At 72.9% G+C, this 57,498-nt stretch carries 50 protein-coding genes and 1 pseudogene (2 of these 51 only partly in view); 29 read left to right on the top strand and 22 right to left on the bottom strand.

All coding sequences use genetic code 11. The annotated features are described in order from the left end of the window. The 4 genes from nuoL to ABIH81_RS06145 form a co-directional block, all read left to right on the top strand. Nucleotides 1-60, top strand: the 3' end of a protein-coding gene (nuoL, locus tag ABIH81_RS06160; protein WP_349881021.1) for an NADH-quinone oxidoreductase subunit L. The gene continues 1,830 nt to the left of window position 1, outside the view; 60 of the gene's 1,890 nt are visible here — the last part of the coding sequence; the start codon falls outside the window, past its left edge; its stop codon occupies nt 58-60. A gap of 64 nt (nt 61-124) precedes the next feature. Further along, nucleotides 125-1,657 (top strand): NADH-quinone oxidoreductase subunit M, encoded by a 1,533-nt coding sequence (locus ABIH81_RS06155; RefSeq protein WP_013473559.1) that lies wholly within the window; start codon nt 125-127, stop codon nt 1,655-1,657. After that, nucleotides 1,654-3,207, top strand: coding sequence for an NADH-quinone oxidoreductase subunit NuoN (nuoN, locus tag ABIH81_RS06150; RefSeq protein WP_349879422.1), 1,554 nt, complete (start codon nt 1,654-1,656; stop codon nt 3,205-3,207). Before ABIH81_RS06155 ends, nuoN begins: the two co-directional genes overlap by 4 nt. 89 nt (nt 3,208-3,296) lie before the next feature. Then, entirely contained in the window at nt 3,297-4,337 is a 1,041-nt protein-coding gene (locus ABIH81_RS06145) for a polyprenyl synthetase family protein (RefSeq protein ID WP_349879421.1), read from the top strand. A 110-nt stretch (nt 4,338-4,447) separates the two neighbouring features. On the opposite strand, the gene ABIH81_RS06140 is transcribed toward ABIH81_RS06145, so the two are convergent. Further along, nucleotides 4,448-5,641 (bottom strand): MFS transporter, encoded by a 1,194-nt coding sequence (locus ABIH81_RS06140; protein ID WP_349879420.1) that lies wholly within the window; start codon nt 5,639-5,641, stop codon nt 4,448-4,450. A gap of 153 nt (nt 5,642-5,794) precedes the next feature. Here ABIH81_RS06140 and ABIH81_RS06135 point away from each other — a divergent pair, with 153 nt between their 5' ends. After that, on the top strand, nt 5,795-6,577 hold the full coding sequence (locus ABIH81_RS06135) for a helix-turn-helix domain-containing protein (protein WP_349879419.1): 783 nt from the start codon (nt 5,795-5,797) through the stop codon (nt 6,575-6,577). A 73-nt stretch (nt 6,578-6,650) separates the two neighbouring features. Here the strand turns inward: ABIH81_RS06135 and ABIH81_RS06130 are convergent, their stop codons facing one another. After that, a complete protein-coding gene (locus ABIH81_RS06130) occupies nt 6,651-8,777 on the bottom strand; it encodes a PhoX family phosphatase (protein ID WP_349879418.1) in 2,127 nt (708 codons plus the stop codon). 243 nt (nt 8,778-9,020) lie between these two features. Here ABIH81_RS06130 and ABIH81_RS06125 point away from each other — a divergent pair, with 243 nt between their 5' ends. Beyond that, nucleotides 9,021-9,515: a sigma-70 family RNA polymerase sigma factor gene (locus ABIH81_RS06125; RefSeq protein WP_030274508.1), complete on the top strand. Its 495-nt coding sequence runs from the start codon at nt 9,021-9,023 to the stop codon at nt 9,513-9,515. Further along, the gene (locus tag ABIH81_RS06120) at nt 9,512-10,201 is read left to right on the top strand and encodes a zf-HC2 domain-containing protein (RefSeq protein WP_349879417.1); all 690 of its coding nucleotides are present in this window, start codon (nt 9,512-9,514) and stop codon (nt 10,199-10,201) included. The genes ABIH81_RS06125 and ABIH81_RS06120 overlap by 4 nt, the downstream gene beginning before the upstream one ends. An 82-nt stretch (nt 10,202-10,283) precedes the next feature. On the opposite strand, the gene rarD is transcribed toward ABIH81_RS06120, so the two are convergent. The 4 genes from rarD to eccE form a co-directional block, all read right to left on the bottom strand. After that, on the bottom strand, nt 10,284-11,207 hold the full coding sequence (gene rarD / locus ABIH81_RS06115; RefSeq protein WP_349879416.1) for an EamA family transporter RarD: 924 nt from the start codon (nt 11,205-11,207) through the stop codon (nt 10,284-10,286). Beyond that, on the bottom strand, nt 11,204-11,692 hold the full coding sequence (locus ABIH81_RS06110; RefSeq protein WP_349879415.1) for a GNAT family N-acetyltransferase: 489 nt from the start codon (nt 11,690-11,692) through the stop codon (nt 11,204-11,206). The genes rarD and ABIH81_RS06110 overlap by 4 nt, the downstream gene beginning before the upstream one ends. Before the next feature lie 104 nt (nt 11,693-11,796). Then, nucleotides 11,797-12,183: a phage holin family protein gene (locus tag ABIH81_RS06105; protein ID WP_013283623.1), complete on the bottom strand. Its 387-nt coding sequence runs from the start codon at nt 12,181-12,183 to the stop codon at nt 11,797-11,799. Nucleotides 12,184-12,232: 49 nt separating this feature from the next. Next, nucleotides 12,233-14,035 (bottom strand): type VII secretion protein EccE, encoded by a 1,803-nt coding sequence (gene eccE / locus ABIH81_RS06100; protein WP_349879414.1) that lies wholly within the window; start codon nt 14,033-14,035, stop codon nt 12,233-12,235. A 244-nt stretch (nt 14,036-14,279) separates the two neighbouring features. Between eccE and ABIH81_RS06095 the strand changes: the two genes are divergently transcribed. Further along, the gene (locus ABIH81_RS06095; protein ID WP_091414556.1) at nt 14,280-14,597 is read left to right on the top strand and encodes a WXG100 family type VII secretion target; all 318 of its coding nucleotides are present in this window, start codon (nt 14,280-14,282) and stop codon (nt 14,595-14,597) included. 20 nt (nt 14,598-14,617) lie between these two features. After that, nucleotides 14,618-14,911 carry a WXG100 family type VII secretion target gene (locus ABIH81_RS06090; protein WP_013473567.1) on the top strand — a complete coding sequence of 98 codons (294 nt, stop codon included), beginning with the start codon at nt 14,618-14,620 and terminating at the stop codon, nt 14,909-14,911. A gap of 61 nt (nt 14,912-14,972) precedes the next feature. Here ABIH81_RS06090 and mycP read toward each other — a convergent pair whose 3' ends face one another. Beyond that, complete coding sequence (gene mycP, locus ABIH81_RS06085; RefSeq protein ID WP_349879413.1) at nt 14,973-16,187, bottom strand: type VII secretion-associated serine protease mycosin; 1,215 nt, start codon at nt 16,185-16,187, stop codon at nt 14,973-14,975. Nucleotides 16,188-16,339: 152 nt separating this feature from the next. Here mycP and ABIH81_RS06080 point away from each other — a divergent pair, with 152 nt between their 5' ends. Beyond that, the gene (locus ABIH81_RS06080; protein WP_349879412.1) at nt 16,340-19,219 is read left to right on the top strand and encodes an SseB family protein; all 2,880 of its coding nucleotides are present in this window, start codon (nt 16,340-16,342) and stop codon (nt 19,217-19,219) included. Next, nucleotides 19,216-19,581 (top strand): hypothetical protein, encoded by a 366-nt coding sequence (locus ABIH81_RS06075; protein ID WP_091414562.1) that lies wholly within the window; start codon nt 19,216-19,218, stop codon nt 19,579-19,581. Before ABIH81_RS06080 ends, ABIH81_RS06075 begins: the two co-directional genes overlap by 4 nt. Nucleotide 19,582: 1 nt before the next feature. Here the strand turns inward: ABIH81_RS06075 and ABIH81_RS06070 are convergent, their stop codons facing one another. The 5 genes from ABIH81_RS06070 to acs all read right to left on the bottom strand — a co-directional run bounded on the left by ABIH81_RS06070 (nt 19,583) and on the right by acs (nt 28,928). Continuing rightward, nucleotides 19,583-20,515: an alpha/beta hydrolase gene (locus ABIH81_RS06070; protein WP_349879411.1), complete on the bottom strand. Its 933-nt coding sequence runs from the start codon at nt 20,513-20,515 to the stop codon at nt 19,583-19,585. Between the two features lie 128 nt (nt 20,516-20,643). Then, entirely contained in the window at nt 20,644-21,066 is a 423-nt protein-coding gene (locus ABIH81_RS06065; protein ID WP_349879410.1) for a hypothetical protein, read from the bottom strand. Nucleotides 21,067-21,163: 97 nt separating this feature from the next. After that, nucleotides 21,164-23,566: an immune inhibitor A domain-containing protein gene (locus ABIH81_RS06060; protein ID WP_349881020.1), complete on the bottom strand. Its 2,403-nt coding sequence runs from the start codon at nt 23,564-23,566 to the stop codon at nt 21,164-21,166. Nucleotides 23,567-23,922: 356 nt separating this feature from the next. Next, nucleotides 23,923-26,706, bottom strand: coding sequence for an immune inhibitor A domain-containing protein (locus ABIH81_RS06055; RefSeq protein ID WP_349879409.1), 2,784 nt, complete (start codon nt 26,704-26,706; stop codon nt 23,923-23,925). A gap of 233 nt (nt 26,707-26,939) precedes the next feature. Beyond that, nucleotides 26,940-28,928, bottom strand: a complete 1,989-nt coding sequence (gene acs, locus ABIH81_RS06050; protein ID WP_349879408.1) for an acetate--CoA ligase — start codon at nt 28,926-28,928, stop codon at nt 26,940-26,942. A gap of 222 nt (nt 28,929-29,150) precedes the next feature. Between acs and ABIH81_RS06045 the strand changes: the two genes are divergently transcribed. After that, on the top strand, nt 29,151-29,897 hold the full coding sequence (locus ABIH81_RS06045) for an oxidoreductase (RefSeq protein ID WP_349879407.1): 747 nt from the start codon (nt 29,151-29,153) through the stop codon (nt 29,895-29,897). 13 nt (nt 29,898-29,910) lie between these two features. On the opposite strand, the gene ABIH81_RS06040 is transcribed toward ABIH81_RS06045, so the two are convergent. Together ABIH81_RS06040 and ABIH81_RS06035 are read right to left on the bottom strand one after the other, a co-directional pair. Then, entirely contained in the window at nt 29,911-30,717 is an 807-nt protein-coding gene (locus tag ABIH81_RS06040; RefSeq protein WP_349879406.1) for an HAD-IB family hydrolase, read from the bottom strand. Between the two features lie 390 nt (nt 30,718-31,107). Next, nucleotides 31,108-31,353: a hypothetical protein gene (locus ABIH81_RS06035; protein ID WP_349879405.1), complete on the bottom strand. Its 246-nt coding sequence runs from the start codon at nt 31,351-31,353 to the stop codon at nt 31,108-31,110. Nucleotides 31,354-31,910: 557 nt separating this feature from the next. Between ABIH81_RS06035 and ABIH81_RS06030 the strand changes: the two genes are divergently transcribed. Beyond that, the gene (locus tag ABIH81_RS06030; RefSeq protein ID WP_349879404.1) at nt 31,911-32,432 is read left to right on the top strand and encodes a SigE family RNA polymerase sigma factor; all 522 of its coding nucleotides are present in this window, start codon (nt 31,911-31,913) and stop codon (nt 32,430-32,432) included. After that, complete coding sequence (locus ABIH81_RS06025; RefSeq protein ID WP_349879403.1) at nt 32,429-33,682, top strand: hypothetical protein; 1,254 nt, start codon at nt 32,429-32,431, stop codon at nt 33,680-33,682. The genes ABIH81_RS06030 and ABIH81_RS06025 overlap by 4 nt, the downstream gene beginning before the upstream one ends. A gap of 217 nt (nt 33,683-33,899) precedes the next feature. Here the strand turns inward: ABIH81_RS06025 and ABIH81_RS06020 are convergent. Further along, nucleotides 33,900-34,301, bottom strand: a pseudogene (locus tag ABIH81_RS06020) (transposase family protein); the annotation flags it as partial. A gap of 249 nt (nt 34,302-34,550) precedes the next feature. On the opposite strand from ABIH81_RS06020, the gene ABIH81_RS06015 reads away from it, so the two are divergent. Further along, nucleotides 34,551-34,808 (top strand): hypothetical protein, encoded by a 258-nt coding sequence (locus tag ABIH81_RS06015; RefSeq protein WP_349879402.1) that lies wholly within the window; start codon nt 34,551-34,553, stop codon nt 34,806-34,808. A gap of 232 nt (nt 34,809-35,040) precedes the next feature. Here ABIH81_RS06015 and ABIH81_RS06010 read toward each other — a convergent pair whose 3' ends face one another. Then, nucleotides 35,041-36,009: a phosphotransferase gene (locus tag ABIH81_RS06010; RefSeq protein WP_349879401.1), complete on the bottom strand. Its 969-nt coding sequence runs from the start codon at nt 36,007-36,009 to the stop codon at nt 35,041-35,043. Nucleotides 36,010-36,400: 391 nt separating this feature from the next. Here ABIH81_RS06010 and ssd point away from each other — a divergent pair, with 391 nt between their 5' ends. From ssd to ABIH81_RS05975, 7 genes are all read left to right on the top strand, one after another. Next, a complete protein-coding gene (gene ssd / locus ABIH81_RS06005; RefSeq protein WP_349879400.1) occupies nt 36,401-37,504 on the top strand; it encodes a septum site-determining protein Ssd in 1,104 nt (367 codons plus the stop codon). After that, nucleotides 37,501-38,712 (top strand): TadA family conjugal transfer-associated ATPase, encoded by a 1,212-nt coding sequence (locus ABIH81_RS06000; RefSeq protein ID WP_349879399.1) that lies wholly within the window; start codon nt 37,501-37,503, stop codon nt 38,710-38,712. Before ssd ends, ABIH81_RS06000 begins: the two co-directional genes overlap by 4 nt. After that, on the top strand, nt 38,709-39,707 hold the full coding sequence (locus ABIH81_RS05995) for a hypothetical protein (RefSeq protein ID WP_349879398.1): 999 nt from the start codon (nt 38,709-38,711) through the stop codon (nt 39,705-39,707). Before ABIH81_RS06000 ends, ABIH81_RS05995 begins: the two co-directional genes overlap by 4 nt. Beyond that, complete coding sequence (locus tag ABIH81_RS05990; RefSeq protein WP_349879397.1) at nt 39,707-40,435, top strand: type II secretion system F family protein; 729 nt, start codon at nt 39,707-39,709, stop codon at nt 40,433-40,435. Before ABIH81_RS05995 ends, ABIH81_RS05990 begins: the two co-directional genes overlap by 1 nt. A 23-nt stretch (nt 40,436-40,458) precedes the next feature. After that, nucleotides 40,459-40,626 (top strand): DUF4244 domain-containing protein, encoded by a 168-nt coding sequence (locus tag ABIH81_RS05985; protein ID WP_013283643.1) that lies wholly within the window; start codon nt 40,459-40,461, stop codon nt 40,624-40,626. Nucleotides 40,627-40,688: 62 nt separating this feature from the next. Next, on the top strand, nt 40,689-41,117 hold the full coding sequence (locus tag ABIH81_RS05980) for a TadE family type IV pilus minor pilin (RefSeq protein ID WP_349879396.1): 429 nt from the start codon (nt 40,689-40,691) through the stop codon (nt 41,115-41,117). An 8-nt stretch (nt 41,118-41,125) separates the two neighbouring features. Further along, complete coding sequence (locus ABIH81_RS05975) at nt 41,126-41,518, top strand: Rv3654c family TadE-like protein (protein ID WP_349879395.1); 393 nt, start codon at nt 41,126-41,128, stop codon at nt 41,516-41,518. A gap of 166 nt (nt 41,519-41,684) precedes the next feature. Here the strand turns inward: ABIH81_RS05975 and ABIH81_RS05970 are convergent, their stop codons facing one another. The 3 genes from ABIH81_RS05970 to ABIH81_RS05960 form a co-directional block, all read right to left on the bottom strand. Further along, the gene (locus ABIH81_RS05970) at nt 41,685-42,263 is read right to left on the bottom strand and encodes a hypothetical protein (protein ID WP_349879394.1); all 579 of its coding nucleotides are present in this window, start codon (nt 42,261-42,263) and stop codon (nt 41,685-41,687) included. A 115-nt stretch (nt 42,264-42,378) separates the two neighbouring features. Then, entirely contained in the window at nt 42,379-42,585 is a 207-nt protein-coding gene (locus tag ABIH81_RS05965; RefSeq protein ID WP_013283647.1) for a hypothetical protein, read from the bottom strand. A gap of 143 nt (nt 42,586-42,728) precedes the next feature. Then, complete coding sequence (locus ABIH81_RS05960) at nt 42,729-45,197, bottom strand: DEAD/DEAH box helicase (RefSeq protein WP_349879393.1); 2,469 nt, start codon at nt 45,195-45,197, stop codon at nt 42,729-42,731. Nucleotides 45,198-45,330: 133 nt separating this feature from the next. On the opposite strand from ABIH81_RS05960, the gene ABIH81_RS05955 reads away from it, so the two are divergent. From ABIH81_RS05955 to topA, 6 genes are all read left to right on the top strand, one after another. After that, nucleotides 45,331-45,681, top strand: a complete 351-nt coding sequence (locus tag ABIH81_RS05955; protein ID WP_013283649.1) for an STAS domain-containing protein — start codon at nt 45,331-45,333, stop codon at nt 45,679-45,681. Continuing rightward, on the top strand, nt 45,681-46,118 hold the full coding sequence (locus tag ABIH81_RS05950) for an ATP-binding protein (RefSeq protein WP_128138513.1): 438 nt from the start codon (nt 45,681-45,683) through the stop codon (nt 46,116-46,118). The genes ABIH81_RS05955 and ABIH81_RS05950 overlap by 1 nt, the downstream gene beginning before the upstream one ends. Before the next feature lie 321 nt (nt 46,119-46,439). After that, nucleotides 46,440-48,791, top strand: coding sequence for a sodium-translocating pyrophosphatase (locus ABIH81_RS05945; RefSeq protein ID WP_349879392.1), 2,352 nt, complete (start codon nt 46,440-46,442; stop codon nt 48,789-48,791). A gap of 101 nt (nt 48,792-48,892) precedes the next feature. Continuing rightward, the gene (locus ABIH81_RS05940) at nt 48,893-49,435 is read left to right on the top strand and encodes a hypothetical protein (protein ID WP_349879391.1); all 543 of its coding nucleotides are present in this window, start codon (nt 48,893-48,895) and stop codon (nt 49,433-49,435) included. Next, complete coding sequence (locus ABIH81_RS05935; RefSeq protein WP_349879390.1) at nt 49,426-50,034, top strand: hypothetical protein; 609 nt, start codon at nt 49,426-49,428, stop codon at nt 50,032-50,034. Before ABIH81_RS05940 ends, ABIH81_RS05935 begins: the two co-directional genes overlap by 10 nt. A 269-nt stretch (nt 50,035-50,303) precedes the next feature. After that, nucleotides 50,304-53,111, top strand: a complete 2,808-nt coding sequence (gene topA / locus ABIH81_RS05930) for a type I DNA topoisomerase (RefSeq protein WP_349879389.1) — start codon at nt 50,304-50,306, stop codon at nt 53,109-53,111. A gap of 46 nt (nt 53,112-53,157) precedes the next feature. Here topA and ABIH81_RS05925 read toward each other — a convergent pair whose 3' ends face one another. Together ABIH81_RS05925 and ABIH81_RS05920 are read right to left on the bottom strand one after the other, a co-directional pair. Continuing rightward, on the bottom strand, nt 53,158-54,078 hold the full coding sequence (locus tag ABIH81_RS05925; RefSeq protein WP_349881019.1) for a DUF559 domain-containing protein: 921 nt from the start codon (nt 54,076-54,078) through the stop codon (nt 53,158-53,160). A gap of 111 nt (nt 54,079-54,189) precedes the next feature. Further along, entirely contained in the window at nt 54,190-55,506 is a 1,317-nt protein-coding gene (locus ABIH81_RS05920; RefSeq protein ID WP_349879388.1) for a D-arabinono-1,4-lactone oxidase, read from the bottom strand. A 219-nt stretch (nt 55,507-55,725) separates the two neighbouring features. Between ABIH81_RS05920 and ABIH81_RS05915 the strand changes: the two genes are divergently transcribed. Then, complete coding sequence (locus ABIH81_RS05915; protein WP_030274442.1) at nt 55,726-56,301, top strand: TetR family transcriptional regulator; 576 nt, start codon at nt 55,726-55,728, stop codon at nt 56,299-56,301. A gap of 68 nt (nt 56,302-56,369) precedes the next feature. Here ABIH81_RS05915 and ABIH81_RS05910 read toward each other — a convergent pair whose 3' ends face one another. Then, nucleotides 56,370-57,498 carry the 3' portion of an amino acid deaminase/aldolase gene (locus tag ABIH81_RS05910; RefSeq protein WP_349879387.1) on the bottom strand. 80 nt of this gene lie beyond the right edge of the window, so only the last 1,129 of its 1,209 coding nucleotides appear in the window; its start codon lies off the right edge, out of view — the gene reads right to left on this strand; it ends in the stop codon at nt 56,370-56,372.

Genomic DNA, 57,498 nt, shown 5'->3' with positions numbered 1-57,498 from the left:
ACCGGCGCGCTGCTCGTGGTGGCGGCGTTCCTGGCGGTGCAGGCGGGGTGGCTGGCGTGATCGACCTCAACGCGGCCGCCCCCGCCGGCGGGCCACGCAGTCACGACGGAGGTAAGGCCGAATAATGTCCAACTTCCCGTTCCTCTCGGTGCTGACCGTGGCGCCGCTGGTCGGCGCCCTGGTGGTGGCACTGCTGCCCCGCAGCCGCCCGGACCTGGCCAAGCTGGTGGCGTTCGGCTGGTCGCTGCTGGTGCTGGTGCTCTCGGTGGTGATGTGGTTCGCCTTCTCCGCCGGTGGTGACCGGTTCCAGTTCCGTGAGTCGTACCCGTGGATCCCGAACTGGGGCGTGAACTTCACCTTCGAGGTGGACGGCATCGCGCTGGTCATGCTCATGCTGATCGCGATCCTGGTGCCGCTGGTGATCCTGGCGTCCTGGCACGACGCCGAGGCGTCGAAGCGCTCGGTGCCCGCGTACTTCGCGCTGCTGCTCGTCCTCGAGTGCACGATGATCGGCGTCTTCGCCGCCGCCGACGTCTTCCTGTTCTACGTGTTCTTCGAGGTCATGCTGGTGCCGATGTACTTCCTGATCGGCAGCTACGGCGGCCACCAGAGGCAGTACGCGGCGGTGAAGTTCTTCCTCTATTCGCTGGTCGGCGGTCTGTTCATGCTGGCCGCGGTGATCGGCCTCTGGGTGGTCGGCGGGAAGACCTTCGACTGGCAGGCGCTGAGCCAGGCCGAGTTCGCCACCGACACGGCCCGCTGGCTGTTCCTCGGCTTCTTCGTCGCCTTCGCGATCAAGGCGCCGTTCTTCCCGTTCCACACCTGGCTGCCGGACGCCGGTGGCGCGGCCCCGGCCGGTGCCGCCGCGCTGCTGGTCGGCGTGCTGGACAAGGTCGGCACGTTCGGCATCCTGCGCTACTGCCTCCCGCTGTTCCCGGAGGCGTCGCGCTGGTTCGCGCCGTGGGCGCTGGCGCTGGGCGTCATCGGCATCATCTACGCCGCGCTGCTGGCGGTCGGCCAGAACGACCTGAAGCGCCTGGTGTCGTACACCTCGATCGCGCACTTCGGGTTCATCGGCGTCGGCATCTTCGCGTTCACCACCCAGGCCGGCACCGGCGCGGTGCTGTACATGCTCAACCACGGCCTGGCCACCGGCCTGCTGTTCCTGGTGGTCGGCATGCTGATCGCCCGGCGCGGCTCGGCGCTGATCAGCGACTTCGGCGGCGCGGGCAAGCTGGTGCCGGTGCTCGCCGGCGTGCTCTTCTTCGCCGGTCTCGCCTCACTGGCACTGCCGGGTACCGCGCCGTTCGTCTCCGAGTTCCTCGTGCTGATCGGCACGTTCACCGTCAACAAGCCGGTCGCGGTGATCGCCACGCTCGGCATCATCCTGGCGGCGGCGTACGTGCTGTGGATGGTGCAGCGCACCACGCAGGGCACGCTGAACCCGGCGCTGACCGAGGTCGAGGGCATGCGCCGCGACCTCACCCTGCGCGAGAAGGTCGTCGTCGCGCCGCTGATCGCGCTGATCGTGCTGCTCGGCTTCTATCCCAAGCCGGTCACCGATGTCATCAACCCCGCCGTCCAGGCGACCATGCAGGACGTCGGCAAGTCCGATCCCGCCCCTGAGGTCGGCAGCGTCCAGGAGGCCGCAAAATGACCGAGCTCAAGCTGCCGTCGATCGACTACGCGGCGCTCGCTCCCATCCTGATCATGCTGGGCGCGGCGTTGCTCGGGGTCCTGGTCGAGGCGTTCGTGCCGCGCCGCCTGCGCAACGCGGTGCAACTCGGGCTCGCCCTGGTGGCGATGCTCGCCGCGATCGTCATGGTGATCCTGAACGCCGACGACCGGCTGATCACCATCGGCGGCGCCATCGCGATCGACGGCCCGACGCTGTTCCTCCAGGGCGCCATCCTGGTGCTCGCCGTGATGGCGCTGCTGCTCGTCGGTGAGCGCACGGTGGAGCGGGGCGGCGCCTTCGTGGCGCACGCCGCTGTCACCGCCGAGTCGGCGGAGGACCGGCGGCAGGCCGAGGGCGTCGGTGGCGCCACCGAGGTCTACCCGCTGATGTCGTTCGCGATCGGCGGCATGCTGATCTTCGTGGCGGCGAACGACCTGCTGACCATGTTCGTCGCGCTGGAGGTCTTCTCGCTGCCGCTCTACCTGCTCTGCGCGCTGGCCCGCCGCCGGCGTCTGCTGAGCCAGGAGGCGGCGCTGAAGTACTTCATGCTCGGCGCGTACGCCTCGGCGTTCTTCCTGTTCGGTGTCGCCCTGATCTACGGCTTCACCTCCGGGATCCCGGGCCGCACGGCGGGCGTCGACTTCGCCACCGTGCACGCCGCGGTCACCGAGTCGCCGTCCAGCCCGGTGCTGCTGTTCGCCGGCATGGCGCTGCTCGCCATCGGCCTGCTGTTCAAGGCCGCTGCCGCGCCGTTCCACGTCTGGACGCCGGACGTCTACCAGGGCGCTCCGACCCCGGTCACCGGCTTCATGGCGGCCTGCACCAAGGTCGCCGCGTTCGGCGCGCTGCTGCGCGTCTTCCACGTCGCGTTCGCCGGGGCCTCCTGGGACTTCACCCCGGTGCTCGGCGCGATCGCGGTGCTGACCATGCTGGTCGGCGCGGTGCTGGCGGTCACCCAGACCGACATCAAGCGCCTGCTGGCGTACTCGTCGATCGCGAACGCCGGTTACCTGCTCGTCGGTGTGCTGGCGCCGAGCCGTGAAGGGCTCTCCGGCACCATGTTCTACCTGGCCGCGTACGGCTTCTCGGTGCTCGCCGCGTTCGCCGTGGTGACGCTCGTGCGCGACGCCGACGGGGAGGCCACCCACCTGTCCCGCTGGGCCGGGCTGGGCCGCCGCTCGCCGTTCTTCGCGGCGATCTTCACGTTCATCCTGCTGGCCTTCGCCGGTATCCCGCTGACCAGCGGCTTCACCAGCAAGTTCGCGGTCTTCGGGCCGGCGCTGGAGGCGAACCAGGCGTGGCTGGTGATCGCCGGCGTGCTGACCAGCATGGTGCTGGCCTTCCCGTACCTGCGGGTCGTGGTGATGATGTGGCTGTCCGAGCCGGGCGAGTCCACCCCGACGGTGACCGTGCCGGGTGCACTCACCTCGGCCGCGCTGGTCATCGGCGTGCTCGCCACGCTCGTCCTCGGCGTGGTGCCCGGCCCGCTGCTCGACCTGACCACCGGTGCCGCCGAATTCGTCAGATGACAGAGGTGACCCCACCGGGGGCCGGTACGCCGTGGCGTACCGGCCCCCGGCCCGTATCCCCGTCGACGAGCAGGTCGAACGGGTGTGGCATGGTTGAGGACGTGGCGAACCCGGCTGGCGAGCGTTCAGGTCAGTTCGGCGCGCTCGGCCTGCACCTCGCCGACCCGCGCGTCGAAGCCTCAGTGCTGGGCGTGCTCGACCGGGTCGAGGCGAGCCTGCGGGCGAGCGTGGCGAGCGCCGATCCGCTGGTGACCGAGGCGTCCCGGCATCTGGTCGAGGCCGGCGGCAAGCGGTTCCGTCCGCTGCTGGTGGCGCTCGGCGCCCAGTTCGGCGAGCCGGACGCCGACCAGGTCGTCCCCGCCGCCGTGGTGATGGAGCTCACCCACCTGGCGACGCTCTACCACGACGACGTGATGGACGAGGCGGCCGTACGGCGTGGCGCCCCGAGCGCCAACTCCCGCTGGACCAACTCGGTGGCCATCCTGGTCGGCGACTACCTCTTCGCCCGGGCCGCGGACATCTCCGCCGACCTGGGCCCCGAGGCGGTACGCCTCCAGGCGCGCACGTTCGCCCGGCTGGTGCACGGCCAGATCGCCGAGACGGTCGGCCCGCGCGACACCGATCCGGTCGCGCACTACCTGCACGTGATCGCCGAGAAGACCGGCTCGCTCATCGCCACGTCGGCCCGCTTCGGTGGCATGTTCGGCGGCGCGTCGCCCGAGCACGTCGAGGCCCTGGCCGAGTACGGCGAGATCATCGGCGTCGCGTTCCAGCTCTCCGACGACCTGCTGGACATCGCCAGCGAGTCGGTCCAGTCCGGCAAGACGCCCGGCACCGACCTGCGCGAGGGCGTACCCACCCTGCCGGTGCTCTACGCGATGGCCTCCGACGACGCGGACGCGGCGAGCGTACGGCTGCGCGAGATCCTGGCCACCGGCCCGCTGGTGGACGACGCGCTGCACGCCGAGGCGCTGGGCCTGCTGCGGGAGTCACCGGCGCTCAAGCGCGCCCGGGAGACGGTGCGCAGCTACGCCGAGGACGCCCGGGCCCGGCTGGCCCCGCTCCCCGAGGGCCCGGCGCGTCGCGCGCTGGAGTCCCTCTGCGACTACATCGCCGACCGCACCAGCTGACCCGGCGCCCCCGCGCCCACCCGCACCCGGCTCGCCCGCTCCCCGTCGATCATGAGGTTGACGGTCGGCCACCCCGGCGTGTCGCACCGCCAACTTCATGATCGCCGGGGTCACGGGAGGGCGGGGGTGGGGCGGCGCAGGAGGCGGGCGCCGAGCAGCATCAGGAGGGCGGCCAGGAGCATCGCCGCGGCGGCAGTCAGCCACATCGCCGGGTAGCCGGCCGCTCCGGCCAGCGCGCCCAGGCCGAGCGGTCCCAGGCAGCCGCCCGCGTACACGCCGGTCTGGGTGATCGACGTGGCGGCGGCCGGGGCCTGCGGGTGGAGCCGGACCACGGCGAAGTTCATCAGCCCCGGCCAGGCCCAGCCGAGACCGAAGCCGAGCACCACGCCCGCGACCAGCGGCGCCGAGCCGCTCACCGCGAGCAGGATCAGGCCGATCGAGCCGGTCAGCAGCATCCCGGCGATCAGTCCGACGTGCCCGCTGGTGCGCCGGTCGGCCAGCCAGCCGAGGCCCACCCGGGCGAGCACGCACACCACGCTGCCCAGGGTCAGCGTCAGGCCGGCCAGGCCGGGGGAGAGCCCGCGCGCCGCCGACGAGTCGACCAGGAACGTACCGAGGGCGTTCGCCGCGGCGGCCGCGAGCGTCGCGGCCAGCCCGATCACCACGAGCGGGCCGGTGCCACCGTTGCGGCGGCCGGAGGCGGTCCGGGTCCGCCGGTCCCGTCCGGCCCGGGGTACGGCCGGCAGCGCGGCGAGCGCGGCCGCGGCGGCCGCCACGAAGGCCCAGCGCCAGCCGGCGGTCAGCGCGACCGTGGGTACCGCCAGACCGGCGAGCAGCGTGGCGGCCGGTACGGCGGCCTGCTTGACGCCGAACGAGAGGCCCTGCCGGTGGGCGGGTACGTGCTCGGCGAGCGCGGCGTTGCTGGCGAGCTGCCCGAGGGCGTTGGCGGCGGCGCTGAGGGCCAGCAGGGCCACCAGGACCGGGTACGACCGGGCCAGCCCGGCCACTGCGAGCAGCGAGGCGGCGGAGAGCAGGATGGCGGCCCGGGCGACCGGGGCCGGGCCGAAGCGCTCGACCAGGGCGCCGGAGGGCACCGAGGCGAGCGCGCTCACGCCGAAGTAGATCGAGACGGCCAGGCCCAGCCCGGCCGGGCTGAAGCGGAGTTCGTCGGCGAGCTGCACGGCGAGCCCACCGACCAGGAAGACGGGCAGGACGCACACGATCGTGGTGACGGTGGCGCCGGCGCCCACGGAGACGGCGTGTCGGGCCTTCGGCGGTTCGGTTCGCGAAACGGTTTCGGTCATCGCGAGCACACCTTACGCCCGAACGTTTTGGCTGCTCATCGTGTCCGTCGGCGCACGGTCCGTGCCCGGTCTTCTGGCATCCTCCATCCGAACAGGCATTTCGCACTCGGCCGGTTTTTCATATGGTGTAAGTCCCCGGCGGCGGAGGTGGTTGTGCGCGACCCCTTGGCGGAACCTTCGGACCTGATCCGCAGCGTGTCCCGCGCGCTTCGAGTGCTCGAGTCGGTCGGCCGTGCGCCGAGAGGGCTCACCGTGAAGCAGATCGCCCGGCGCTGCGAGCTGACCGTCGCCACCACTTACCACCTGGTGCGCACGCTCGCGTACGAGGGCTACGTGATCCGGCGCGAGGACGGGACGTACATCGTGGGGTTGGAGGTGGCCGACCGCTACCGCGAGCTGGTCACCGCGTTCCGGGGGCCGCCGGCGGTCGGCGAGGCGCTGCGCCGCGCGGCGTCGGACACCGGCTGGAGCCACTACCTCGGCCGTTTCGTCGGCGGGCAGGTGGCGGTGACCGCATCCGCCGAGGGGCCGCGCTCGCCCTACATGGAAGAGCTGGTGCCGGGCTTCGACGAGGGCGCGCACGCGACCGCGCTGGGCAAGAGCCTGCTCGCCACGCTCACCACCGAACAGCGCTTCCGCTACCTGCGCGAGTACGGCATGCGCCCGTTCACCACCGCCACGCTCACCACCGTCGAGGCGTTCGAGGCGGACCTGGCCGCCGGTGACCGGCGCGGCATGCAGCTCGAGCTGGGGCAGTTCCGGCAGGGCGTGGCGTGCGCGGCGGTGCTCGTCACCCCGGACAAGGACATCGAGCGCCGGGTGGTGCTGGCGTGCGCGCTGCCGGCCGGCGAGATGATGACCTCGGCCCGGGTGGTCCGCGCCAAGCTGCTCACCGCCGCGCGCGCCATCGCCGACGGGATCGCCTCCGAGAACTGACGAGAGGCCGCCGACCGGGTGGGTCGACGGCCCCTCGCGGAGCGGTCCAGCGCCGGACCGCTCCCGGGGTGGGTCAGCTACCGACCGGGCCGCCGTCGAGGCGCCAGGTGACCACCACGCCGGGCTTGGCGAAGTCGCCGTCCGGCCAGGTGGAGGCCGGGTTCTCCACCGACGCGCCGGTGACCTCACCCGGGTGCTGCACGGCCACGAAGACCGAACGGTTGTCACCGGTGATGAACGGGCCGCAGGTCTCCGCGCCGAGCGGCACGGTGAGGAACTGCTTCAGGTGGCCCCGCTCCGGACCCTCGACGGCGGTGGCGAACAGGCCGTCGTTGCTGCCCAGCGCGTTGCCGTCGGTCGAGATCCACAGGTTGCCGGTGGCGTCGAAGGCGACGTTGTCCGGGCAGGAGATCGGGGAGACCTTCGTCTTGTCGTACCCGGCGAAGTAGGTCGAGGCGTCGGCCGGGTCGCCGCAGACGATCGGCAGCGACCAGGCGAAGGTCTCGCCGGTGTTGTCGCCGCGGTCCTCGACCAGCTCCAGGATCTGCCCGTGCCTGTTGCTGTTGCGCGGGTTCGCCTCGTCGGCGGGCGCCTTGCCGGCCTTGCCGCGGTCGCTGTTGTTCGTCAGCGCCACGTAGACCTTGCCGGTGAGCAGGCTCGGCTCGACGTCCTCGGGCCGGTCCATCTTCGTGGCGCCGACCTTGTCCCCGGCGAGCCGGGTGAACGTGAGCACGTCCGCGGCGGTCATGCCGTCGACGTACGAGCGGTTGCCGCTGACCAGCTTGATCCAGCGGCCCCGGCCACCGAAGCCGCCGTCGGCCGGGAGCTTGCCCGAACCGTCGATCTCGGCGGCCGGGCTGTCCCCCTCAATCTTCGCCACGTAGAGCGTGCCGGACTCCAGCAGCGTCAGGTTGTGCCGCCGGGCCACCGAGGACTTCCCCGGCATGAACTTCTTGTCCGAGACGAACTTGTAGAGGTAGTCGAACCGCTCGTCGTCGCCCATGTACGCGACCACCCGGCCGTTGCGCGCCACGATCACGTTCGCGCCCTCGTGCTTGAACCGGCCCAGCGCGGTGTGCTTGCGCGGCTTGGCCTGCGGGTCGAACGGGTCGATCTCGACGATCCAGCCGAACCGGTTCGCCTCGTTGGGGTGCTTGGCCAGGTCGAACCGCTCGTCCGCCCGCTCCCACTTGCGGCTGCCGCTCGGGTGGCGCACGTCGGTCGGGATGCCGTACCGGGCCAGCTTCGGCTTCTGCTCCTCCGGCGCGCCGTCGCCGCCGACGAAGTACTGGTTGAAGTTCTCCTCGCCGGAGAGCACGGTGCCCCACGGGGTGACGCCACCGGCGCAGTTGTTGAGCGTGCCGATCACCGTCCGGCCCTTCGGGTCGGCGGCGGTACGCAGCCACGCCGACCCGGCGGCCGGGCCGGTCAGCTCGAACTTCGTCGCCAGCGCGGTGACCCGGCGGTTGTACTCCCGCCGGCCACGCCGTACCGGCCGCCACTGCCCGGTGTTCTCCACCCGCTCCAGCTCGACCACGGACATGCCGTGCGCGGCCATCGCCACCCGCACCTGCTCGACCGTGAGCGCGTCCTGGCTGGTGAAGCCGGGGAACATCAGATCCTCGTTGGTGTACTCGTGGTTCACCACGAGCAGCGCGCGCCTGCGGTCGATCGGCAGTACGCCGACGAAGTCGTTGTTGTAGCCGAACTGCTCGGACTGGGCGGCGGCGGTCTGCCGGCCCAGGCTGAACGCGGGCGCGCCGGGCACGACCTCGTCACCCCAGCGGATCACCACGGAGTGGTCGTACCCGTTGGGGACGACGAGGGTGTCGAGCTTGTTCGGCGGGATCGGCTTGAACGTCAGCGCGCCGTTGCCCGGGCGGCCCGCCCCGGCGGGAGGCACCTCGCCGCCGCCGGGCACGGGCGGGGCGGCGGGGGCCGCGGCGGCCGGCGCGGCGCCGGCGAGCGCGCCCGCGGCGGCGCCGCCGAAGCCGAGCACCAGCGCGCCGACCGCGCCGGCCCGGACCACGCCGCGCCGGGAGATCTCGGTGTCGACCACGTCCCCGAAGTACGGGTTGTCGGTCGGGTTGGGCACCGGGTGGTCGCAGGCGTTGCCGCACCGGTAAAGACAGGTCATCGCGTCGCGGCTGCCGTGGCGGGTGCCACCGAGCAGCGGAAGCAGGCGAGGCCGGTCGCTCATGAGGTGGAGCCTCCTGATCTCAACGTCGGAAGGCGCACGGGCGAACGACCGCGCGCTCACCCGCCGGACGCTGCCAGGGCACGGTGAGCGGCGCTCGGCCCGGACCTGAACCGGACGTGAACAGCTCCGCGTTGACCTGCGGCTGAACCGTTCGGCGTCACGGCACGTATGGAAGGGCGAACGCATCGCCGGTTTCCCCGCCGCCGGAAGCGAGGTACCGCCATCAGCGACCACGACGCCCAACTGCTGCGCGCGCTGCACGACGAGCATGCCGACGCGCTGTACGCGCACGCCCTGCGGCTGGTCAACGGCGATCGGCCCCGGGCCGAGGATCTCGTGCAGGAGACGCTCCTGCGCGCCTGGCGGCACCCCGAGTCACTGGATCCGCGACGCGGCTCGGTACGCGCCTGGCTGTTCACCACCGCGCGGAACCTCGCCATCGACGCCTGGCGGCGACGCTCGGCCCGGGTCGGCGAGGTGTACACGGACGAACTGCCGGAGACCGCCGAGACGGTCGACGAGACCGAGCGCGCGGTGGAGGCGTGGACCGTCGCCGAGGCGCTCAACCGGCTCAGCCCGACCCACCGGGAAGTGCTGGTCGAGTGCTTCTACCAGGGGCGTTCGGTGGCGGAGGCGGCGGCGCGGCTGGGCGTACCACCGGGCACGGTGAAGTCGCGTACCCACTACGCGCTGCGCTCACTACGGTTGGCGCTGGCCGAGATGGGGGTGACCGGGTGACACGCTGCGAGTTCGCGCACGACGACGGGGCGTACGTGCTCGGCGCCCTCGCCCCGGCGGACCGGGTCGCCTACGAGCGGCACCTGGCCGGGTGCGCGCAGTGCCGGGAGGCGGTGGCCGAGATCGCCGTGCTGCCCGGCCTGCTGGGCCGGCTCGACCCGGCCGGGTTGGAGCAGTTCCTGGAGGTCGGGCCGGAGACGTCGCGGGTGCCCGCGCTGCTCGACGCCGCGCGCGAGCGCAGGCGCCGCGACCGGTCCCGCTCCCGACGGCGGTACGCGCTGACCGCGCTCGCCGCCGCCGCGCTCGCGGTGCTCGCAGGCGTCGGGGTGGGGCTCGTGCAGTCGCCGGCCGAGCCGTCCAAGCCGCCGGTGGCGCTGGCCTCCATGCGGCCGGTGGCCGGGACGGTGCCGGTGCACGCCGAGGTGGGGCTGACGGAGACGCCGTGGGGCACCGAGGTCACCATGCACTGCGGGTACGACAGGCGGGCCGGGCACCGGGAGGCGTACACGTTCCGGCTGGTGGCGCACGGCCCGGACGGCGCGACGGAGCAGATCGGCTCCTGGCTCGCCGCCCCCGGCGACGACCTGCGCTTCTCCGGCGTCACCCGCTTCACCAAGGGCGAACTGGTCCGCCTCGAGCTGCTCCGAGGAACAAACGCCCCCGTCCTGGCCTACGACCTCCGCTGACCCTGCCCCTCCCCGTTGATCTTGCACTTACGGCCCTCGGCGCGGGTGTTATCGCCCCTTTGCCGGGGCGGAAAGTGCAAGATCAGCGGGACAGGGCGGGGGTGGGAGTGCGGGTGCGGGCGGCTTGGCGGGTGCGGTGGGAGTGGCGCAGGGCGTCGGCGGTGAAGACCACCAGGGCGAGCCAGACCAGGGCGAAACCGGCCAGCCGGGCCGGCGGCATCGGCTCGTGGAAGATCAGCACGCCGCAACCGAGCTGGAGGATCGGCGCGAGGTACTGCAGCATGCCGACAGTGGACAGCGGCAGCCGGTTCGCCGCCCCGGCGAACAGCAGCAGCGGGATCGCGGTGGCGGCGCCGGCGAGCACCAGCAGCGCGGTGTGCCCGGCCGAGACGTGCCCGAACGTCGAGTCGCCGCGCGCCGACAGCCACCCCAGGTACGCCAGTGCGGGCAGCGCCAGCACCGCCGACTCGACGAACAGCCCCTCCGTGGCGGGCAGCGCGAGCCGCTTCTTGACCAGGCCGTACCCGGCGAAGCTGAACGCCAGCGTGAGCGCCAGCCAGGGCAGGCGGCCGTAGTCGACGGTGAGCACCGCGACCGCGAGCGCGCCGACGCCGAGTGCCGCCCACTGTGCCCGGCGCAGCCGTTCCCGCAGCATCAGGACGCCGAACAGCACCGACACCAGCGGGTTGATGAAGTAGCCGAGCGCCGTCTCCACCACCCGGTCGGAGTTCACGCCGTAGATGTACGTACCCCAGTTGACAGCGATCAGCGCGGCGGCGAGCCCGATGCCGGCGAGCGCCCGGGGTCGCCGGGCCAGCTTGCGCAGGAAGCCGGCGTGCCGCGTGGCGGCCAGCAGCAGGGCCACGAACGCCACCGACCAGAGGATCCGGTGCGCGAGGATCTCCACCGGCCCGGCCGGGCGCAGCAGCTTCAGGTAGATCGGGAAGAAACCCCAGATCAGGTACGCGCCGACGCCGTACAGGTAGCCGAGCCGGAGCTGGTTCACCGCTCCACCGTAAGTGGTGGATCGCTCTCCTGGTCCTTATCGGTGACTGGTGTCACCCGCTGATCCAGCTCCATCCACCGATCCGGCGCGATCGGCCGGAAGCCGATCTTCGCGTAGACCCCGTGCGCGTCGAGCGTGGCCAGCAGGATCCGGCGTACGCCCAGCTCGCCCAGGTGGTCGCGGACCGCGCCGGCCAGCCACGTGCCCAGCCCGCGACCCCGCTCGGCCGGGTCCACGTACACGTCGCAGAGCCAGGCGAACGTGGCCCCGTCGGTGACCACCCGGGCGACCGCCACCTGCCGCCCGTCAGCCGGCCGGTAGACGCCGAAGCCGATCGAGCCGGCGAACGCGCGCGCCACCGTCTCCCGCTCCCGCCCCAGCGCCCAGTACGCGTCGGTGGCGAGCCAGACGTGCACCCGGTCCAGGTCGATCCGGTCCGGGTCGGTGCTGATCTCGTAGCCGTCCGCGCGGGTCAGGGTGAACACGCGGCCGAGGCTAGTACCACCGCCCGGCCCTCTCGCCAGCCAATTCCCTACTGCTGGCCTGGTGGCCCCGGCCGGTCGCCACGGCGGCCGGCCGGGGCCCGGTGTCAGTCCCGGTCGAGGACGGCGCCGAGGATCCAGGTGACGATGCCGACGAAGAGGGCGCCCAGCACCGCCTCCGGCCAGAACCCGTCCACGTGGAAGGGCAGTCCGGCCTCACCGGCGATCCAGCTGGTGAGCAGGAAGAGCAGGCCGTTCACCACGAGCGCGATCAGGCCGAGGGTCAGCAGGTAGAAGCCGCACCCCACGGTCTTGATGATCGGCTGGAGCACCGCGTTCACCACGCCGAAGATGACCGCGACGAGCACCAGCGTGATCACCGTCTCGGTGGCCGAGTCGGAGTCGAGCGAGATGCCCGGGATGAGCAGGGTGGCGAGCCAGAACGCCACCGCCGTCGAACCCACGCGAATCAGAAGACCCTTCAGGAAATCCATGGCCGGGATCGTGCCACGGCCGTACCACCAGGGGAAGTCGCGCGGCCGGTCAGTGCCGGGCCGGGCGACCGGCCAGTTGCGACTCGACGGGTGTGGGCGAGAGCAGCGCCCAGCGCAGGGCGCGCCGGTTGACCACCGCCACCATGTCGTCGCGGATCCGGGTCAGCCACTCCGCGGAGCCGCCCAGGCCCAGCGCCGCGCCCGCGAGCGCGGCCTCGTCCGGGTCGAGCGGCTGAAGGATCGCCAGGTCGGCGCGGGCCAGCGCGGGCGTGTCGGCCGGGGTCAGCTCGTCGCGGACCACCAGCACCGACTGCCAGGCGGCCGCCGGTCCGGCCTCCGGCGGCACCGGGCCGGCGTCCACCACCACCAGCAGCGGGTGCAGCGGCGAGCCGGGCGCGCCACCGACCGGACGACCCGGCGGGAGCAGCGGCACGCCGCCGCCGACCGTCCCGACACCCCGCACGAACGGCTCCCAGAACCGGGGACGGCCGGTCTGCACCACCACGCGCGCGCCGAGCGCCAGCGCCCGCAGCACGAGCAGTTGCGCGGCGGCCACGCCGCCGACGAGCAGCACCCGGGTCGTGGCCGGCCGGAACAGGCGGACGGTGAGCGCGGCGCCGTGGCGGTTCGCGCCCACCATCAGGCCGGCGGTGGCCGGGGGCAGGTCCAGCGCGGGCGGGGGCGACCCGGCCGGGGACGCGGCCCCACCGGTCACCGCCAACGGCAGCGTGGCGGCCAACCCGGCCAGGTGCTCACCGTCGAGCCGGCGCAACTCGGCGCCGGTGTCACCGGCGACCCGGCGCAACGTGCGTTCCGCCGCCGACAGCTCGGCCGCGCTACCGGCCGCCACCCGTACCGCCAGCTCTGCCGGGATCGGCGCGGTGCCGGTGCGCGGACCGACAGTGAGCGCGACGGTGGTGGCGGTGGCCGGCAGCGCGAGCAGCCGGCCCACCAGCCCTCGCGCCGCCTCGCCGCGCGGATCCGGCCACCGGCGCAGTCGCCAGGTGGCCTGCGCCAGGCCACCGACGGTGAGCAGCGGCCAGGTCTCCCGCACCGGGGCGCCGGGCTCGTGGTGGGCCAGTTCGGCGATCACCCGCAGCGCCGCGTCGCCGCCCAGCGGCCGGGCGGTGAGCGGGCCGAGCCGGCGGACGAGCCGCCGCAGGGTGCCGGACAGCGCCCGCAGCAGATCCTCGTCCGGCCAGCCGTCGGCGCGCAGCACCTGGACGGCCAGCACCACGCGTGCCCGCCCGGCCAGCCGCCCGTCGGTGAGCTGGCGGTACGACGTCCCGGCCGGACCACCGGCGACCGCGGGCGCGGGTGCGGGCGACGACGAGAACACCAGTTGCAACCGGATCGCGGGGGCGTCCGGGCCGGCCGGCGGAAGCAGGTCGAACGGCGTGGGCAGCTCGTGCGCGTGGTCGCCGAGCAGGTCGTCCGGGTCGCCCAGCTCCAGCAGCGCGGTCAGTCCGGCGGCGTCGTGGATCACGGCTGCCCCGCCGGCCGCCTCCGTCGCGCCGGCCACCGCGCCCGGCCGGAGCAGCTCCAGCAGCGCCGCCGGGTCGGCCGCCGGTGGCAGGGCGCGCCGCCGGGTCAGGTACGCGGCGGCGGTGACGAGCCACTCGTGCAGCCAGCGGCCGCGCACCCGCACCCACGCGGCGGGCAGCAGCAGGGCCACCGACAGCAGCGCGACGGCTGTCGGCACGACACCCCGCCCGACGGCCGCGATCAGCGCTGCCGCCGCGACCTGGGTCGCCACGATCTGACCGGCGCGCAGCCGCGCGGTCGGACGGCCCGTCCACTGTGGCGTGCGGACCGGGACGGACGCGGGCCGCTCGGACGTGCTCGCGGTCACCGCACCTCCTCGCCGGGCCTCCGCGTGACGCTGCCGTGGCTCATCGTAGTGGGCGAGTTGTCCACAGGGGAGCCCGAAGGGGTAGCAGAACCGGAGTCGGGCGGCTACCGTCAGCGACGAAATCGTCGAGTTGCGTGTCCGCCGCCGCCGGGCTTCCCCTCCGCCGGCTCCGGACCCCCGCCGACGAGTCCACGGTGGTCACACGGTGGCCAGCCACGACCGAGGAGACGAGGTGACGTCCGGGATGTCCCAGACCCAGGCAGAAGCCGCGGTGATGCAGCAGACCGCCGCGAAGTTCGAGCAGGTCGACCAGTCGCTCCAGACCATGCTCAGCGGCCTGATGGCCGAGCTGGAGGTGTTGCAGCAGGCCTGGCGGGGCGCCGGTGGGCGCTCGTTCGCGCAGGTCAAGCAGCAGTGGGCGCAGGACCAGGCCGCCCTTCACCGAGCGCTGCGCGAGACCGCCACCGCGATCCGCACCGCCGGCCGGCAGTACGACGTCTCCGACACCGAGGCCGCCGGCCGGGTGGCGGGCACCAACCGCGGCATCCAGCTGCCGCTCTGACAACCGGAAGGATCGAACCCATGGAGCACGGTGTGCTGGTCGTCAACTTCGCCGCCCTGCAACAGGCGGGCGCCGACATCCAACGGGCGCTGTCCACGCTGGAGAGCCAGCTCGGTCAGCTCGAACGCGACGCCGCCCCGCTGGTGGCGAGCTGGAACGGCGAGGCCCGCGAGGCGTACGAGGTGCGGCAGTCCCGGTGGCGGGCCGCCTCCCAGGATCTCCAGGCGATGCTGCGTGACATCAAGCTCGCGGTGGAGGACTCCGCGACCGACTACCTCGACACCGAGAAGCGCAACGCCAACCTGTTCCAGTGAACCGACGCCGCGCGGCCCGGGCGGGTGACCCGGGCCGCGCGGCTTCGCACGGGACCGGCGGTCATCTCGGCGCGGCCGGGTCGGCCGCCCGCCAGCGCCTGCGCGCGCCGCGCGGCAGCACCAGGGCGAACGCCGCCACGAGTACCACCGCCCCGCCCGCGACGCCGGCGGCCAGCAGAGCCCGGTCCCGGGCCGTGTCCCGGCGGGACTGGCGGGCCAGCGCGGCCGGATCGGGCCGGTCGGCGGGAAGCGCCGCGCCCGGCCGGATGCGGGAATCGGTCGCGCCGGCCGACTCGGTCACCGCCCGGTACGGGTTGAGCACCCCCGCGCCGTAGCCCGCGTCCCGCCCCGGCGCCGGATCGGTGGCGGCCACGATCCGACCGGCCACCTCGTCCGCGCTCAGCCGGGGCCGGTACTGGCGCAGCAACGCCGCCGTACCCGCCACGAACGGAGTGGCGTAGCTGGTCCCCTCCGCCCGCTGGTGCCCCGACCGGGGCGCCGCCATCAGCACCTCGCTACCCGGGGCGACCACGTCCACGTACGAGCCGGTCTGGGAGAACGGCGAGCGTGTCCCGTCCCGCCCGATCGCGCCGACGCCGAGCACCCCGTCGTACGCCGCCGGGTAGGGCCGGGGATCACCGTTGTCGTGCAGGTTTCCCGCGGCGGCCACCACGACGACGTCCCGCCGCACCGCGTAGGCGACGGCGGCGCGTACGGCCGGGTCGTCCGCGTACAGCACGACCGAGAGGTTGAGCACGTCGGCGTCGTGGTCCACGGCCCAGCGGATGGCACGGGCGAACCCGGCCGCGTCGACCGTACGCCCCGACTCCCGCCCCTCGACGACCTGCTGCTCGCTCACCCGTACCGGCAGGATGCGCGCGTCCGGCGCGAGGCCGCGGAACGCGACGCCGGGCTGCGGCGCGGCGGCGATGATGCTCGCCACCCCGGTGCCGTGGCCGGCGCAGTCCCGGGTGCCGTCCCCGCCCCGGTCGAGGAAGTCGGCGCCGTCGAGAACCCGGCCGGCCAGCTGCGGGTGGGACCGGTCCACTCCCGAGTCGACGACCGCGACCACGATCCCGGCGCCCGTCGCGAGCGGGGTGAGCCGGTCCGGGGCGTACCGCTGTTGCGGCCACGGCTGGTCGGCCACCGGCCGGGCCGGCGCGGGCGGCGAGGCGCAGCCGGCGGGCGCGCGAGCCGCCGCCGGAGCGGCCGGAGCCGCTGTGACGAGGAGCGTCGCCAGGACGGCCACGGCGGGGTACGCGACCGACCTAGACATCGACGACCTCCGTAGCGTGTCGGCTCCGGAACGGGATGTTAGCGGCTCGCTCACGTCGGGGCCGACCGTCGATGGCCAAAAGTCCTGATCTTGCTGCCACCTTGTAGGTTGTAGGCGATGCCTGTGGCCTGTTCGCGGAAGGAGAGGTGGCCGTGACCGGATGGGAGCCGGCCACCGAGGCCGAGGTGGCGATGCGGGACGCGCTGCGCGCGCAGGACCAGCAGCGGTACTTCCGGGTGCTGACCCGCGTCGATCTCTTGCTTCCGGCCGCGAGCGGACCGACAGCCGGGTGGGGCACCTGGACCTCCGGGGGCCGCACCCACGTGCTGGCCTTCACCTCCGTCGCCGCGCTGCGCGCGAGCCTCGGGGAGAACGCGGGGCCCACCCGCCGCGTCCCGTACCCGGATCTGGCGGCCGGCTGGCCCAACCCCGAGTGGTGGCTGGCGGTCAACCCCGGCCTGCCCATCGAGGGCTACCTGCCCGCCTGGTACGTGACGCAGCTCTCCCGGGGCGACGTCCGGCTGCCCGGCCGGACGATGGGCGCCCGCGCCCGGCTGGAACGGGTGGAGAACGCCACCCGGGGAGCCCGGAACGCGGTGCCCGAGGCCGCGCCCCGCCCGCCGGCCGTGCCCGTCCCGCCGGCCGCTGTGCCGCCTCCCGCTGTGCCACCTCCGGTCGTGCCGCCGGTTGCCGGTGCGCCCGGCCGGGACGAGCGGCTGCTGGAGACCGACGAGCCGCCGACGGTGCCGATGCGGGCCACCTCGGTCCTCGGGCGGCGGCTGCCCACCGTGCCGCCCCGCCGCCCGGCGCCGGACAGCGACGCCCCGAGCCGGACCGCCCCCGGCGCCGAGTCGGATACGGACGCCCTCGACGGCTGGCTCACCGATCTGCGCCGCCGCCCGGACGAGCCGGACCCGTTCGCCGCCGCCCCGGCGGCACCTGCCGACGAGCCACCTGCGGCCTCTGCGCCGCCGCCGTCCCGCTCCTTCTTCGAACCCTCGTCCGGTGGCCGCTCGGCCCGGCGCCCGTCGCCGCTGGACCCGTCGCGCCGGGCCGGCGACCGGGCCGCCCCGCCGACCCGGTTCGCCGGCGGGCAGCCGTTCCCGCGCCGCCGGCCGCTGAACGAGCCGGTACGCGAGGGCCTGACCCACGCCTTCCCGACCCGGACGGACGAGCCGTCGCCGGGGCCCCGGTCGGAGGAGGCGACCCAGGCGTTCCGGCCGACCCGCCCGCCCGAGGACGCCACGGAATCGCTGCCCCGGCGGCACACCGGACCGGCCACTGCGACGGACGCCGGGTCCGCTGCCGCCGGACCGGCCACTGCTGACGGATGGGGGGCCGCGCCGGGCGGTACCGAGGGCGAGACCACCCGGTGGGAGACGATCGACGAGGCGGCGGAGGAGCTGCCTCCGTCGATCGCCGAACCGGTCTCCGCGCCACCCGCGCCGCGCCGCGACTTCACACCCATCGTCATCGAGGGCACCGTCATCGAGGCCCGCGACCTGACCGAGCCCGCGCCGCTCTGGTCGGCGCGGCAGAACGGTCCGGTGCGCGCGGAACCGGCCGGGGGCGCGTCCACGCCGTGGGCCGGCACCGACCCGACCATGCCGATCTCCGTGGACCCGCCGGTCGCCGACGACACGCTGAACCTCACCGAGCCGACACCGGCCCGCACCGGGACCACCGACGAGCCGACCGTCTCGCTCACGTCGGAGTCCGAGCCCACGACGTCGCTGTTCGCGTCGTCGGCCCCGGCGGGCGAGGCCACCGCGCCCCTGTTCACACCGCCATCTGAGCCGACGGTCTCGCTGTTCGGCCCGGCACCGGCCGGAGCGACTGCGACAGTGGCCGGCCCGGTACCGGACGAGCCGACCGTCTCGCTGCCGGACGTCGTGCCGGCGGAGCAGCCGACCGTGTCCCTCTTCGAGCCGGCGACCGGCGACGAACCGGTCACCACATCGCTGCTCCTGCCCGGTGACGCGACCGTGGCGCTGTCCACGCCGGTGCCGGCCACAGCAGAGCCGGCGGCACCCGCCACGACAGACGTCCCGCCGTCCGGCGACGGATCGGCCGCCGAGTTCGTACCGGCGAACGACGTCGAGGAGGAACTGCTGGCCGCCGGGGGCAGCGGCAGCACCGACGGCTTCCTCACCACCCTGCTGCTGGCCCGGGTGCTGCTGCCGGTCGCGCCCGGCTCGGCCGCCGGCAGCCGGCCGGGTGACCCCGGCTTCGTCTGGCACGCCGATCAGGTAGACGGCGAGAGGTGCGTCTCGGTATACACCTCGCCGGAACGCCTGGCCGAGCACACCGAGGGCCGGGTCGAGACGGTACGGGTCAAGTTCGTCCAGCTCATCCGCAGGTGGCCGGACGTGGCGTGGTCGTTCCGGGTCAACCCGGGCAGCCCGGTCGGCGCGACGTACCCGGGGGAGCAGGTTCTCGCGCTCGCCAACTGGGCGGCCGAGGTGGGCCTCGGCGACGACCCGGAGCCGGCCGCCGCGCCGCAGCCGGCGGAGCGAGAGCGCCCGGAGGCGCCCACGATCGACGCGAACCGGCCGGTCACCATGCAGAAGGCGATCGCGGCGAGCCAGCTCGCGTACTACCTGGAGCGTGGCTACGACCGGGTCTCCGGATTCGTGCACCGGGCCGGGGAACTGGCGCACCTGCGTACCCCGGCGGAGCTGTACGGCGCGCTCGGCCTCGGCCACCCCGGTTCGCCGTTCTCCCCGGACGACGAGGAGATCTACCTGCTGCGCTGGCCCGCCTACCGGCCGAGCCTCTACCGGATCCCGTACGGCGGCCCGAACGAGGCGGCGATGCGGGCGATGGAGGGCTGGGTGATCGAGCGGCCCCCGTTCCGCGGCAACGGCTTCGCGCCGGGGGAGAGCAGCGACGTGATCGCCGAGTTCAAGGTGGACAGTGCCCGGCTCCCGCACGGCGCCGAGCTGTGGCGGGTCGGCGCGGACGGCGACAGCAAGCTGGTCGCGGTCCTGGACACCGACGAGCTGCTGTGGCGGAAGGCGGGCGAGGCGTGACCCGCGACGGCTACGTGGCCCGCTGGCGGGGACGGGAGTACCACGCCAGCCCGGACGGGGACGACATCCGCCTCTACCAGCCCGGCCCCGGCGAGGGCTTCACCGAGGTACGCCCCGGCCGGTACGTCCGGGTGGTGCCGGCCGCCGAGGTCGACGATCTGGCGTACGTGCGGACCACCTGCACCTGGCAGGGACAGCCGTTCATCGTGCTGGCCGAGCACGAGGGCTGGCTGCGGCTGGAGTACACCGGTGGGCGCTGGCCGGTGGCCGAGGCGATGGGGCTGGAGGCGTTCGACTTCGGCGTCTACCAGGGCTGGGCGCCCGCGGCCGAGGTGGCCGACCTGGGCGAGCAGCGGGTCTGAGTCAGGACTTCGCCCAGCGCAGGATCTCGCCGAGCACCACGTCCCGGGCCTCCACGTGCGGGAAGTGGCCCACGTCGTCGAGCAGCCGCCACTCGTACGGGGCGGTGACGTAGCGGCCGGAGCCCTGGGCGGTACGGGGGAGCGAGGCCCGGTCGAGCGCGCCGTGCAGTTGCAGGGTCGGCGTGACCAGCGGCTTCTGCATCAGCTTCACGAAGCGGTAGCCGTGCAGCCGCAGCACCGAGCGGAACGCCCAGCGGTAGCCCTCCATCGCGCAGAACGCGGCCTGCGGGATCTGCATCGCCACCCGGCAGCAGTGCGCGTAGTCGGCGAAGCCGGGGCTGGACACCCAGCGCGGGCCGCCCCACCGGCGCAGGATCTCCTCCACCTCGGCGGCGTCGTCCCGGGCCAGGACGTGCTCGTAGCGGGGGAGCTGGAACTTCAGCGTCGCGGTGGCCGAGGTGAACTGGCCGCGCGGGTCGGCGAAGATGGCCGCCCGCAGTCGCAGCGGGTGCGGCGCGCCGAGCACCACGAGCCGCCGGACCAGGGTCGGGTGGAAGGAGGCGGCGGTCCAGCCGATGAGCCCGCCCGCGCCGGTGCCGACGACGGTGGCCGACCGCTCACCGAGCGCCCGGATCAGGCCGGCGACGTCGGCGGCGAGCGTGTAGCCGTCGTACCCCCGGGGTGGCTTGTCGCTCGCGCCGTAACCGCGCAGGTCGACCGCGACCGCGCGGAAGCCCGCGTCGGCGACCGCCGGCAGCATCTCGTGCCAGGCGTACCAGTATTCGGGGAAGCCGTGCAGGAAGAGCACCATCGGGCCGGTGCCCGCCTCGACGACGTGGAACCGGCTGCCGTTGGCGCCGACGAACCGGTGCGTCCACGGCCCTTCGGGCAGGACGCAGGACTCGTCGACGGGTCCGCCGCGCTGGTCGGTCATGGGGCACAGCCTAGGGCCGCGCGTCACCCACCGGCCCCGCAGGTGACGAGGATCAGGGATTTCTCCGGGCGGTCACCCGGAACGCGCATCCCGGCTCCGCGTTCGCGTGAGTGCGCCGCTACCGCGTGTCACTCCTCGATGATCCGCATCGGGATGCCGGGTCCGCAGTCGACGGAGCGGTCCCGCGCGGTGAGCCGCAGCGTGACCAGGTCGCCCTTGCGCAGCTCACCGGCGTTCGGGCCGTACACCGCGTACTCCGTGCCGTTCTCGTCCATCAGCCCGTAGCACGGCCCGGACCCGCCCCGGGTGATCCAGCCGGCGACGACGCCGGCCGGCCGGTTGTCGGTGGGCCTCTTCGGCGGCCCGGCAGGCCGCCGGAGCGTCGGCAGGTCGGTGGCGGACAGCGGCGTGGGGCGATCGGCGGGCGCGGCCGCGCCGCTCGCGGCCGGCTGCTGGTGGTCGTCGGGCACGGATCCTCCGTCTCGGCCGCAGCCCGCGCCGGCGGGCAGCGCCATCGCGAGGTCGGCCGGCAGCGTGGTGCGGGGCGTCACCCGGATGGGACGCGGCCGGGGTACGCCGGGTTCCCCGGAAAGGGCGATGCCCGGGCGGTTCACCGCCCGGGCATCGCGTGGTGCGTCGATCCGTGGATCAGGAGAAGCGGACCTTCAGCGAGGTGCCGTTCTGCTCCAGAACCTTGATCTTGGTGCCGGTGGCCGGGAGCTTGACGCCGTGGTTCGGCAGCTCCGGGTACCAGTACTGCTTGGTGTCGTCGAACAGCGGCTGCGCCGCCTGGCCGCGGATGTACTGCGGCTGGCTGTTGATGTGCAGCGTGAACGAGTCGGCCTTCTTCAGGCTGAACGGCGCGTCGTAGACCTGGACGCGGGCCCGCCAGGGGTTGCCGGTCAGGTTGTAGATCGGCCGCGGGTGCGCGTCGATGATCATGTTCCGACCCTCACCCGGGTGCGCGAACGTGTCGTTGTCCGCGAACCGGAGGTTCCAGTAGGAGATCAGCAGACCCTCCTGGTACGCGTAGTGGTCCACGTAGTCCGGGCGGGTGTTCGCGTAGCCGAAGAAGTACGGGCCGGTCTTGAGGTACTTGTCGTACGACACGTACGACCGGTGGCCTGCGATGTAGTAGTTGTCGAACTTACGGGTGTAGGTCTCCTCGACGATGCTGAAGCCGCTGAGGGTCCAGCCGTTCGCGCCGGCCTCGGCGCCGTCGGTGAGCACCGTCTGGCCGTCGGCGGTCACGGTGATCGCGTCACCGTAGAAGCCGCCCTCGGAGACACCGCCGTCCGTCTGGTAGCGGAGCCGGAACTGCACGACGTTGCCGGCGACCGCGTCCATCGGGATGTTGACGTCGACCCACTGGTCGTTGCTGGAGCCGTCCAGGGCGTAGCGCCCGGGGGAGATCTCCTTCAGCGGGGTGCCGTTGGCCGTACCGGGCAGCGAGGTCCAGGTCTGGCCACCGTCGGTGGACGCCTCGAAGAACAGGTAGTCGTAGTCCGCCTCGATGCTGTAGCGACCCTTCATCGACAGCGCGGCGCTGGTCTTCCCGGTGAGGTCGACAGTGCGCGTCATCGTGTTGTTCAGGTCGTCCTCGTTGCCCGAGAAGAACTGCTTCGTACCCTCGAACGGCTTGCCGTTCTGGAACGTGTACTCCCGCTGCGGCAGCACCACCACGGCGGCCTGGGCCTTGCTGGAGTTGTACTCCTGCGGGCCCAGCTCCAGGGTGCGCTTCTGGCCGGCCACGATGACCTCGTAGTCGAGCCAGCCGAGCTGGAGCTTGTTCCAGGCGCCGAGGTCGCCACCGCGCTCGCCGATGCCGCCGTCGTTCTTGGCGCCGAGCCGGCTCTGGGCCATCAGGGTCCAGTGCTCGTTGTTGTTGTCCCCACCGCTGACCACGTTGTAGTCGTCCGGCAGACCGAGGTCGTGGCCGTACTCGTGGTAGAAGACGCTCCGGCCACCGTTCTCCGGCTGGATCGTGTAGTCACCGATCCAGACGCCGGTGTTGCCGATCTGGGTACCGCCGGCCGGGAAGTTCTCCGGGCCGGTGTTGCCCTGGTCGCTGGCGAAGGCGTACCACCGGTGGCTCCAGATGGCGTCCTCACCCTGGTACGGGTCACCGTCGGCCTGGTCGCCGCCGGCGTGGACGATCTGGAAGTGGTCGATGTAGCCGTCCGGCTCGTTGAAGTTGCCGTCGGCGTCGAAGTCGTACCGGTCCCACTCGTCCATCGCCTTGACGTCCGCGGCGATCTCCGCGTCGGAGCGGCCCTGCGCCTTCTGGTCGGCGACCCACTGGTTGGCGGCGTCGCGGACCAGCGCCCAGGTGTTGGTGCAGACGTTCGAGGCGCACGGGTAGCCGTCGGAACGGCCGTAGCGGGCCTCGTTGTACTGCACCTTGACCCAGTTGGTGACCTCGCCGTCGACGCTGTACCGACCCGAGGACTGGGCCTCGTAGTACTGCTTCACCGACTCGTCACCGGGTGCGGTGCCGAAGTACAGCTTCCGGAAGTAGTCGGCGCTGTAGTCGGCCTGCCACACGGTGGAGTTGTCCACCGCCCGGTTGGGCTGGGGGATCTGGTTGCGGAGCGGACCGTCGAACCGGGACGGGCCCGGGGTGTCCGGGTCGGTGTCCTGGTCCGGGTAGTTCGGGTGCCGCTCGTCGCCGAACTCCGCGAGGATGACGAAGATCTTGTCGGTCCGCTCGCGGGAGAGTTCGACGTACTGGTCCTTGGTCGGACCCTTGCCGGCCTTGGTGCTCTTGGCGGACCTGCCCGCCGCGGCACCTTCGGCAGCCTGCTCGCCGACCTTGACGACCGTGCTGCCGTTGATCTTCTGGGCCTTCGCCCTGCCGGACAGGACCTCGCTGAGGCCCTCCTGGCGCAGCGCGCGCCGCTTCTCCTCGAGCGGGTTGGGCAGGTCGTGCTCAGCCTGCGCAGGCTCGGCCACCGACGGGGCGGCGGCCGCCAACTTCGGCGTCGGCGCGGCGCTGGCGGACGTGCCTGCCACCAGCCCCGTCGCGGTCAGCGAAAGCCCGAGCAGACCCACTGCGACTTTGCGCACGTGGTACCTCCGGTGTGAGGGAACCGGCCCAACTGGGGGTACGGGCCGGTGGAACGTCCCACTAGTGGGACCAATGGTGAACATAGACACTGCTGCGACTGGTGGGAAGATGTGTGCGTCGATTTGTAGCAACTTTTTGTTGGGGATGCTTTTCACCGTCACACGTCGGTCCGTCACCGAGCCGTTGACCAGTGGCGATGCATAGATCATGCAGTGCAGTGGCAGTCATGGATTAAGCGGCTACGCGGAAGGGCCGGGAACGCTCGCGCTCCCGACCCTTCCCCCATCGAGCCTCTTCAGCTCATTTTCCGGTCATTCCGGTTCCGGTTTGAACGTGCGGATCAGCTCCGCGGCGGAACCACGTACACCGTGGCGTACGAGTTGTCCTTGGCGGCCCGCTTGATGATGATCGAGACGCCGTACTGGACGCCCGCGTCACCCGGGTTGCCGGTGCCGAGCACGATCGCCCCGCCACCCAGCGTCGAACCGTAGTAGTCAGTCGCCGGCGTGCCGTCCGGGTTCACCACCCGGGTCGTGTACTGCTGGTTGCCCCGCGACGGGATGACCACCGAGGCGTCGTTGTCCCGCGCGTACGCGGCGCCGTCGCGGATCTCGATGCCCGGGTACCAGCCCTTGGCGTCGGTGAACCCACGCACCGGAGCCTGCGGGCCGAACTTCGTGCAGTACTCGCTGTACGGCTCGTCCGCCGCCTCCAGGCACTCCTTGAACGGGTACGTCGGCTTCAGGCCGAACGCGGCGTTGGAGGACTGCGGCCGGCTGGGCAGGTTCTTCAGCACCGACGGGTCCTTCTCGGCCGCGACGCCCTTGCGGCGCAGCGGGTCGTTGTGCGAGTCGACGATCAGCAGACCGCCCTTGGCGCCGTAGCTGGGCAGCGCGGTCATCTGCCCGGTGACGTGGTTGACGTCGCCGAGCTGGGTGTCCCGGTACCAGACCAGCATTCCCGGCGCGTTGTACGCGATCCGGTCGACCTTCCACGCCTCGTGCGAGTACACGGTGTCGTAGGCGTACTTCAGCCCCTTGTCGAAGCCGTCGAAGTTACGCCACTCGGCCAGGTAGTAGTGCGACTTCACCTGGGTGCCCGAGTCGATGTACCAACCCGCGCCGCTGGTGTCGGTGAAGGTGCCGCCGGTCTGGGTCCAGCCCGCCGCGCCGCTCTCCACGTCGTCGCTCCAGGTGGTGGCGCCGCCGCCGGTCACCGAGAAGTCGTCGGCGAACCAGCCGCGCTCCACGAACGCCTCGTCGGTGGCGTAGCGCAGCCGCACCTGCACGGTCTGCCCGGCGTACGACGACAGGTCGACGTAGTCGTGCCGCCAGCCGTTCGTGCTGCCGGTCAGGCCGTACTTCTTGTTGCCGAAGTCGACCATGCGGCCGTTCGGGTCGGCGTAGCCGTCGTTGGTGGAGACCAGCGCGCCGCCCTCGGCGTACACCTTCTGCTCGCTCCAGGTGGCGCCGCCGTCGGTGGAGACCTCGACGAAGCCGTAGTCCCAGTCCGCCTCGATGACGTAGTTGTTCCACATCCAGAACTTCGCGTCGGCGGCGTTCGGGACGGACACCGTGCGGCTGAGCTTGACGTCGGCCCAGTTCTGGTCGGCGCCGGAGTACCACATGTTGCCGCCGCTGTGCGGCGTGGCCAGCGAGATCACCTTGTCCGGCATGTCGATCTTGATGCCGTCCTCGGTGCCGACCGGCGTACGCGAGGTCTGCCCGAGCTTGACCAGCTTGGACCGGTCACCCGGCCCGAACGTCTTCGGCTCGGCCCAGCCCAGCACCCACTTGTCCCAGAGGCCCATGTGGGTGGGCAGCGCCTGGAAGATCTCGCCGGAGTGCGAGCCGGACGCCATCAGATCCCAGAAGTCCACGTCGGAGTCGGCGTTGCCGGAGGTGTCGTAGAGGTCCGGCAGGCCCAGGTCGTGCCCGAACTCGTGGGCGAAGACGCCGACGCCGGCGTCCTCCGGCTGCACGATGTAGTTCGACACCTTCAGGTCGGTGCCCGGGATCGTGTAGCCACCGGCCACGGTCGAGGAGTGCGCCCAGACCGCGTAGATGCCGACGTCGCCGCCACCGCGGGACTTGCCCTGGTTGGCGTGCACCAGCACCAGGTGGTCGATCACGCCGTCCGGCTCGTGGTAGTTGCCGTCGCCGTCGCGGTCGCTCTGGTCCTCGATGTCGTAGTCGGCCCAGGGGAAGTCCGGGTCGGCCGCGGCCAGCGCGTCGATCGCGTCGGTGGCGAGGCGGCCGGCGCCCTGCGGGTTGTCCGGGTGGCCGTTCATCGACTGCTCACGCCCGGCGACCCAGTTGCCGTTCTCGTCCTGGAAGCAGCGCGAGGCGGCGTACCAGCCCTCCGAGTGCGGCACCGTGATCCACGGGGTGGCCTGCCCGTCCACGGTGTACGCGCCCTTGGACATCTCCAGGTACATGTTGTGCATGGTCCGCCCGGCGAGGCTGATGCCCGGCTTGCCGTCCGGCCCCTTCAGGTCCTTGCGGACCCGCTCGGTGATGCCCTTCTTGCTGTACAGCATCTTGTCGTAGTGGGCCGGGGAGAAGTCCGGCACCCACATCGAGTTGTTGTCCTTGTGCGGCAGCGTGGCCGGGTTCGGGATCGTGTTGTGCCGCGGCCCGTTCTGCACGGTGCCGGGAACGCAGGTGCGGTCCTCGAACACCGTCTTCGGGACCATCACATCGGTGAAGTCGTCGTTGGCCTTGTCGTTGAACTCGACGAGCAGCGTCAGCAGCTTGGCGGTCTGCGTACTCTTGGCCTTCTTGATCTTCCGAGGGCTCTGGCCGCTCCGGATGGACTTGGCCTCCAGCTTGGCCAGCTCGCGGGCCGCGATCGGGTTGCCCCCGGCGTACTTGCGGTCGTAGGCGCGGGCCTCGTCCGCCGGCGAGGAGAAGATGCCGTCGCGGCCCTTGACCTCCTTGCCGCCGGTGTCCGGCTGGACCTCGGGCTCGGCGTAGTTGATGTAGTGCTCGTCCGCCCCGATCGTGACCGGTGCGGACCGGGCCGGCTGAGCCGCCGCGCTGCCCGTCACGGTCAGCGACGTGGCCGCGAGCGCGATGGCGGGCAGTGCGACGAGTAAGCGTCGCCGTGCCCTGTGCTGCGACATGGGGAGCATGCCACTCCGTTCGTAGGGAATGGTGAGGGACCGGCCGTCTCAGTGACGCTCGTCGAAATTCGCCGGTCGGCTGAACGTAACCGACGAACAGCGACATCGACAGAGTTGATCAGGCCCTCTGGCCGATCAGGTCAGTCCCGGATCCCCCGATCGACCGGCACGGATCCCGGACGCGACGAAGGGGCGGACCGCCCGGCGGCCCGCCCCTTCGTCGTACGTCGTCGTCAGTCCTCGTCGGACTTCCCGCCGCTCATCCCCGACGAGATCAACTCCATCACCGAGGAGTCCTGGAGCGTGGTCACGTCGCCGAGCGACCGGTTCTCCGCCACGTCCCGCAGCAGCCGGCGCATGATCTTCCCGGAGCGGGTCTTCGGCAGCTCCGGCACCAGCATGATCTGCCGCGGCTTGGCGATCGGGCCGAGCGTCTTCGCCACGTGGTTACGCAGCTCGGTGATGAGCTGCTCGCCCGCGTCACCCGAGATCTCCGCGCTGCCGCGCGGGATGGCGAACGCGACGATCGCCTGGCCGGTGGTCGGGTCGGTCGCGCCGACCACCGCCGCCTCCGCCACCGACGGGTGGCTCACCAGCGCCGACTCCACCTCCGTGGTGGAGATGTTGTGGCCGGACACCAGCATCACGTCGTCCACCCGGCCGAGCAGCCAGATGTGCCCGTCGTCGTCCTTCTTCGCGCCGTCACCGGCGAAGTAGACCCACTCGTCGCCGGTGTTCGCGCCAGCGCCGAACCGGGACCAGTACGTCTCCAGGAACCGGTTGTCGTCGCCCCAGATGGTCCGCAGCATCGACGGCCACGGCTCCTTCAGCACGAGGTATCCGCCGCCGCCGTTCGGCACCGACTGGCCCTGGTCGTCGACCACGTCGGCGACGATGCCGGGCAGCGGGCTCATCGCCGAGCCGGGCTTCGCCTCGGTCACGCCGGGCAGCGGCGAGATCATGATGGCGCCGGTCTCGGTCTGCCACCAGGTGTCCACCACCGGCAGCTCGCCGCGGCCGACGTGCTGCCGGTACCAGATCCACGCCTCCGGGTTGATCGGCTCACCGACGCTGCCGAGCAGGCGCAGCGACGACAGGTCGTACCCGGCCGGGATGTCCTCGCCCCACTTCATCATGGTGCGGATCAGCGTCGGCGCGGTGTACAGGATGGTCACCTTGTACTTGTCGACGACCTCCCAGAACCGGCCCTTGTGCGGGGTGTCCGGCGTGCCCTCGTACATGACCTGGGTGGCGCCGTTGGAGAGCGGGCCGTACACGATGTAGGAGTGCCCGGTCACCCAGCCGATGTCGGCGGTGCACCAGTAGACGTCCGTCTCCGGCTTCAGGTCGAACACCGCGTGCGTGGTGTACGACGCCTGGGTCAGGTAGCCGCCGGTGGTGTGCAGGATGCCCTTCGGCCGGGCGGTCGTGCCGCTGGTGTAGAGGATGAACAGCGGGTGCTCGGCGTCGAACGCCTGCGCCTCGTGCTCCGGCGACGCGGTCTCCACCGTCTCGTGCCACCAGTGGTCCTTGCCCGACCAGGCGACCTCCTCACCGGTACGCCGGACCACCAGCACGTGCTCCACCGACGGGCAGTTCGCCACCGCCTCGTCCACCGTCGGCTTGAGCGCCGACGGCTTGCCCCGGCGGAAGCCGCCGTCCGCGGTGATCACCACCTTGGCGCTGGCGTCCTGGATCCGGTTGGTCAGCGCGTCGGCGGAGAAGCCGCCGAACACCACGCTGTGCGTGGCGCCGATCCGGGCGCAGGCGAGCATCGCCACCGCCGCCTCCGGGATCATCGGCAGGTAGATCGCCACCCGGTCGCCGGCGGTCACGCCCAGCTCGGTCAGCGCGTTCGCCGCCTGGCAGGTGAGCTTGTGCAGGTCGGCGTAGGTGACGGTACGGGTGTCGCCCGGCTCGCCCTCCCAGTGGATCGCCACCTTGTCGCCACGGCCCGCCTCGACGTGCCGGTCCAGGCAGTTGTACGCCACGTTGAGCTTGCCCCCGGTGAACCACTTCGCGAACGGGGCGTTCGACCAGTCGAGCACCTGCTCCCACGGCTGGGCCCAGGCCAGCCGGCCGGCCTGGCGCTCCCAGAAGGCCAGCCGGTCCCTGGCCGCCTCCTCGTACGCCTCGGCGGTCACGTTGGCGTTCGCGGCGAGTTCAGCCGGCGGCGGGAACTGGCGCGTCTCGTTCAGCAAGTTGGCCAATGCCTCGCTCATGCGGTGACTCCTTCATCGCGTGACCTGCGTCTCCTACTCCGGGGAAGGTTAGTCCCGCCGTACCCCGGCCGCGACCGCCCGGCCCCTCACCGCGCGCCGAGCGGCCCTGTCCCCGCGCCGAGGTGTAAGGAAGGGCCCCCTGTTAACGCCTCCGGTAGAGGAAGGGCCCCTTCTTAACAACCCCGGACGTGGGACAGGTCCGCCTGTCGCTAGCGTGACGGGGTGACCACCGATCCGCTCGCCCCGCTGCTCGCGCTCGCCGACGTCGCCCCCGCCGTCGATCAGGCCCGCGAGCGGGTCGACCAGGCCCACCGGCACCGCGCGCTGCGCCGCCAGGGCGGCCAGGTCGCCGCCGAGGTAAGCCTCCGCTCGGCAGTGGCCAGCGCCGCGCTGGAGGGCCGCGTCCACGACCGCGAGGAGGTACGCGCCGGCACCGTCACCGACCCGGTGCTCCAGGGCGCGCTACGGGTGGCCGGGGCGCTGCCGGGGCTCAGCGACCTCTGGCCCAAGGCCCCCCGGCAGGTGATGGCCCGGCTGCACGTGCTCGCCGCCCGCGACGTGGTGACCGAGGAGGAACTGGGCCGGCCGGTCGCCGATCCGGTGGTGGCCGCCCGCCTCGACGGCCTGGCCGCCCTGATCGCCGGTGGCACCAAGGTGCCTCCGCTGGTGCTGGCCGCCGTCGTACACGGCGAGCTGCTGAACCTGCGCCCGTTCCCGGGCCCGTCCGGGGTGGTGGCCCGCGCCGCCGCCCGGCTGGTGCTGATCTCCACCGGGTTCGACCCCCGCGGGCTGGTCGCGGTGGACGTCGGTCACCGCGAGCGCGAACCGGAGTACGTGGGCGCAGCCGGCGCGTTCGCCACCGGCACGCCCGACGGCCTGCGCTCCTGGCTGCGGCACTACATGAGCGCGGTGGAGGTCGGCGCCGACCAGATCACGCTGATCGGCGACGAGATCCTCGCCGCGTCCTGACGGGTGCCGGGCGTCAGGCGGTGGGTGCGACGGTGCGGGTGCGGCGGTGCCGGCCGTACCAGGCGATGCCGATGGCCACGCCGACGCCCACGCCGAGCGCCGCCGCCGCGACCGGCACCGCCGGCCGCTCGCGCAGCCGGCGGCCCAGCGGGATCGGGTGCCGGAACTCCAGCACCGGCCAGGCGTTCTCCACCGCCAGCTTCCGCAGCGCCCGGTCCGGGTTGACCACCGTCGGATGCCCCACGCACTCCAGCAGCGGCCGATCGGAGTACGAGTCGGAGTAGGCGTACGAGTCGGCCAGGTCGTAGTCCCGCTCGAGAGCCAGTTCGCTGACCGCCTCGACCTTGCTCGGACCGGCCGCGTAGAACTCGACCTCGCCGCTGTAACGGCCGTCCACCACACCCATCCGGGTGGCGATCACGTCGGTGATCCCGAGCAGCTCACCGATCGGCCGGACCATCTCGTCGCCGGACGCGGAGACCAGTACGACGTCCCGCCCGGCGGCCCGGTGCTCCTCGATCAGAGCGGCCGCCTCGGCGTACACATAGGGGTTGATCAGCTCGTGCAGCGTCTCCGCGACGATCTGGCGGACCTGTTCCACCGGCCAGCCCTTGCAGAGCGTGGCCAGGTAGTCCCGGGTGCGGGCCATGGTCTGCTCGTCGGTGCCGCCCAGCCGGAACATCAACTGCGCGTACGCCGACTTGACCACGTCACGCCGAGTGATCAGCCCGTCCCGGTAGAACGGCCGACCGAACGCCAGGGCGCTCGACTTGGCGATGACGGTCTTGTCGAGATCGAAGAAAGCGGCGCTGCGGCCCACGGCGCGAAAGTCTAGCCCGACGGGAGGCGCCGAGGCGTCCGCCGGGGTCGCGAAAGCCGATGAGCACCCGGCGGAGTGACGGCGGTCACAGGCAGCTATCGATGAATTTAGCTTTGCGTGGAGTGAACAACACTCGACGTATAAGGGTCGACTGCGGCATGCTTGTCCTCGCGACGGGAGTTCGCATACCCGGCGCCGATGGGCCTCGGCGGTTGCACCCCCCGTAACCGCTGAGTCGGTTCGGCTCGACCCCCCCGGAGCCGAACCACAAGACGACCCCCGTCTCCCCCCGACGGGGGTCGTCCCTTTGTGGCTTCCCCTTCCGGTGCAGGTGAAGGTGCGTTCTGCGGGTCGGCCGGGCGCGGCGTCGGGCGGAAAGTCAGCGAATCGTCAGCGAACGTCAGCCGGACCCGGTCGGCGCTCGTCGGGGGTCACCGGCTGGTACTGGACGGCTTCGCGTTCGAACTCCAGATGTGCCCGCGCCCGCACCAGGGCGAGCGCGTCCCCGTCCGGCTTGTCGGGGCGGACGGCGGGTTCGTCGGCGAGGTGCCAGCCCTCGCGGATCTGCTGGATGCGCAGCCGCCGGCCCTTCTCCGCGCACGGCTTGCACTTGACGGCGTGTGCTGGCTGGCGCACGTCATGACGAGCTGCGGCAGCAGTGGCGGGACTACCGGGCTGAGATGACCGGCGCCGGCCGGGAGCCTTCGAAGCTGGAGAGTGTGGGGCCGAGCGCGATCGAGCACCAGCCCGACGACCGGGCCACGGTGATCGAGCAGGTACGCGCGGTCTGGTGGGACGAGGCCAGATCCTTGCCGGCACCGCGCACCCTTGGCGGTGGGAGCTGGCAAGGACCGTGGCGGGTGGCGGGTCTGGTCCGTCGACCTGCCGGCATGGTGCGGGGTGCACGGCCGCGCGGACCTTTGTCCGTGATGAACGGAAGGCCGTTGACCGAGTGCCGGGTGGGCGGCATGTGATCCGACAACTGATGCGCGACACACCTTCGGTCCCACTGGGCGACGCACTCCTTTAGATGGTCCGGCAGCACCGCCCGTCAGGCCCGGCCCGCCGGGATCTGGTCGGTCCAGGCTCTCAGAGATCTCCATCCGGCCATCCTCTGGCCCTGTTCCATGATCGCGTACAACCGTTTCCGGCCCGACGCCGTCTGGAACGGTGAACCCAGGGGAGGTGGCCGGATGCCAGACGCATCGGACCAGGAATACGTCGAGTACGTCACCGCACGCCTGCCGGCGCTGCGGCGGCTCGCGTACGGACTCTGCGGCGACCGCGACCTGGCCGACGACCTGGTGCAGGAGACCGCCACCCGGCTCTACCTGCGTTGGTCGCGCGTCGGCGAGGTCGAGAAGCTCGACGCGTACGTCCGCACCATGCTGGTCCGGCACTTCCTGGACATTCGGCGGCGTGGCTGGTGGCGGGTGCACCTGTTCGGCGGGCCGCCCGACGTGCGGTCGACCGAGGACGGCGGCGTCGAGGAGCAGACCGTGCTGCGCGGCGCCCTGGCCAGGGTGCCGCCCCGCCAGCGGGCGGTGCTGGTGCTGCGTTTCCTGCACGACCTGCCGGTGGAGGAGGTGGCCCGGACGCTGGGCTGCTCGCCCGGCACGGTGAAGAGCCAGACCTCGCACGGCCTGGCGGCGATGCGACGGCTGCTCGGGAACCGCGAGATGGCCGGCTGGACCGGAAAGGAGCGGCGAGCATGAAGATCGACGACGAACGGATCGCCGACCGGCTGCGGTGGCTGGACGACGAGCCGGCCGGACCGCCCCGGATCGACCTGCCGGGGGCGATCCGGGAGGCCCGCCGGCGGCGACGCAACCGCCGGGTGGCGGCCGCCGGCGCGGCGGCGCTGGGTGTCCTGGCGATGGCCGCGCTACCGGCCGCGCTGGGTGGGGACGGGCGAGCGGCCCCCGCGCCGGCCGCGAGCCCCCGCCCGTCGATGTCGTCCCCCGAACCGCAGCCGACCGGCCCGTGGCAGGGAGTGTGCGGGGCCGAGCTGCTGCCCGTGCCGGGCGATCCACAGGCCGCGGTCACCGGCGGTGACCCGGACGGCCGGTGGCTGCTGGGCCGTCGGGCCCCGCAGGGGCAGGGCCGGACGGATTTCGGCCTCCTGATCTGGGAGGGGGACCGAGTCCGGGAGGTCGAGCTGCCGGGCTCGATGCAGAGGTTGACGGATGTGAATCGGGCAGGCATGGCGGTGGGCTCGTCGTCGGGGACCGGCACGGAGTCGCGGGCGTGGGCGGTGCGTAACGGCGAGGTCATCGGCCTGCCTGGGGAGACGTCCGGGGGCGCCACGGCGGTCAACGACGCCGGCCGGATCGTCGGCTACCGCAATCTGGTTCCCGGGAAACCCTGGATCCAACGGCCGGTGGTCTGGGACTCGTACCGGAGCCAGCCGGTCGACCTGCCACTGCCCGGCCCGGGGTGGGAGGGCACGGCCGTCGACATCGACGAGGACGGCACCATCCTGGCCGCGATGTCCGACGGGCACCCGGACAAGCCCGCCCGCGCGGTGGTGTGGCGTCCGGGCGCCGCCCGGCCGGAGGTGCTGCCGTTGCCGCGGGTGCCCGGCGGGACGGCCGACCGGTTCCTGCCCATGTCGTTGGCCGGTGGCTGGGTGACCGGCACCGCCGAACGCGACCCCAAGGTGGTTCCCCGGGACGGCATTCCCAGTCACCCGGTGCGGATCGACCTGCGGACCGGGCAGGCGGAGGTCCTGAAGGGCGTCCTCTGGGCCGGGACCGGCAACGGTCGGGGCTGGCTGGCCGGGTGGGTCTCCGACGGCGTCCCCGGCGTGATCACCGACACGAGGTCGATAAAGCTACCCGTGCCGGACGGCTGGCGCGGCGAGCGGCAGGGCAGCGTGACGAGTTTCAGCGACGACGGCCGGGTGCTCGGCGGAAAGCTCGAGTCTGACGACCAGGTCCGGCCGGTGCGCTGGACCTGCCGGTGATCGGTCCGGGGGCGGGGCGGTCCGGCACCGCCCCCGGCGCCCTTCAGCGCAGCCGCCGGATGTCGCCGTACGCCCGGTAGAAGCCGTCCCAGCCGGACTGACCTCCGTGGCCAGGTAGCGGCTGCTGTGGAGACGCCCTGATCATGACTGACTGTGCGAGCACCCGTCCGCAGCGGCTTGATCGAACGTCCGGATAGCCGCGATCAGTGAGCCATCTTCATCTTGGGTAGCGGTCGGCTTCGAGGTGGTGCAGGACGAGGATGGCCTGCACGATGGCGGTCGCTCGGTGTGGGCAGCAGCGCAGCTTGGTCAGGATTTTCCAGGTCTTGAGGGTGGCGATCGCGCGTTCGCCGCGGGCGCGGATCTTCGCGTGGGCCCGGTTGACGGCCTTTTGCCGGCGTGACAGCTTCGGCCGGAAGCGGCGCCGCTTGAACGGGGTGCGCACGCTGCCGCTGGCGCCTTGGTAGCCCTTGTCCGTGAAGGTCATCACGTCGGCGCTGGTCAGGGCGTCGATGATGGCGTGGGTGCGGGCGGCGGTCAGGTCGTGCGTCGAGCCGGGCAGCGCGGCCGAGGCCCAGACGAGACGCCCGGCCGCGTCGGCGATGACCTGCACGTTCACTGGGGCTCTGATCTTGGTCGATTGCTGTCTTACCGGGAGCCTCGTCCTACATGGACACCGGCCTCCCGCACCGCCCGTGACCTGCACCGTCACGATGAAAATGGCTCATTGTTGGCCAGCGACGATCATCGAGGGCGAAGTTTGCCGAGGTGGCGCAGACGGTGTGCAACCGTCTTCCTGAGTGTGCGGGTGGCAGCCTGTCGCTAGGCTCTCTCTCTCGATTGTCGAGCAGTGGGAAGGGGTGCTGGCATGGGCAACTCGGCTTGGGGTAACGGTTACCACCAGGGCTTCGATGACGGCTTTGCCAAGGGCGCCAAAGGCACCGCGGCCGGCTGGATCGTTGCTGGAGCGACGGCCGTTGTGAGCCTCGCCGCGTTTGGTTACCGCGAGCTGAAGGCGAGGAGCCTCGTCGAGCGCGAGCAGGTTCCCGCCGAAGATTCGAACCCTGCCGCCACGGGGGGCGCGGGCGACGAGCACGATGCCGGCAAGGGCCCCACGAGCCTGTAGGTGGCCGATCCCGCTGATCAACGACGAAGCTCCGAGCGTGCAGCCGTAGTCGGCGCAGTCAGCGGATCGTCAGCGGACGCCGTATCGTGTGGCAGTGCTCGATCATGCTCGACGGCAAGACCGTTACGGCTGACCACGCGGTACGGCACTCGATCACGCTCGCTGCTACGTCAGGTCACTCTCCCCCCGACGGGGGTCGTCCCTTTGCGCCGTCAGCGTTCCGCGTCCAGCCTCAGGGCGCGTAGCCGGGGTCGGCGACGGCCTCGGCGATGCGGGTGAGCCAGTGCAGGTCGTTGGCCCGAGCCTCCGCACTGGCCTCGGGACTGAGGATGCTGCCCAAAAACAGGGCGACGTCGTCGAGATGCCGTTCGCTGCGGTAGTAACTCAGCAGGACGGGGTCCGGCTCCAGCGGCCCGTAGCCCTCGCGAAAGAGTTCAGCCCGGCGCCCGTTGATCGGGTGGTCTCCGAAGTCCTGGCTGTAGACGAACATCAGGTCCCGCTCGCGCGGCGCGAGGATCGGCGCGTCCCAGTCCACGACGTGCAGCGGGCCGTCGCCGTCGGCGATCAGGTTGCCCGGATGGATGTCGGCGTGGCAGATGACGTGCCGCCCCCGCGGCACGCGCGACGCCAGGTCGTCGACCGTCTCCGCCAGCCGGTGCAGCGCGTCGCCGTACCGGTCCCAGAAGGCGCCCAGGACCTCGCTCGTCGCGGCCCGCCCGCCGAGGGTCCGCAACCGCTCGCCCGCACTCGACCGGTACGTTTCGGCCGGCAGGACGGCGGCGACGTCCGCGCCCGGCGTGACCCGGTGCAGCCGGCCCAGGAAATCGCCGTACTCGATCCACTGTCGGTCGGTGAGGCCACGCCCCCACAGGCTGTCGCCGTCGTGGAACGGGTAGAGCAGTAGTCGATAGTCCCCGAACCGACGTGCAACCCCGCCATCGAGGCGAAGGGCCAGCGGCGCGACCACCTGCCGAAGGCCCTGCGCCCGGAGGAAGCCGGGCAGCACGACGGCGGCCGGGGTGAAGTCGCCGCGTCGCACCTTCAGGAAGCAGCGCCCGCCGTCGGACGTCTCGACCCGGTACGCCCACGCGTTCCCGTCGAGCCCGACCGGCATGAACACCAGGTCGGTGACGTCCACGGACCAAGCGGCGGCGACCTCGGCCGCCAGTATCCGCTCGTCGATGTCCGGCTTGTCGATCACCCGACGGAGCGTCGCAGCCGCCGGTCGGGCACGGCAAGGGAGTTACCGGATCAGCGGATTACCGCGCGCAGCGTCTGCCGGGCCGGCTCGAAGCGCACCAGCCCGCGGCCCCGGCGTGGCGAAGACGCTGACGAGGCTCGCCAGCACCACGAACACGAGGCCGACGGCGATGGCGGCGAGCAGCGTCGGTTGACGGATCGCGAGGGGTGCGGTGAATCGGTCATGGCGGCCGATTGCCCACCCGTTGCCTCCGTCTCCGGCACATAGCAGATCAACCGGGTCGCCGAGGTCTGTCCACAAGGCCCTCCGTTGTCCACAGGGCACCGGTCTCGCATCCCCCGGCCGGGCAGGCTCACCCCGGCACGTCCGAGTCCGACCGATGGAGGCCGCCATGCCGCCCCGTACCCCGCTCCCGCCGTACCGTCGCCTGCCCCTGCTCGTCACCTCCGACGGCGACCTCCTCGACGAGCTGTTGCGACTCGCGGCGGCCGGCGGCACCGAGGTCGAGCTGGCGGCCGATCCGGCCGCCGCCCGGGCCCGGTGGGCGCCCGCGCCGCTGGTGCTCATCGGCGCCGACCAGGCGGCGGCCTGCCTGCGGGCACGCCTTCCCCGCCGCGCCCGCACGGTCCTCGTCGGTCGCTCCGGAGAGCTCGATCCGGGTACGGAGCTGGCCGAACTCATCGGCGCGGAGCACGTCGCGACGCTGCCGGCGGCCGAGCCCTGGCTGGTCGACCGGTTCGCCGAGTGCGTGGCCGGTCCGGCCGGCCCAGGTCAGGGCCGGGTGGTGGCGGTCCTCGGCGGCCGGGGCGGTGCCGGAGCCAGCGTGCTGGCCGGTGGGCTCGCCGTCAGCGCGGCCCGGTCCCGGCTCCGGACGCTGCTCGTCGACGCCGACCCGCTCGGCGGCGGCCTCGACCTGGTGCTCGGGTGGGAGCAGCTCGACGGGTTGCGCTGGCCCGAACTGGCCGGGACGGACGGGCGGGTCGACCCGCCGTCGCTGATCCGTGCGCTGCCCAGCCGAGGCGACCTGGTGGTGCTCTCCTGGGACCGGGGCGACCTGCGGCACCTGCCGGCGGAGGCGATGGCCGCCACGGTCGACGCCGGGCGGCGGGGGCGGGATCTGGTCGTGCTCGACCTGCCCCGGCACCTCGACGACGCGGCGGTGGTCGCGCTCCAGGCCGCCGACCGCGCGCTGCTCGTCGTACCGGCCGAGCTGCGGGCGGCAGCCGCGGCGGCCCGGGTCGCCGCTGTCGCCGCGCCGCACTGCGTCGACCTGTCGGTCATCGTGCGCGGTCCGGCACCCGGAAGGCTGCGCGCGGCCGAGGTGTCCCGGGCGCTGGGGCTGCCGCTCGCCGGCACGCTGCGACCCGAGCCGGGGCTGTGCCGCGGACTGGAGCGGGGCGAGGCGCCGGGCGCGAGCGGGAAGGGGCCGCTCGCCGCACTGTGCCAGCGAATCGTGGACGAGATGGTCGGGTCGTCGGCGGCGGGTGCGGCGTGACCGCGCCGGCCGATCCGGGGGAGCTGGCCGCCCGGGTCCGGCACCGGTTCGCCGCCGAGGCCACCCCGGTCACGCCCGCGGCGATCGTCTCCGCGGTACGCGCCGAACCGGCGACGGCGGTGCTCGGCGACACCACGCTGCTGCGGATCGCCGACCGGGTGCACGACGACCTGGTCGGCGCCGGTCCGCTGGCACCGCTGCTCGCCGACCCACAGGTCACCGACGTCCTGGTGAACGGGGTACGGGTCTGGGTCGACCGGGGGCAGGGACTGCGTCAGGTCGCCGTGCCGCTGGGCACGCTCGACGACGTACGCCGGTTGGCGCAGCGCCTCACCGCGGCCGCCGGTCGCCGGCTCGACGACGCCTCCCCGTACGCCGACGCGCGGTTGCCCGACGGCACCCGGCTGCACGCGGTGCTGCCTCCGGTGGCGACCGACGGGCCCTACCTGTCGCTGCGTACCTTCCGGCAGCGGCCCTTCACCCTCGACGAACTCGTCGAGCGGGGCACAGTGCCCCGGCCGATCGCCCCGCTGCTCGCCGCCCTCGTGACGGCCCGCCTCGCGTACCTGGTCAGCGGCGGTACCGGCTCCGGCAAGACCACACTGCTCAACACGCTGCTCGGGCTGGTCCCCGGCACCGAGCGGATCGTTCTGGTGGAGGACGCCGCCGAACTGCGCCCGGTGCACCCGCACGTGATCGGCTTGCAGGCACGGACGGCGAACGTCGAGGGCGCCGGTGCCGTCGGGCTCGGCGACCTGGTCCGGCAGGCGCTGCGGATGCGGCCGGACCGGCTGGTCGTGGGCGAGTGCCGGGGCGCCGAGGTGGTCGACCTGCTCGCCGCGTTGAACACCGGCCACGACGGCGGGGCGGGAACGCTGCACGCGAACGCCCCGGCCGACGTTCCGGCCCGGCTGGAGGCGCTGGGGATGCTCGGCGGCCTGCCCCGGCTCGCGTTGCACGCCCAGGTAGCCGCCGCGTTGCAGGTCGTCCTCCAGCTTCGCCGTACGGGCGAGGGACGCGTACTGGACTCCATCGGCCTGCTGCTGCCCGACGGGCCCGACCGGGTGGTGACGGTGGTTCCGGCCTGGGCGCGCGGCCGAGGTCTTGCCCCGGCGGCCCAGCTGCTCGCCGGCCTGCTGCGGGAGCGGGGAGCGCCGGTGCCGCCGATCCTCCAGGCGGCGTGGCCCACCTCGGCGGAACCGTCGTGACCGGCCACCTCTGGCCGGCGGTCCTGCTCCTGGCCGCCGCGGCGGTCGCCGTCGCCTGGCCGGTACGTGCCGGTCGCGCCCGGCGACTGGCGGTCCTGGGTGGTGCGGGCGCCCCGGTCGAGCGGGTGAAGGGTGCCCGTCCGGAATCCCCGGACCCGCCACGACGTCCGCTCGACTCCGGGCCGAAGGCGTCCGCCCGGCCGCCCGGCCGAGGCCGGGAACGGCGTCGACCGGGTGCCGGGCATCAGGTACGGCGATGGACCGGCCTCGGGCCGGTGACACCCTCTCCGGCGTCGGCTCCCGCGTTGGCACAGCGCATCCGGCAGTTGGCCGGCCTCGGTCCGGCGGCAACGGCTCCGGATCCCGTCTCGCCTCGATCGGCCGATCGCTCGACTGCCGCGCCGATGCTCCCCGCCGGGCGTGTGCTGCCGGTGGCGGCGCTGTGTGGCGCCGTGACGGGGGCGCTGCTCGGCGGCCCGGTGGCTGCTTTGGTGCTTGCCACCTACGGTGTGCTCGCGGCCCGGGCGGTGCTGCGCCGGCGTACCCACCGGGTGGCCACCCTCGCGCACCGCCGCGATCTCGACCGCCTCGCCGCCGTGGCCGCCGACCTGAGGGCCGGGCTGCCCGCCGACAACTGTGTCGACGACGGTCCAGGACGCGTCGCGCGCCTGGCCCGGGCAGCCGGGAGGCTGGCCGACCAGACGGGTGCGCCGCTGGCCGATCTGCTGGAGCGGATCGAAGCCGACGCCCGCGCCGCCGACCGGGGCCTCGCTGCTGCCGCCGCCCAGGCCGCCGGCGCGCGGGCGACCGCCTGGCTGCTCGCCGCGCTGCCGCTCGGCGGGATCGGTCTCGGCTACGGCATCGGGGTGGATCCGGTGGCGGTGCTCCTGCACACGCCGGTGGGTGCCGGCAGCGCGGTGGCGGCTGTCGTGTTGCAGGTCGGCGGGTTGCTCTGGGCCGAACGGCTCGGTGTCACGCCCGGGCGGGCCGCCTGATGTCACGGCAGGTGCTGGCCGCCGTCTGTCTCGGCGGCGCCGCGTCGCTCCTGGTCGTCGCCGGTCCGGCCGCCCGCCCGGCACGGCGGCTGCGCCGTCTCGTCCCGGCGCCGCGACCGGACCGCCCGGCGTGGTTCCCGGACCGGGTACGCCTCGGCGCAACGCTGGCCGGGATCGCGGCGGCGGTGGTCGTCGGCGGGGTGACGGGCGTGTTCCTCGGGCTGCTGGCCGGTGTCGCCGCCGACCGTCTGCTGCGCCGGATCGAGCCGCGCGCAGCCCGGGAACGGCGGCTGCGGGAGACCGCCGACCTGCCGCTGGCCGCGGATCTGCTGGCCGCCGCGCTGCGGGCGGGCGCGCCGGTCGACCGCTCGGTGCTCGCCGTCGCCGAGGCGCTCGGCGGGCCACTCGCGGACCGGCTCGGCCGGGTCGGCCGGACGCTACGGCTCGGGGGCAGCCCCGGTGAAGCGTGGGCGCACCTGGGCGGCGTCACCGGGGCCGAACCCGCGGTCGCGGCGGCGGTCCGCTCGTCGAACAGCGGTGCCGCACTGGCTCGCGCGCTGACCCGGCTCGCCGACGACCTGCGTGCCGAGCGGTCGACCGCGGCCGAGGCGGCGGCCCGCCGCGCGGGCGTGCTCATCGTGCTGCCGCTCGGGCTCTGCTTCCTGCCCGCCTTCATTCTCGCCGGTCTGGTGCCGGTGATCGTCGCCGTCCTCGGCGACGTGCTGTGAACCATCGAGAAGGGACGTACGACATGCGCAAGCTCCTCACCCGCCTGCGGGGTGACGCCGGCATGAACACCGCCGAGTACGCCGTGGGCACGCTCGCCGCGGTCGCCTTCGCCGGGATCCTGCTGAAGGTGCTCACCTCCGGCAACGTGCAGTCCGCGCTGACCGCCGTCATCGACCGGGCCCTGAAGTGATCGCGCGCCGGCGGGCCGGCCGTCGCGGTCGGTGGCTCCACGAACCAGCGGTCCCGCTCGATGTGTCGACCGAGCCCGGCCTGACCCGGGCCGCCGTCGGCACCCGGGCCGGGGCGGGGTGGCGCCGGTGGCGCTCGCGGGTCGCGTGCGAGCGGGGTTCCTTCACCGCCGAGTTGGCGGCCGGCCTGCCGGCGCTCATGCTGCTCCTCGTCGCCGGGCTGACCGCGGTGAACGCGGTGGGCACCCGGGTCGCGTGTGTCGACGCGGCCCGGGAGGCGGCTCTCGCCGCGGCCCGGGGCGAGCCCGGCACCGTCGCCGGAACCCGGTACGCCCCGGACGGCGCCGAGGTAGCCGTGACGGTGACCGGTGATCGGGTCACGGCGACGGTGCGGGCGCCGGTACGGACGTTCGGTGCGCGGCTGCCTCGCCTGGTCGTGTCGGGGGAGGCGGTGGCCGCCGTGGAGCCCGGTGCGCCGGGCCCGGTGCCGTGAGAGCCGGCGTGCCCGTGGAGAGCGGGGAGAGCAGGAAGCCAGCCGGCGGTACGCCTCAGGCCGACCGGGGCGGCGCGACCGTCTGCCTGCTCGCGATCGGGCTGGTGTTCGTACTGGTCGGGGTGTTCGGCGCCGCGCTCGGGGCGGCTCGGTGCGCGCGGCATCAGGCCCGCAACGCGGCGGACTTCGGGGCGCTGGCCGGTGCCGGACAGGTGCTCGACGGCGCCGCCGGCGCCTGCGCTCGCGCCGCCGACCTGGTCTCCGCCAACGGCGGCCGGATGACCGGCTGCCGGGTCGACGGACTGGACCTGATCGTCACGGCGCGGGTACGTGTCGCACCATTGCCGGGTCTGACCCGGGACGCCACCGCGACGTCCCGGGCGGGCCCGGCCCGGTCCTGACGGCGGAAGCCGAGCCAGAACCGGAAGCCGGGCCGGGATCGAAAGCCGGGCCGAGAACCGGAAGCCGAGCTAGGACCAGGAGCCGGGGCGGGATCGGAAGCCGAGCCGGGGCCAAGCCGGGACGAGACCGGCACCCGGCTCGGCCGATGCGCGTCGCCGAGCCAGATCAGCGGGACTGGAGGGCGTCCAGGCCGACCGCCATGGCGATCACCAGCCGACGGTCGATCTGCGGGTGCTGGATCTCCACGGAGTACCGGTCCCGCAGGCCCCACTTCCGGTCGACCGAGAACACCGGCTGGCCGCCGGCCATGAAGTCGAAGTGGTACGGCAGCCAGGAGAGCGAGTCGACGAACCGCCGCAGCAGCGCGACCGGAAGGCTGCGCTCCTGCCCGGTGGCGGGCGGCAGACCGGGCTGCTCGACGTGCCACGTCGAGCGCAGCAGCGACTGGGCGAAGTCCTTGCGGAACAGCCCGATGGGGTTGCCCGCGTGATCGGTCACGTCGTAGGTGGCACCGAGGTCGAGCCGCTGACGGGCCTTGAAGCCAAGAAGGGAGTACTGCTTGGAGTCATCGGTGTAGATGGTCACCTGCTCCTTGAAGGCGAGCCGCTTCTGCTGCGCGAACGCGAGCAGCCCACCCTCGGAGCCGTCGGGCGCCACCGAGTGCACCTCGTACTGGTTGACCATCATCCGCAGTCGCTGACGGATGATGAACCGGTGCTGGGCCTGCAGGTTGTCGGGCGACATGGGATCTCCTTCGAGGGGTCGCCGGAGTCTTGCACAGCAGGCCGGCCACCGCTCACCCGATCGCACCCACACACCGCGACGCCGGCGCACCGGGCGAGGCGCAAGGTCAGCGCGGTCAGCGGCCGCCGTCGACGGTGGCCTTCATCGCCCAGCTGTTCAGCACCTGGTGGATGCCGCGCAGACGCTCGTTGATCTGTTCGAGCCGTTCCGCCTGGGCGAGCGTGGCCATCGCGGTGCCCAGCGCTATCTGCTGGTCGGGCGTGAGGTTTTCCTGGTCGATGGTGTAGAGCAGCTCGACGGTCTCGGCGATCGTGTCGGCCACGGCGGCACCTCCGGCGGGACGGGTCTCGGGTCACCTGTGCGCTACCGGAAATGATGCATGGAAGCGCTCCCATACATCAATGCCCCGGCGGCCCTACCCTCATGCACCCGTCCCACCAACCAGACACCAGGGTGCCGAAAAGGTCAGGGGGCCGGGGTCGGGCGGGCCACCCGGTCGCCCTGCCGGGGCAGCGCCCCACCGGGCCCCGCTTCGGGTTCCAGATCCGCGTCCGGGGACGGGACGCCGCCCGCGTACCCGGCCATGGCGAGGTTGGCCAGCACCACGTCGAGGACCTTCACCGCCTCCGCCTTGGCCAGCGGGTTGTTGCCGTTGCCGCACTTCGGGGACTGGACGCAGGACGGGCACCCGGTCTCGCACCCGCACTCGGCGATCGCGTCCCGGGTGGCGCGCAGCCAGGCGGCGGCGGTGCCGTACGCCCGCTCGGCGAAACCCGCGCCGCCGGGATGCCCGTCGTAGACGAAGACGGTGGGCGCCTCGGTGTCCGGATGCAGCGCGGTGGACAGCCCGCCGATGTCCCACCTGTCGCAGGTCGCCATCAGCGGCAGCAGGCCGATGGCGGCGTGCTCGGCGGCGTGCAGCGCGCCCGGCACGTCCGCCGCCTCGACACCGGCGGCCGTGAGCGACTCGGGGGAGAGCGTGAACCACACCGCGACGGTGCGCAGCTCCCGGGCCGGCAGGTCCAGCGGGCGGGTGTCGATCACCTCGCCGGTGGCGATGCGCCGCCGCTGGTACGACACCACCTGGCTGGTCACGTCCACCTCGCCGAGGAAGAGCCCGACCGGTCCGGCGTCCACGTACGAGCGGACCGACACCACCGACAGCGAGGTGACGTCGCGGGCGTGGGTGGACCAGTCCGGCTCCTCGGCGTGCACGAGCGCGCACCCGTCGGCCAGGTCGAGTGAGTCGACCACGTACGAGACGCCCTGGTGCAGGTAGACCGCGCCGGTGTGCAGCAGGAAGTGCGCCGACCCGCCGTCGACGGTGCCGAGCAGCCGGCCGGTGGACTCCTCCACCACGCACACCGGGGCGCCGCCCTCGCCGCGCAGGTCGACCTCGGGGCGTTCCCGGTGCCGCCAGTACCAGCCGGTGGGCCGCTGCCGCAGCGCCCCCGCCTCGACCAGCGAGTCCACCGCCTCCTTCGCACCCTCCCCGAACAGGTCCAGGTCGGCCGGGGTGAGCGGAGACTCGTGGGCGGCGCAGGCGAGCTGCGGCGCGAGGACGTACGGGTTGGCCGGGTCGAGCACCGTGGCCTCGACCGGCCGCCCGAACAGCGCCTCCGGGTGGTGCACCAGGTAGGTGTCGAGCGGGTCGTCCCGAGCCACCAGCACGGCGAGCGCCTCGTCGCCGGAGCGCCCGGCCCGCCCGGCCTGCTGCCACAGCGACGCGCGGGTGCCGGGCCAGCCGCAGATCAGCACCGCGTCCAGCCCGACCAGGTCGACGCCGAGTTCGAGCGCGTTGGTGGAGGCGAGCCCGAGCAGGTCGCCGTGCAGCAGCGCCCGTTCCAGCTCGCGGCGTTCCTCGCGCAGGTAGCCGGCCCGGTAGGCGGCCACCCGGTCGCCCAGCCCGGGGACGGCCTCGTCCAGTGCCCGCCGGGCGTTCGCGGCCACCACCTCGGCACCGCGGCGGGACCGCACGAACGCGAGCGTGCGTACCCCCTCGGCCACGCTGTCGGCGAGCAGGTCCGCGGTCTCCCGCAGCGCGGAGCGGCGGATCTGGACGAGATCGTCGTCCGGGGACGGGCCGGTGGGCGGCAGCAGCGGCGGCTCCCAGAGCGCGAACGTCACGCCGCCGCGCGGCGAGGTGTCCTCGGTGACGGCGGTGACGGGCAGGCCGGTGAGCCGCCCGGCCGCCGTCGCCGGGTCACCCGACGTCGCCGAGGCCAGGAGAAACGTCGGGTTGCTGCGCGAGCCCGCGAGCGCCTGACCGGGGAGACGCCCGAAGCGGGCGCACTGCCGCCGCAACCGCCGCAGCACGTGCGCGACGTGTGAGCCGAAGACACCCCGGTAGGTGTGGCACTCGTCGACCACCACGTACGCGAGGCGGCGCAGGAACCCGGACCAGTGGGCGTGGCCGGGCAGGATGCCGTGGTGCAGCATGTCCGGGTTGGTCAGCACGAACCGGGAGTGCCGGCGGATCCACTCCCGCTCGGCGCGCGGCGTGTCCCCGTCGTAGGTGGCGGGGCGTACCCCGTCGAGTTCGAGACCGGCGACGGCGCGGAGCTGGTCGGCGGCGAGTGCCTTGGTCGGCGCCAGGTAGAGCACCGTGGCGCGCGGGTCGGCGAGCAGCGTGCTCAGCGCGGGAAGCTGGTACGCCAGGGACTTGCCGGACGCCGTGCCGGTGGCGACCACCACGTGCTGTCCCGCGTACGCCAGCTCGGCGGCCTCGGCCTGGTGCCGCCACGGGGCGGTGACGCCGCGCCGCGCGAACGCCGCCCGCAGTTCCGCCGGCGCCCAGCCGGGCCACCCGACCGGCTCGCCGGCGCGGGCCGGGACGCGTTCCACGTGGGTGACCGGGTCGGTGGCGTGACGCAGCCGCAGCCGGCGCAGCAGCTCGCCCGGCGCACGTCGCGGGCCGGGGCTGTGGTCGGTCACGTCCTGCACTCTCGCACTGGTGTTCGGAATTGGGAACCGCAGGGTGGGGGTATGGGGAGGGCGTGGCCGGTGACCGAGGGGGCCGCACGGGGAGATGGTTAGATGCCCAGGAGAGTTTACCGAGGAGGGGCCGATGGAGCTGTCGCTGGCGACCCGCGCCGTGGGGGAGCACACGGTGCTCGAGGTCGGTGGTGAGGTGGACGTCTACACCGCCCCCCGCCTGCGGGAACGGCTCCTGGAACTGATCGACGGCGGAGCCCGCCACGTGGTGGTCGACCTCGGCCGGGTGGACTTCCTCGACTCGACCGGGCTGGGTGTGCTCGTCGGCGCGCTCAAGCGGCTGCGCTCGGCCGGTGGTTCCTTCGCGCTGGTCTGCGACAAGGAGCCGCTGCTCAAGATCTTCCGGATCACTGCCCTCGACCAGGTCTTCCCGCTGCACCCGACGGTCGACGCGGCCATCGCCGCCGACTCCACCGGCGCGTGATGGCCACCGTCAAGCTGTCCTTCTCTCCGGCCCCGGTGCACGTGCGCACCGCCCGCCTGGTCGGCGTCGCGGTGGCCCGGCGGGCCGGCGTACGCGAGGACCTGCTGGACGAGGTGCGCCTGGCCATCGGCGAGGCGTGCACCCGGGCGGTGGCGCTGCACCGGCAGTACGGCCTGGCCGACCCGGTGTACGTGGAGATGTCCGACGGTGGCGGCTACACGGTCCGGGTGGTGGACCGGGCCCCGATCGAGGCGGGCCTCGGCCTGGCCGCGCTCGGCCCGGACGAGCTGGCCAAGGAGTCGCTCAGCGAGGACGCGCTGACCACCGGGGTGGGCTTCGCGCTGCTCGCCGGTTTCGTGGAGGATCTCCAGGTCCGCCCCGTCGACGAGGGCGTCGGCACCGAGGTACGGATGTCCTGGCCGGCCGGCCGCGCCTGACCCGATTCGCACACGCAGGCCGCGTTCCCCGAAGGGGGAGCGCGGCCTCGTCGTATTGGCCGCGCCATATATCAGATTTCTTCGCATAACACAGTTACGAAGATCATCGAGACACGGTGCCCCCTCGGTGTGACCTCCGCCACGCCGGAGGGCTACAGTACGCGGGTTGTCAGCAAGTGATCCCATCCCGTAGCCAGCGGGAACGGGAGTTCATCGCTGGTCCGCCGGGGTGGGTCGGCGCGCGCTTGCGAGTCCGCATCCAGGCGTCGGTCCGTGCGTCTCCACGAGCCGGCGCGAGTTGTTCGGTACAGGAGGACATAGATGTCCGGGACCTTGGCCGCCGACGGCGGCGCACTGTCCCTTACCGGAGCCAACGTGACGTACGTCGTCATCGCCGCGGTCATCGCGCTGGTGGCGCTCGTCTTCGCGGCCGCCCTCACCAGGGCGGTCCTGGCGGCCGGTAAGGGAACCACCAACATGCAGGAGATCTCCGGCGCGGTGCAGGAGGGCGCGTCGGCGTACCTGCTGCGGCAGTTCCGCACGCTGGCGATCTTCGTGGTGATCGCCGTCGTGCTGCTCTTCCTGCTGCCGGTGCACGACACCGACGGCAACGAAACGCTCGTGAAGGTCGGCCGCTCGGCGTTCTTCGTGGTGGGTGCGCTGTTCAGCGCGTTCATCGGCGGCGCCGGCATGTGGCTGGCCACCCGCGCCAACCTGCGGGTGGCGGCGGCCGCGCGGGAGCGGGAAGGCGGGCGCGAGGGCGCCATGAAGATCGCCTTCCGCACCGGCGGCGTGGTCGGCTTCCTCACCGTCGGCCTCGGCCTGTTCGGTGCGGCGCTGGTCGTGCTGATCTTCCGGGGCGACGCACCGACCGTGCTGGAGGGCTTCGGCTTCGGCGCCGCGCTGCTCGCCATGTTCATGCGGGTCGGCGGCGGCATCTTCACCAAGGCCGCCGACGTCGGCGCGGACCTGGTCGGCAAGGTCGAGCAGGGCATCCCGGAGGACGACCCGCGCAACGCCGCCACCATCGCCGACAACGTGGGCGACAACGTCGGCGACTGCGCCGGCATGGCCGCCGACCTGTTCGAGTCGTACGCGGTCACGCTCGTCGCGGCGCTGATCCTCGGCCGGGCCGCGTTCGGCGAGACCGGCCTGGTCTTCCCGCTGATCATCTCCACCATCGGCGTGCTCGTCGCGATCGTCGGCGTCTTCATCACCCGGCTGCGCGCCAGCGACCGCAACGGCCTGACCGCGATCAACCGGGCCTTCTACCTGTCCGCGCTGATCGCCGCGGTGCTCGTCGCGATCGCCGCGTTCGCGTACCTGCCGGCCACGTTCGCCGAGCTGGAGGGCGGGCTGCCCGACGTCGACCGCAACCCGCGGCTGGTGGCCATCGGCGCGGTCGTGATCGGCATCGTGCTGGCCGCCGCGATCCAGGCGCTGACCGGCTACTTCACCGAGACCAACCGGCGCCCGGTGCAGGACATCGGCAAGAGCTCCCAGACCGGCGCGGCCACCGTCATCCTCGCCGGCATCAGCGTCGGCCTGGAGTCGGCCGTCTACTCGGCGCTGCTGATCGCCGCCGGCGTGTTCGGCGCGTTCCTGCTCGGCGGCAGCTCGCTCACGCTGTCGCTGTTCGCCGTCGCGCTGGCCGGCACCGGCCTGCTCACCACGGTCGGCGTCATCGTCGCGATGGACACGTTCGGCCCGATCTCCGACAACGCGCAGGGCGTGGCGGAGATGTCCGGCGACATCGACGAGCACGGCGCGCGGACGCTCACCGAGCTGGACGCCGTCGGCAACACCACCAAGGCGATCACCAAGGGCATCGCGATCGCCACGGCGGTGCTGGCCGCGACCGCGCTGTTCGGCTCGTACACCGACACGCTCAAGACGGCGTACGCGGACGCGACGGGGACTCAGGACACCACCGCGCTGATCGACGAGCTGCTCAACGTCGCCAACCCGCGCAACCTGGTCGGCCTGATCATCGGCGCCGCCGTGGTCTTCCTCTTCTCCGGCCTGGCCATCAACGCGGTCTCCCGCTCCGCCGGGGCCGTGGTGATGGAGGTCCGCCGCCAGTTCCGCGAGCTGCCCGGCATCATGGACCGCACCCAGCGGCCCGAGTACGGCAAGGTCGTGGACATCTGCACCCGGGACGCGCAGCGCGAGCTGATGACCCCCGGCCTGCTGGCCATCCTGGCCCCGATCGCTGTCGGCTTCGGCCTCGGCGCGGGCGCGCTGGCCGCGTACCTGGCCGGCGCGATCGGCGCGGGCACGCTGATGGCGGTGTTCCTGGCCAACTCCGGTGGCGCCTGGGACAACGGCAAGAAGCTGGTGGAGGACGGCGCGTACGGCGGCAAGGGCTCCGACTCGCACGCCGCCACCGTCATCGGCGACACCGTCGGCGACCCGTTCAAGGACACCGCCGGCCCGGCGATCAACCCGCTGCTCAAGGTGATGAACCTGGTCTCGCTGCTGATCGCCCCGGCCGTGGTGGCCTGGAGCGTGGGCGACGACAAGAACAACCCGCTGCGCATCACGATCGCCGTGGTCGCCGCGCTGATCATCGCGGCGGCTGTGGTGTTCAGCAAGCGCAAGGGCGTGGCGATGTCCGACTCGGACAGCGGTGCCGGCACCCCGGACCAGCGTCCGGAGACGGTGAACGCCTGATCGCACGCGACGGTTCCCGGCCGGCCCCGGCCGGCCGGGAACCCCGTGCCCGGCAAACCTGACCGGTGGCGGTTCCGCCCGGAGGTCGTACGCTGCTTCGCATGCGTACGCGCCGGGCGGCAACCGCCGGAAAGCTCACGGTGGTCCTGGCCACGCTGGTCCTCGTGGTCACCGGGTGCGGCGGCGGTCCCAGTCCCCGGGTCTGGGCCGCGTCGGTGTGCCAGGCGCTCACCCCGTGGCGCGCGGAGATCTCCAAGCTGACCAGCAGCACGCAGCAGCAGATGACCGCGCAGACCACTCCGCCGCAGGCCAAGGAGAACCTGGTCCGGCTCTTCGCCGGCGCCGAGCAGGCCAGCGAGACGGCCCGGCGCAAGGTCGAGGAGGCGGGCGTGCCCGAGGCCGAGCGCGGCGCCGAGGTATCCGCCGGGTTCCTCGGGTCGCTGAGCAAGATGCGCGACGCGTACGGCCGGGCCCGGTCCGCCATCGACCGGCTCGACACCGCCCAGGCCGGTCCGTTCTACGACGGCGTGCGCGCCGCCGTGGACACGCTCAACAAGGAGTACGACGCGAGCGCGCTGGACACCAGCAAACTCAACTCGACCGAGCTGAAAGAGGCCTTCGACGAGGTCCCGGAGTGTCGCTGACCCCTCCTGCCCCGAAACCGGCCCGCCAGCCCTCGCTGTTCTCCACCGAGGCGGCCGATCCCGCGCTGGCGGACCTCGCCGGCCTGCTCGCCGGGCCGGGTGAGGTGGGGCGGATGGGCGGCACGGCCCGGATCTCCGTGGTGGTCGACGCCGCCTGGCGGGTGCACGTGCTGGTGGCGGAGCTGGGCGCCCGGGGCGTGCCGGCGAGCTGGGAGCCGACCGAGGACGGGCGGCACCGGGTGCGCACCGCGTACACGAGCATGCTGGCGCCGCTCGCGCGGGCCTGGCTGCGCGGCGCGGCGAAGCGGCCGCCGGCCCGCTTCCACCTGGACGGGCGGCGGCTGCGGCTCTGGGTGGCGGCCGCCGGCACGGCCGAGCCGGCCGGGTTCCGGCTGCGGCTCGGACCGGCCGACGAGCAGTCCTGGCCGGTGGTCCGCGCCGCGCTGGCGGCGGTTGGCCTGCCGGCCGCGTTCGTGGAGCCGGACGAGGGCGGGCCCGCGTTCCGGATCGGCGGACGGCGGATGCCGCGGCTCGCGGAGCTGGTGGGGGAACGGCCGGCGACGGCGCCGGTGGCGGACTGGCCGGGGTCGCGGGGCTGACCGCCGCTGTCCGAATCCGGACACCCGGCGAGGGCTCCGCCGGGGGTACGCGATCGTCACAGTGACCCGCCTGCCGCCCTACCCACGGTGTACCGTGACGCCGTCCGGCAGGGTGCGGCCGGCGGTCGCCGGGAGGACGGCCCGTTTGCCGCCCACGAAACCCGGAACGCGGACGGCGCGTTACGTTGGACATCCGGACCGCCTGTGGGTCCGGGTGGCGCAACACGGCCCGAAGCGGGCATGGCGTAGGAGTGAGGTCGGGGAGAGACGTGCCGAGCAACGCTGGAACCACCCGTCTGGTCATCGTCGAGTCACCGGCGAAGGCCAAGACGATCTCGGGCTACCTCGGCCCGGGGTACGTCGTGGAGGCCAGCTTCGGCCACGTCCGGGACCTGCCCCGCAACGCCGCCGACGTCCCGGCGAAGTACAAGGGTGAGCCGTGGGCGCGCCTCGGCGTGGACGTCGACAACGGCTTCCACGCCCTCTACGTGGTCTCGCCCGACCGTAAGCAGCAGATCAGCAAGCTGGTGAAGCTGGCCAAGGAGGTCGACGAGATCTTCCTGGCGACGGATGAGGACCGCGAGGGCGAGGCCATCGCCTGGCACCTGGTGGAGACGCTCAAGCCCAAGGTGCCGGTCAAGCGGATGGTCTTCCACGAGATCACCAAGCCGGCCATCCAGGCCGCGGTGGCCAACCCCCGGGAGATCGACCGCGACCTGGTCGACGCCCAGGAGGCGCGGCGCATCCTCGACCGCCTCTACGGGTACGAGGTCTCGCCGGTGCTGTGGAAGAAGGTCATGCCGAAGCTGTCGGCGGGCCGGGTGCAGTCCGTGGCGACGCGGATCGTGGTCGAGCGGGAGCGCCAGCGGATGGCGTTCCGCACCGCTGAATACTGGGACATCCTGGCCACGCTCGCCGTGGCGAAGCCGGGCGAGGGCCCGCGTACGTTCAACGCCACGCTCGTCGCGCTCAACGGTGACCGGATCGCCACCGGCAAGGACTTCGAGCCGACCACCGGCCGGGTGCGGCCCGGCGCGGGTGTCGTCCACCTCGACGAGGGCGGGGCCCGGGGCCTGGCCGCCCGCCTGGCCGACCAGCCGTTCACCGTCACCCGGGTCGAGGAGAAGCCCTACCGGCGCCGCCCGTACGCGCCGTTCATCACCTCCACGCTCCAGCAGGAGGCGGCCCGCAAGCTGCGGTTCTCGTCGCAGCAGACGATGCGCACCGCGCAGCGCCTGTACGAGAACGGCTACATCACCTACATGCGTACCGACTCGGTGAACCTGTCCGAGACGGCCATCGCGGCGGCCCGCCGGCAGATCGTCGAGCTGTACGGCGAGCGCAGCGTGCCGCCGGAGCCGCGCCGCTACACCGGCAAGGTGAAGAACGCGCAGGAGGCGCACGAGGCGATCCGCCCCGCGGGCGACAACTTCCGTACCCCGGGCGAGGTGGCCAAGGAGCTGTCCGCCGAGGAGTTCAAGCTCTACGAGCTGATCTGGCGCCGCACCATCGCCTCGCAGATGACCGACGCGGTCGGCTCCAGCGTGTCGGTGCGCATCCGTGCCGTCTCCTCCGCCGGTGAGGAGGCCGACTTCGGCGCGACCGGCAAGACCATCACCGACCCGGGCTTCCTGCGCGCGTACGTCGAGTCCAGCGACGACGAGAACGCCGAGGCCGAGGACGCCGAGCGGCGGCTGCCCACGCTGGTCAAGGACCAGCCGCTGACCGCCGACGAGCTGGCCGCGCAGGGCCACCACACCCAGCCGCCCGCCCGCTACACCGAGGCGTCGCTGGTCAAGGCACTGGAGGAGCTGGGCATCGGCCGGCCCTCCACGTATGCGTCGATCATGCAGACGATCCAGGACCGCGGGTACGTGGTGAAGCGCGGCCAGGCCATGATCCCGTCGTTCCTGGCGTTCGCCGTGATCGGGCTGATGGAGCGGCACTACCCGCGCCTGATCGACTACGACTTCACCGCCAGCATGGAGAACGAGCTGGACGAGATCGCCGGTGGCGAACACGCCGCCGTCGACTTCCTCACCTCCTTCTACTTCGGCAGCACCAACGGCACCGGCGACCAGGCCATCGCGCACGCCGGTGGCCTGAAGAAGCTGGTCACCGAGAACCTCAGCGAGATCGACGCGCGCAGCGTCAACTCCATCCCGCTGTTCACCGACGACGAGGGCCGCGAGGTCGTCGTCCGGGTCGGCCGGTACGGGCCGTACCTCCAGCGGGCGCTCCCCGGCGAGCAGCAGGCGCCGGCGCCCTCGGGTGAGGGCGAGGAGGGCGGCTCGCAGGGTGACCGGGCGCCGATCCCGGAGGGCCTGGCGCCGGACGAGCTGACCCCGGAGAAGGTGCACGAGCTGTTCCTGGGCGGCGGCGGTGAGCGCAAGCTCGGCGACGATCCGTCGACCGGCGAGCCGATCCTGCTCAAGTCCGGCCGGTTCGGCCCGTACGTGGCGAGCGGCGAGCGCAAGTCCTCGCTGCTGCGCTCGCAGTCGCCGGACAGCCTCACCCTGGAGCAGGCGTTGCAGCTGCTGCGCCTGCCCCGGCTGATCGGGGTGGCCCCGGACGGCGCCGAGGTCGTCGCCAACAACGGCCGCTACGGCCCGTACGTCAAGCAGGGTGACGAGTTCCGCTCGCTGGACTCGGAAGACAAGTTGTTCACCGTCACGCTGGACGAGGCGCTGGCGTTGCTGGCCGCCCCGAAGACGCGCCAGCGCCGGGCCGCCGCGCCGCCGCTGCGGGAGATGGGCAACGACCCGCTCACCGAGAAGCCGTTGGTGATCAAGGACGGGCGCTTCGGGCCGTACGTGACCGACGGCGAGTTCAACGCGTCGCTGCGGCGCGGGCAGACGCCGGAGGAGCTGACGCTGGAGCAGGCGTCGGAGATGCTGGCCGAGAAGCGCGCGAAGGGTCCGGCGCCGAAGAAGAAGGCCGCGAAGAAGGCCGCCCCGGCGAAGAAGACAACGGCGGCCAAGAAGACAACGGCGGCCAAGAAGACAACGGCGGCCAAGAAGACGACGGCCGCGAAGAAGGCCGCCCCCAAGAAGGCGACCTCAACCCCGAAGGAGTGATCTTGGTACGGGGGCGCCCCTGGAGGGGCGGATCCGTACCAAGATCTCAGCCGGGCCAGCCTGCCGATCGCAGGGCGGCACGTAACTGGGTGATCACGCGGGTGGGGTCGTTGCGGACGGCCCAGGCGGGGAAGCGGAGTACCCGGTCACCGGCGGCCCAGACGTCGTTCTGCCGCTGCATGTCCGCCCAGGCGGTCTTCGGGTCGAGGTGCTGCCCGCCGTCGATCTCGACGTGCACCCGCCACCGCTCGAACCAGACGTCCAGGTAGCGCCGCCGCCCGGTGGCGTCACGCCGGACGACCTGGAGTGACGGTTCGGGTAGCCCGGCCCGCCGGACGAGATCGAGGAAGTCGAGTTCGGCGAGGGAATGGGCGCCGCCTGCCGCGTCCGTGGCGGTCGCCAGGATCAGCCGACGTCGCCTCGCGCGAGGGAGCCGTTCCAGCACCCGGTGCAGGTCGTCGCCCCAGACCAGGCGTTGCTGGAAGCCTGTCGCGATGACGGCCCGTGCCTCCGCGTCGGTTGCCGCCCACTGTGCCGCGTTGACGAGCGAGCGGGCCGGCATGGTCCGGCGGGGCTTGCCGACGTCCAGCACGTCCTCCGACGACAGTGCGGTGGTGCGGTGGATCCGAACACCCGGTGGCAGGGTTCTCGTCTGATGCCGGGCCGGCAGCAGCAGATGCACCAGCCGGCTCTCGTAGCGCCGTAGCCCCCATGCCTGGGCCGCGGTGAGTCCACCCAGCGTCGCTGCCGGCCCCGCCGCGAGCACCGCCACCCAACGCCACTCCTTCGGACCGACCGGCCCGTTGTGGGTGACGTAGACGCGCCGGTGCACCTGCCTCCAGCGTCCGCTGCCCAGCCGGTGCCGGATCGCCTTCTCGGACAGGAACCGTCGAGCCTGCGTCGCTTCGAGCACCCGTTCCTGATGGAACAGCAACCAGCTCAACTCGTCCGCGTCGTCCCCCGGCATCTCCACGCATGAATCCCACCCGCTGTCCCGTCGTCCCTGCTGTCCCTGTGGACAGCCGCCGAGATCTTGGTATGGGAGCGCCCCTCCACGGGCGGATTCGTACCAAGATCCTCAGGAGCCCAGCACCTGGGTCAAATAGGGGTTCTGGAAGATCTTGGCCGGGTCCAGGCGGGTGCGGACGGACTGGAAATCCGCGAATCTCGGGTAGGCCGTGGCCAGGGACTCCGCGGTGCGCCAGTGCAGCTTGCCCCAGTGCGGCCGGCCGCCCAACTCGGTCGCCACCTGCTCGAACGCGCGGAAGTACGGCTCGTACGGCATGCCCACGTACTGGTGCACGGCGATGTACGCCGAGTCGCGCCCGTACGAGTGGGACAGCCAGATGTCGTCGGCGGCGGTGAACCGCACCTCGACCGGGAACAGCACCTTGAACGGCAGCCGGTCCACGATCCGGCGCAGCTCGGCCAGCGCGGTGGGTAGTGCCTCGCGCGGCAGCCCGTACTCCATCTCCACGAAGCGGACCCGGCGCGGCGTGCAGAACACGCGGTCGGAGCGGCCGGTGTAGGTGCGTTCGGTGAGCGCGCGGGCGGAGACGGCGCTGATCCGGGGCGCGAGGGCGGGTACGGCGCGGCCGAGGCGGCAGGCGCCGGCGAAGACGGTGTTGGAGAGGAACTCGTCGTCCAGCCAGCCGCGCCAGCCGGGCAGTGGCCGGTCGTCGGCGGGCACCCGGTCGTTGGTCTTGACCTGCACCCGGTCGGTGTACGGGAACCAGTAGAACTCGGCGTGGTCGTGCGCCTCGTACAGGCCGGGGAGGTCGTCGAGCACCTCGGCGAGCGGGGCCGGGCGTTCGTGCGCGCGCAGCACGAAGGCGTCGACGCAGCGCAGCGTGACCTCGACCAGCACGCCCACCGCGCCGAGCCCGACCCGGGCGGCGTCGAACACGTCGCGGTTCTCCTCGGCCGAGCAGCGCAGCACCTCGCCGGTGCCGGTGACCAGCGTCAGCCCGGCCACGAAGGTGGACAGGCAGCCCAGTTTCGCCCCGGTGCCGTGGGTGCCGGTGGAGAGCGCCCCGGCGATGGTCTGGGCGTCGATGTCGCCCAGGTTCGGCATCGCGAGGCCGTGCCCGGCGAGCAGTTCGTTGAGCGTGTGCAACGTCATCCCGGCCGGTACGGTGACCAGGCGGTGCGCCACATCGACTGTGACGTCCGTCTCCAGCTCGGCGAGGTCGATCCGGTGCCCGTCGGCGACCGCGGTGGCGGTGAACGAGTGGCCGCTGCCGGTGGCCCGGACGGTCCGGCCCGCCGCGCCGGCCCGGCGGACCGCCTCGACGACGTCGGAGACGCTACGCGGGCGCGCGGTGAGGAGCGCGGTGCTGCGCTGGTTACCGGCCCAGTTGGACCAGGTGGCGGTGGAACCGGTCATCGCGGCCACTCCTCGACATGAATATGAACTGAATTCATATCAGGAACGTTGTGCCTGGTAAATACCGCAATCGAGCCCGGCTCGTTGTACCGGTAGTCACAGACTCGTGACGTGCAGATATGTTCATCCGTCGAAGGGGGGTGGCGCCGAGTGTCCACACCAGCCGCCACGACCGGGCCGCTGCGTCGGGTACCGGTGCAGGGTCGAAGTGTCGCGCGGGTCCAGCGGATGCTGGACGCCTGCGCCGAGCTCGTCGACGAGGTGGGGTACGAAGGGCTGACCACGACCCTGCTCGCCGAGCGCGCCGAGGTGGCGATCGGGTCGGTCTACCAGTTCTTTCCGGACAAGCGGGCGATCGTGCAGGCGCTGACCCTGCGCACCATGGAGTCCTACCTCCAGCGCCTCGACGAGCGGTTCTCCTCGGACGACCTGACCCACTGGTGGGACGGGGTCGACGCGGCGATCGACGAGTACATCTCGATGCACCGCACCGTTCCCGGCTTCCGTACCCTGCACTTCGGCGACGTGGTCGACCTGCACCTGCTGGACGACCAGCGGGACAACAACGGGGTCATCGCGGAGCAACTCGCCCGCGTACTCACCGAGCGTTTCGGCCTGGCCGGGGTGCCCGACCTGCGGTTCCACCTGGAGGTCGCGGTGGAGGCCGCCGACGCCCTGATCAAGCTGGCCTTCCGCCGCCGCACCGACGGCGACGAGCGGGTGCTGGTCGAGGCCAAGGCGCTCATCCGGGAGTACCTGCACCGGCAGGTGAACGCCCCCACGGAGGCCGTCCACCAGGGCTGAGCGGCACGCCGAGCGGCGGGTTCGGAGAGAGTGCGCCGGGGCCCGCCGTCGTCACGCCGGAGGGCGGATCAGAGGAAGGCGTGCCCCTCGCCCCGGTAGGTCGGCACGGTGGCGACCACCGCGTCCCCCTCGACCAGGTGCACCTCGTTGACGTGCTCGCACAGCTCGCCCGCCTTGGCGTGGCGGAACCACACCCGGTCGCCGACGCGCAGGCCGTCGGCGGCCTCCCCGGCCAGCGGGGTCTGCACCTCGCCGGCGCCCTCCGCGCCGAGCAGCCTCAGCCCTTCCGGCAGCCAGGGGCGGGGCAACCGGCTGTCCGCCGCCGGGCCGGAGGCGATCCACCCGCCGCCGAGCACCGTCGCCAGCCCGGGTGCCGGGCGCCGGACCACCGCGCAGGCGAAGAACGCCGCCGGGGTCGGCCGCCAGGCACGGTACGCGTCGAACAGCGTCGGCCCGTACAGGCCGGAGCCCGCGGTGACCTCGGTGACCGCGGGGTCCGCGCTGGTGGCGGCCACGCTGCCGGTGCCGCCGCCGTTGACGAACTCCAGGTCGGCGTGCTCGCGGACCGCGGTGACCGCCGACGAGCGGCGGGCCAGCAGTTCCCGGTACGACCCGCGCTGCGCGACCCGGATCGCCGAGCCGAGCACCGCCTGTCCGGGCGGCGCGTCGCCGAGGCCGGCGATCTGTGCCTCGTACGACATCAGGCCGGCCAGCCGGAAACCGGGCCGCCCGGCGACGGCGGCGGCGAGCGCGCCGGCCGCCGTGGCGCTGTGCACCGGGGAGCGGCGCACGCCGACGTGCACCCGGCCCCCCAGCGGGCGCCAGGAGGCGTCCAGGTCGAGGCAGATCCGCAGCGCGGGCCGGCGCGCGGGCGGGCACACCGCGTCGATCAGGTCGAGCTGCGCGGTGTCGTCGACCATCAGCGTCACCGCCTCGGCGAGCGCCGGGTCGGCGGCCAGTTCGGCGAGGCCGCCCCGGTGCGCCGTCGGGTACGCCACGAGCACGTCGTCGCTGACCCCGGACCGGACCAGCCACACCGCCTCGGGCAGCGTGAAGGCCATCACGCCGTGCCACCCGGGACGCTTGAGCACCCGGGTCAGCAGCTCGCGGACGCGTACCGACTTGCTCGCCACGCGCAGCGGCTTGCCGCCGGACCGGCCGGCGAGCGCCTCGGCGTTGGCGTCGAACGCGGTGAGG

It is taken from the genome of Micromonospora sp. HUAS YX12 (genome assembly GCF_040215685.1).
GTDB lineage: Bacteria > Actinomycetota > Actinomycetes > Mycobacteriales > Micromonosporaceae > Micromonospora > Micromonospora tulbaghiae.
Note: the sequence above shows the minus strand (reverse complement) of the source record. Positions and strands in the feature narration are given on the sequence as shown.

Excerpts from the sequence above, each read along its gene's own strand:
- ABIH81_RS06155 (WP_013473559.1), top strand. The coding sequence starts at position 125 with ATGTCCAACTTCCCGTTCCTCTCGGTGCTGACCGTGGCGCCGCTGGTC.
- nuoN (WP_349879422.1), top strand. The coding sequence starts at position 1,654 with ATGACCGAGCTCAAGCTGCCGTCGATCGACTACGCGGCGCTCGCTCCC.
- ABIH81_RS06145 (WP_349879421.1), top strand. The coding sequence starts at position 3,297 with ATGGTTGAGGACGTGGCGAACCCGGCTGGCGAGCGTTCAGGTCAGTTC.
- ABIH81_RS06140 (WP_349879420.1), bottom strand. The coding sequence starts at position 5,641 with ATGACCGAAACCGTTTCGCGAACCGAACCGCCGAAGGCCCGACACGCC.
- ABIH81_RS06130 (WP_349879418.1), bottom strand. The coding sequence starts at position 8,777 with ATGAGCGACCGGCCTCGCCTGCTTCCGCTGCTCGGTGGCACCCGCCAC.
- ABIH81_RS06105 (WP_013283623.1), bottom strand. The coding sequence starts at position 12,183 with ATGGATTTCCTGAAGGGTCTTCTGATTCGCGTGGGTTCGACGGCGGTG.
- ABIH81_RS06095 (WP_091414556.1), top strand. The coding sequence starts at position 14,280 with ATGTCCCAGACCCAGGCAGAAGCCGCGGTGATGCAGCAGACCGCCGCG.
- ABIH81_RS06090 (WP_013473567.1), top strand. The coding sequence starts at position 14,618 with ATGGAGCACGGTGTGCTGGTCGTCAACTTCGCCGCCCTGCAACAGGCG.
- mycP (WP_349879413.1), bottom strand. The coding sequence starts at position 16,187 with ATGTCTAGGTCGGTCGCGTACCCCGCCGTGGCCGTCCTGGCGACGCTC.
- ABIH81_RS06070 (WP_349879411.1), bottom strand. The coding sequence starts at position 20,515 with ATGACCGACCAGCGCGGCGGACCCGTCGACGAGTCCTGCGTCCTGCCC.
- ABIH81_RS06055 (WP_349879409.1), bottom strand. The coding sequence starts at position 26,706 with ATGTCGCAGCACAGGGCACGGCGACGCTTACTCGTCGCACTGCCCGCC.
- acs (WP_349879408.1), bottom strand. The coding sequence starts at position 28,928 with ATGAGCGAGGCATTGGCCAACTTGCTGAACGAGACGCGCCAGTTCCCG.
- ABIH81_RS06030 (WP_349879404.1), top strand. The coding sequence starts at position 31,911 with ATGCCAGACGCATCGGACCAGGAATACGTCGAGTACGTCACCGCACGC.
- ABIH81_RS06025 (WP_349879403.1), top strand. The coding sequence starts at position 32,429 with ATGAAGATCGACGACGAACGGATCGCCGACCGGCTGCGGTGGCTGGAC.
- ABIH81_RS06015 (WP_349879402.1), top strand. The coding sequence starts at position 34,551 with ATGGGCAACTCGGCTTGGGGTAACGGTTACCACCAGGGCTTCGATGAC.
- ssd (WP_349879400.1), top strand. The coding sequence starts at position 36,401 with ATGCCGCCCCGTACCCCGCTCCCGCCGTACCGTCGCCTGCCCCTGCTC.
- ABIH81_RS05990 (WP_349879397.1), top strand. The coding sequence starts at position 39,707 with ATGTCACGGCAGGTGCTGGCCGCCGTCTGTCTCGGCGGCGCCGCGTCG.
- ABIH81_RS05985 (WP_013283643.1), top strand. The coding sequence starts at position 40,459 with ATGCGCAAGCTCCTCACCCGCCTGCGGGGTGACGCCGGCATGAACACC.
- ABIH81_RS05970 (WP_349879394.1), bottom strand. The coding sequence starts at position 42,263 with ATGTCGCCCGACAACCTGCAGGCCCAGCACCGGTTCATCATCCGTCAG.
- ABIH81_RS05955 (WP_013283649.1), top strand. The coding sequence starts at position 45,331 with ATGGAGCTGTCGCTGGCGACCCGCGCCGTGGGGGAGCACACGGTGCTC.
- ABIH81_RS05950 (WP_128138513.1), top strand. The coding sequence starts at position 45,681 with ATGGCCACCGTCAAGCTGTCCTTCTCTCCGGCCCCGGTGCACGTGCGC.
- ABIH81_RS05945 (WP_349879392.1), top strand. The coding sequence starts at position 46,440 with ATGTCCGGGACCTTGGCCGCCGACGGCGGCGCACTGTCCCTTACCGGA.
- ABIH81_RS05940 (WP_349879391.1), top strand. The coding sequence starts at position 48,893 with ATGCGTACGCGCCGGGCGGCAACCGCCGGAAAGCTCACGGTGGTCCTG.
- ABIH81_RS05925 (WP_349881019.1), bottom strand. The coding sequence starts at position 54,078 with ATGCCGGGGGACGACGCGGACGAGTTGAGCTGGTTGCTGTTCCATCAG.
- ABIH81_RS05915 (WP_030274442.1), top strand. The coding sequence starts at position 55,726 with ATGCTGGACGCCTGCGCCGAGCTCGTCGACGAGGTGGGGTACGAAGGG.